This is a genomic window from Kineosporiaceae bacterium (assembly GCA_016713225.1).
In the GTDB taxonomy this organism is placed as follows: Bacteria; Actinomycetota; Actinomycetes; order Actinomycetales; family Kineosporiaceae; genus JADJPO01.
Genome location: JADJPO010000006.1, coordinates 114,677 through 170,965, shown reverse-complemented (window position 1 = coordinate 170,965; position 56,289 = coordinate 114,677). Strand labels below are relative to the sequence as shown.

55 protein-coding genes and 1 pseudogene (2 of these 56 only partly in view) are annotated in these 56,289 nt (G+C 70.9%); 22 read left to right on the top strand and 34 right to left on the bottom strand.

What is annotated here, in order from left to right; all coding sequences use genetic code 11:
- Positions 1–1,540, bottom strand: partial view of a nitrate- and nitrite sensing domain-containing protein gene (locus tag IPK24_21190; GenBank protein ID MBK8078004.1) — the beginning only. Its footprint begins 1,541 nt before the window's first position; 1,540 of the gene's 3,081 nt are visible here — the first part of the coding sequence; the start codon lies at positions 1,538–1,540; its stop codon lies beyond the left edge, outside the window.
- Positions 1,541–1,671: 131 nt separating this feature from the next.
- Between IPK24_21190 and IPK24_21185 the strand changes: the two genes are divergently transcribed.
- Together IPK24_21185 and IPK24_21180 are read left to right on the top strand one after the other, a co-directional pair.
- Positions 1,672–2,349 carry an NTP transferase domain-containing protein gene (locus tag IPK24_21185; protein MBK8078003.1) on the top strand — a complete coding sequence of 226 codons (678 nt, stop codon included), beginning with the start codon at positions 1,672–1,674 and terminating at the stop codon, positions 2,347–2,349.
- 21 nt (positions 2,350–2,370) lie between these two features.
- Positions 2,371–3,348: an NAD(P)H-quinone oxidoreductase gene (locus IPK24_21180; GenBank protein MBK8078002.1), complete on the top strand. Its 978-nt coding sequence runs from the start codon at positions 2,371–2,373 to the stop codon at positions 3,346–3,348.
- Between the two features lie 29 nt (positions 3,349–3,377).
- On the opposite strand, the gene IPK24_21175 is transcribed toward IPK24_21180, so the two are convergent.
- From IPK24_21175 to IPK24_21165, 3 genes are all read right to left on the bottom strand, one after another.
- A complete protein-coding gene (locus IPK24_21175; protein MBK8078001.1) occupies positions 3,378–5,312 on the bottom strand; it encodes a hypothetical protein in 1,935 nt (644 codons plus the stop codon).
- A gap of 110 nt (positions 5,313–5,422) precedes the next feature.
- Positions 5,423–7,141 (bottom strand): DUF2029 domain-containing protein, encoded by a 1,719-nt coding sequence (locus IPK24_21170; protein MBK8078000.1) that lies wholly within the window; start codon positions 7,139–7,141, stop codon positions 5,423–5,425.
- Between the two features lie 4 nt (positions 7,142–7,145).
- A complete protein-coding gene (locus tag IPK24_21165) occupies positions 7,146–7,592 on the bottom strand; it encodes a DUF3052 domain-containing protein (GenBank protein MBK8077999.1) in 447 nt (148 codons plus the stop codon).
- A 265-nt stretch (positions 7,593–7,857) separates the two neighbouring features.
- Between IPK24_21165 and IPK24_21160 the strand changes: the two genes are divergently transcribed.
- The gene (locus tag IPK24_21160) at positions 7,858–8,082 is read left to right on the top strand and encodes a hypothetical protein (GenBank protein MBK8077998.1); all 225 of its coding nucleotides are present in this window, start codon (positions 7,858–7,860) and stop codon (positions 8,080–8,082) included.
- On the opposite strand, the gene ahpF is transcribed toward IPK24_21160, so the two are convergent.
- The 4 genes from ahpF to IPK24_21140 form a co-directional block, all read right to left on the bottom strand.
- Positions 8,070–9,680 carry an alkyl hydroperoxide reductase subunit F gene (gene ahpF / locus IPK24_21155; protein MBK8077997.1) on the bottom strand — a complete coding sequence of 537 codons (1,611 nt, stop codon included), beginning with the start codon at positions 9,678–9,680 and terminating at the stop codon, positions 8,070–8,072. The two genes, IPK24_21160 and ahpF, sit on opposite strands and share 13 nt — an antisense overlap.
- Positions 9,681–9,812: 132 nt before the next feature.
- Entirely contained in the window at positions 9,813–10,376 is a 564-nt protein-coding gene (gene ahpC / locus IPK24_21150; GenBank protein MBK8077996.1) for a peroxiredoxin, read from the bottom strand.
- A 181-nt stretch (positions 10,377–10,557) separates the two neighbouring features.
- Positions 10,558–10,908, bottom strand: coding sequence for a hypothetical protein (locus IPK24_21145; GenBank protein ID MBK8077995.1), 351 nt, complete (start codon positions 10,906–10,908; stop codon positions 10,558–10,560).
- A gap of 28 nt (positions 10,909–10,936) precedes the next feature.
- Positions 10,937–12,196, bottom strand: coding sequence for a cysteine desulfurase-like protein (locus IPK24_21140; GenBank protein ID MBK8077994.1), 1,260 nt, complete (start codon positions 12,194–12,196; stop codon positions 10,937–10,939).
- 46 nt (positions 12,197–12,242) lie between these two features.
- On the opposite strand from IPK24_21140, the gene IPK24_21135 reads away from it, so the two are divergent.
- Positions 12,243–12,839: a bacterial proteasome activator family protein gene (locus IPK24_21135; protein MBK8077993.1), complete on the top strand. Its 597-nt coding sequence runs from the start codon at positions 12,243–12,245 to the stop codon at positions 12,837–12,839.
- Here IPK24_21135 and IPK24_21130 read toward each other — a convergent pair.
- Positions 12,815–13,627, bottom strand: a complete 813-nt coding sequence (locus tag IPK24_21130) for an HAD family phosphatase (protein ID MBK8077992.1) — start codon at positions 13,625–13,627, stop codon at positions 12,815–12,817. The two genes, IPK24_21135 and IPK24_21130, sit on opposite strands and share 25 nt — an antisense overlap.
- A 109-nt stretch (positions 13,628–13,736) precedes the next feature.
- Between IPK24_21130 and IPK24_21125 the strand changes: the two genes are divergently transcribed.
- Entirely contained in the window at positions 13,737–14,999 is a 1,263-nt protein-coding gene (locus IPK24_21125; protein ID MBK8077991.1) for a hypothetical protein, read from the top strand.
- A gap of 68 nt (positions 15,000–15,067) precedes the next feature.
- Here the strand turns inward: IPK24_21125 and IPK24_21120 are convergent, their stop codons facing one another.
- Positions 15,068–16,096 carry a hypothetical protein gene (locus IPK24_21120; GenBank protein MBK8077990.1) on the bottom strand — a complete coding sequence of 343 codons (1,029 nt, stop codon included), beginning with the start codon at positions 16,094–16,096 and terminating at the stop codon, positions 15,068–15,070.
- A 514-nt stretch (positions 16,097–16,610) separates the two neighbouring features.
- Between IPK24_21120 and IPK24_21115 the strand changes: the two genes are divergently transcribed.
- Together IPK24_21115 and IPK24_21110 are read left to right on the top strand one after the other, a co-directional pair.
- The gene (locus IPK24_21115; protein MBK8077989.1) at positions 16,611–18,101 is read left to right on the top strand and encodes a glycosyltransferase; all 1,491 of its coding nucleotides are present in this window, start codon (positions 16,611–16,613) and stop codon (positions 18,099–18,101) included.
- A gap of 216 nt (positions 18,102–18,317) precedes the next feature.
- On the top strand, positions 18,318–18,593 hold the full coding sequence (locus IPK24_21110; protein ID MBK8077988.1) for an isoamylase early set domain-containing protein: 276 nt from the start codon (positions 18,318–18,320) through the stop codon (positions 18,591–18,593).
- A gap of 96 nt (positions 18,594–18,689) precedes the next feature.
- On the opposite strand, the gene IPK24_21105 is transcribed toward IPK24_21110, so the two are convergent.
- The 3 genes from IPK24_21105 to serS all read right to left on the bottom strand — a co-directional run bounded on the left by IPK24_21105 (position 18,690) and on the right by serS (position 21,751).
- Positions 18,690–19,580, bottom strand: coding sequence for a hypothetical protein (locus IPK24_21105; GenBank protein ID MBK8077987.1), 891 nt, complete (start codon positions 19,578–19,580; stop codon positions 18,690–18,692).
- Positions 19,581–19,661: 81 nt separating this feature from the next.
- The gene (locus IPK24_21100) at positions 19,662–20,459 is read right to left on the bottom strand and encodes an HAD family phosphatase (GenBank protein ID MBK8077986.1); all 798 of its coding nucleotides are present in this window, start codon (positions 20,457–20,459) and stop codon (positions 19,662–19,664) included.
- Positions 20,459–21,751 carry a serine--tRNA ligase gene (gene serS / locus IPK24_21095; GenBank protein MBK8077985.1) on the bottom strand — a complete coding sequence of 431 codons (1,293 nt, stop codon included), beginning with the start codon at positions 21,749–21,751 and terminating at the stop codon, positions 20,459–20,461. Before serS ends, IPK24_21100 begins: the two co-directional genes overlap by 1 nt.
- Before the next feature lie 97 nt (positions 21,752–21,848).
- Here serS and IPK24_21090 point away from each other — a divergent pair, with 97 nt between their 5' ends.
- The 3 genes from IPK24_21090 to IPK24_21080 all read left to right on the top strand — a co-directional run bounded on the left by IPK24_21090 (position 21,849) and on the right by IPK24_21080 (position 25,658).
- On the top strand, positions 21,849–22,904 hold the full coding sequence (locus tag IPK24_21090) for a diacylglycerol kinase family lipid kinase (GenBank protein ID MBK8077984.1): 1,056 nt from the start codon (positions 21,849–21,851) through the stop codon (positions 22,902–22,904).
- 672 nt (positions 22,905–23,576) lie between these two features.
- Positions 23,577–24,968, top strand: a complete 1,392-nt coding sequence (locus IPK24_21085; GenBank protein MBK8077983.1) for a helix-turn-helix domain-containing protein — start codon at positions 23,577–23,579, stop codon at positions 24,966–24,968.
- Between the two features lie 72 nt (positions 24,969–25,040).
- Positions 25,041–25,658 (top strand): TMEM165/GDT1 family protein, encoded by a 618-nt coding sequence (locus IPK24_21080; GenBank protein MBK8077982.1) that lies wholly within the window; start codon positions 25,041–25,043, stop codon positions 25,656–25,658.
- Here the strand turns inward: IPK24_21080 and IPK24_21075 are convergent.
- Positions 25,548–26,876: a DUF2029 domain-containing protein gene (locus IPK24_21075; protein ID MBK8077981.1), complete on the bottom strand. Its 1,329-nt coding sequence runs from the start codon at positions 26,874–26,876 to the stop codon at positions 25,548–25,550. The genes IPK24_21080 and IPK24_21075 overlap by 111 nt on opposite strands.
- A gap of 66 nt (positions 26,877–26,942) precedes the next feature.
- On the opposite strand from IPK24_21075, the gene IPK24_21070 reads away from it, so the two are divergent.
- Positions 26,943–29,156, top strand: a complete 2,214-nt coding sequence (locus IPK24_21070; protein ID MBK8077980.1) for a hypothetical protein — start codon at positions 26,943–26,945, stop codon at positions 29,154–29,156.
- Here the strand turns inward: IPK24_21070 and mptB are convergent.
- From mptB to IPK24_21045, 5 genes and pseudogenes are all read right to left on the bottom strand, one after another.
- Positions 29,092–30,597 carry a polyprenol phosphomannose-dependent alpha 1,6 mannosyltransferase MptB gene (gene mptB / locus IPK24_21065; GenBank protein MBK8077979.1) on the bottom strand — a complete coding sequence of 502 codons (1,506 nt, stop codon included), beginning with the start codon at positions 30,595–30,597 and terminating at the stop codon, positions 29,092–29,094. The two genes, IPK24_21070 and mptB, sit on opposite strands and share 65 nt — an antisense overlap.
- A pseudogene (locus tag IPK24_21060) lies at positions 30,587–31,375 on the bottom strand (glycosyltransferase). Before IPK24_21060 ends, mptB begins: the two are co-directional and overlap by 11 nt.
- 53 nt (positions 31,376–31,428) lie before the next feature.
- Complete coding sequence (locus tag IPK24_21055; GenBank protein ID MBK8077978.1) at positions 31,429–32,406, bottom strand: SEC-C domain-containing protein; 978 nt, start codon at positions 32,404–32,406, stop codon at positions 31,429–31,431.
- A gap of 93 nt (positions 32,407–32,499) precedes the next feature.
- Entirely contained in the window at positions 32,500–32,922 is a 423-nt protein-coding gene (locus IPK24_21050; protein ID MBK8077977.1) for an ATP-binding protein, read from the bottom strand.
- 187 nt (positions 32,923–33,109) lie between these two features.
- Entirely contained in the window at positions 33,110–33,931 is an 822-nt protein-coding gene (locus tag IPK24_21045; GenBank protein ID MBK8077976.1) for a glycerophosphodiester phosphodiesterase, read from the bottom strand.
- Between the two features lie 133 nt (positions 33,932–34,064).
- Here IPK24_21045 and IPK24_21040 point away from each other — a divergent pair, with 133 nt between their 5' ends.
- Positions 34,065–34,592 (top strand): sigma-70 family RNA polymerase sigma factor, encoded by a 528-nt coding sequence (locus tag IPK24_21040; GenBank protein MBK8077975.1) that lies wholly within the window; start codon positions 34,065–34,067, stop codon positions 34,590–34,592.
- Positions 34,589–35,197 carry a methylated-DNA--[protein]-cysteine S-methyltransferase gene (locus IPK24_21035; GenBank protein ID MBK8077974.1) on the top strand — a complete coding sequence of 203 codons (609 nt, stop codon included), beginning with the start codon at positions 34,589–34,591 and terminating at the stop codon, positions 35,195–35,197. Before IPK24_21040 ends, IPK24_21035 begins: the two co-directional genes overlap by 4 nt.
- Before the next feature lie 7 nt (positions 35,198–35,204).
- Here the strand turns inward: IPK24_21035 and IPK24_21030 are convergent, their stop codons facing one another.
- Positions 35,205–35,753: a YceI family protein gene (locus IPK24_21030; protein MBK8077973.1), complete on the bottom strand. Its 549-nt coding sequence runs from the start codon at positions 35,751–35,753 to the stop codon at positions 35,205–35,207.
- Between the two features lie 287 nt (positions 35,754–36,040).
- Between IPK24_21030 and IPK24_21025 the strand changes: the two genes are divergently transcribed.
- Positions 36,041–36,451 carry a GNAT family N-acetyltransferase gene (locus IPK24_21025; protein ID MBK8077972.1) on the top strand — a complete coding sequence of 137 codons (411 nt, stop codon included), beginning with the start codon at positions 36,041–36,043 and terminating at the stop codon, positions 36,449–36,451.
- 30 nt (positions 36,452–36,481) lie between these two features.
- Here IPK24_21025 and IPK24_21020 read toward each other — a convergent pair whose 3' ends face one another.
- The 6 genes from IPK24_21020 to IPK24_20995 all read right to left on the bottom strand — a co-directional run bounded on the left by IPK24_21020 (position 36,482) and on the right by IPK24_20995 (position 41,384).
- Positions 36,482–37,015 carry a hypothetical protein gene (locus IPK24_21020; GenBank protein MBK8077971.1) on the bottom strand — a complete coding sequence of 178 codons (534 nt, stop codon included), beginning with the start codon at positions 37,013–37,015 and terminating at the stop codon, positions 36,482–36,484.
- A 112-nt stretch (positions 37,016–37,127) separates the two neighbouring features.
- Positions 37,128–37,991, bottom strand: coding sequence for a DUF2817 domain-containing protein (locus IPK24_21015; GenBank protein ID MBK8077970.1), 864 nt, complete (start codon positions 37,989–37,991; stop codon positions 37,128–37,130).
- A 197-nt stretch (positions 37,992–38,188) separates the two neighbouring features.
- Positions 38,189–38,716, bottom strand: a complete 528-nt coding sequence (locus IPK24_21010; GenBank protein MBK8077969.1) for a tRNA (cytidine(34)-2'-O)-methyltransferase — start codon at positions 38,714–38,716, stop codon at positions 38,189–38,191.
- 33 nt (positions 38,717–38,749) lie between these two features.
- Positions 38,750–39,280: a GNAT family N-acetyltransferase gene (locus tag IPK24_21005; protein ID MBK8077968.1), complete on the bottom strand. Its 531-nt coding sequence runs from the start codon at positions 39,278–39,280 to the stop codon at positions 38,750–38,752.
- 143 nt (positions 39,281–39,423) lie between these two features.
- Entirely contained in the window at positions 39,424–40,023 is a 600-nt protein-coding gene (locus IPK24_21000) for a hypothetical protein (GenBank protein ID MBK8077967.1), read from the bottom strand.
- Between the two features lie 155 nt (positions 40,024–40,178).
- Positions 40,179–41,384, bottom strand: a complete 1,206-nt coding sequence (locus tag IPK24_20995) for an ATP-binding protein (GenBank protein MBK8077966.1) — start codon at positions 41,382–41,384, stop codon at positions 40,179–40,181.
- A 164-nt stretch (positions 41,385–41,548) separates the two neighbouring features.
- On the opposite strand from IPK24_20995, the gene IPK24_20990 reads away from it, so the two are divergent.
- Complete coding sequence (locus IPK24_20990; GenBank protein MBK8077965.1) at positions 41,549–41,905, top strand: GntR family transcriptional regulator; 357 nt, start codon at positions 41,549–41,551, stop codon at positions 41,903–41,905.
- Positions 41,906–42,112: 207 nt separating this feature from the next.
- On the opposite strand, the gene IPK24_20985 is transcribed toward IPK24_20990, so the two are convergent.
- Positions 42,113–43,006: a prephenate dehydratase gene (locus tag IPK24_20985; GenBank protein ID MBK8077964.1), complete on the bottom strand. Its 894-nt coding sequence runs from the start codon at positions 43,004–43,006 to the stop codon at positions 42,113–42,115.
- Positions 43,007–43,140: 134 nt separating this feature from the next.
- Here IPK24_20985 and IPK24_20980 point away from each other — a divergent pair, with 134 nt between their 5' ends.
- A complete protein-coding gene (locus IPK24_20980; protein ID MBK8077963.1) occupies positions 43,141–43,803 on the top strand; it encodes a hypothetical protein in 663 nt (220 codons plus the stop codon).
- A 207-nt stretch (positions 43,804–44,010) separates the two neighbouring features.
- Complete coding sequence (locus IPK24_20975; protein ID MBK8077962.1) at positions 44,011–45,201, top strand: SGNH/GDSL hydrolase family protein; 1,191 nt, start codon at positions 44,011–44,013, stop codon at positions 45,199–45,201.
- 29 nt (positions 45,202–45,230) lie between these two features.
- Here the strand turns inward: IPK24_20975 and IPK24_20970 are convergent, their stop codons facing one another.
- The 3 genes from IPK24_20970 to IPK24_20960 all read right to left on the bottom strand — a co-directional run bounded on the left by IPK24_20970 (position 45,231) and on the right by IPK24_20960 (position 47,014).
- Positions 45,231–45,890 carry a hypothetical protein gene (locus tag IPK24_20970; GenBank protein ID MBK8077961.1) on the bottom strand — a complete coding sequence of 220 codons (660 nt, stop codon included), beginning with the start codon at positions 45,888–45,890 and terminating at the stop codon, positions 45,231–45,233.
- Positions 45,891–45,983: 93 nt separating this feature from the next.
- Positions 45,984–46,559 (bottom strand): TetR/AcrR family transcriptional regulator, encoded by a 576-nt coding sequence (locus tag IPK24_20965; protein ID MBK8077960.1) that lies wholly within the window; start codon positions 46,557–46,559, stop codon positions 45,984–45,986.
- The gene (locus IPK24_20960; protein ID MBK8077959.1) at positions 46,556–47,014 is read right to left on the bottom strand and encodes an SRPBCC family protein; all 459 of its coding nucleotides are present in this window, start codon (positions 47,012–47,014) and stop codon (positions 46,556–46,558) included. The genes IPK24_20965 and IPK24_20960 overlap by 4 nt, the downstream gene beginning before the upstream one ends.
- Before the next feature lie 118 nt (positions 47,015–47,132).
- On the opposite strand from IPK24_20960, the gene IPK24_20955 reads away from it, so the two are divergent.
- Positions 47,133–48,695 (top strand): aldehyde dehydrogenase family protein, encoded by a 1,563-nt coding sequence (locus tag IPK24_20955; protein ID MBK8077958.1) that lies wholly within the window; start codon positions 47,133–47,135, stop codon positions 48,693–48,695.
- Positions 48,696–48,713: 18 nt separating this feature from the next.
- Here IPK24_20955 and IPK24_20950 read toward each other — a convergent pair whose 3' ends face one another.
- Both IPK24_20950 and IPK24_20945 read right to left on the bottom strand, forming a co-directional pair.
- Positions 48,714–49,598, bottom strand: coding sequence for a universal stress protein (locus IPK24_20950; protein MBK8077957.1), 885 nt, complete (start codon positions 49,596–49,598; stop codon positions 48,714–48,716).
- On the bottom strand, positions 49,595–51,094 hold the full coding sequence (locus IPK24_20945; protein ID MBK8077956.1) for an amino acid permease: 1,500 nt from the start codon (positions 51,092–51,094) through the stop codon (positions 49,595–49,597). Before IPK24_20945 ends, IPK24_20950 begins: the two co-directional genes overlap by 4 nt.
- Before the next feature lie 154 nt (positions 51,095–51,248).
- Between IPK24_20945 and tpx the strand changes: the two genes are divergently transcribed.
- The 4 genes from tpx (at position 51,249) to IPK24_20925 (ending at position 54,426) form a co-directional block, all read left to right on the top strand.
- Complete coding sequence (gene tpx, locus IPK24_20940) at positions 51,249–51,746, top strand: thiol peroxidase (GenBank protein ID MBK8077955.1); 498 nt, start codon at positions 51,249–51,251, stop codon at positions 51,744–51,746.
- 150 nt (positions 51,747–51,896) lie between these two features.
- A complete protein-coding gene (locus IPK24_20935; protein ID MBK8077954.1) occupies positions 51,897–52,220 on the top strand; it encodes a helix-turn-helix transcriptional regulator in 324 nt (107 codons plus the stop codon).
- Positions 52,220–53,161: an SRPBCC domain-containing protein gene (locus IPK24_20930; protein ID MBK8077953.1), complete on the top strand. Its 942-nt coding sequence runs from the start codon at positions 52,220–52,222 to the stop codon at positions 53,159–53,161. The genes IPK24_20935 and IPK24_20930 overlap by 1 nt, the downstream gene beginning before the upstream one ends.
- A 92-nt stretch (positions 53,162–53,253) precedes the next feature.
- Positions 53,254–54,426 carry an FAD-binding oxidoreductase gene (locus IPK24_20925; protein ID MBK8077952.1) on the top strand — a complete coding sequence of 391 codons (1,173 nt, stop codon included), beginning with the start codon at positions 53,254–53,256 and terminating at the stop codon, positions 54,424–54,426.
- A 50-nt stretch (positions 54,427–54,476) separates the two neighbouring features.
- Here IPK24_20925 and IPK24_20920 read toward each other — a convergent pair whose 3' ends face one another.
- Both IPK24_20920 and IPK24_20915 read right to left on the bottom strand, forming a co-directional pair.
- Entirely contained in the window at positions 54,477–55,814 is a 1,338-nt protein-coding gene (locus tag IPK24_20920) for an ABC transporter permease (GenBank protein ID MBK8077951.1), read from the bottom strand.
- Positions 55,811–56,289 carry the 3' portion of an ABC transporter ATP-binding protein gene (locus tag IPK24_20915; protein ID MBK8077950.1) on the bottom strand. The gene runs 277 nt beyond the window's last position, so the window shows 479 of its 756 coding nt (coding positions 278–756); its start codon lies beyond the right edge, outside the window; it ends in the stop codon at positions 55,811–55,813. Before IPK24_20915 ends, IPK24_20920 begins: the two co-directional genes overlap by 4 nt.

Here is a 56,289-nt window from a genome sequence, read left to right as displayed (position 1 = left end):
CGATCAGCTCGGCGATCAGGTGGGCGGCCGGCAGCGTCAGGTGGGCCACCACCAACGGGTTCATCCCCGTCTCGAGCTGCACCCGCTCGTAGTGCTCGACCTCGCTGATCGCGGTGCGGATCACGTCCGTCAACGGCATCGCCGCGCGAGCGCGTCGTCCGGAATCGATCCCGGCCAACACCAGCAGACTCTCGGCGTTGCGGCGCATGCGGGTCGCCAGGTGATCGAGCCGGAAGAGGTTCTGCAGAACGTCCGGGTCCTCTTCGCTGCGCTCGAGCCGGTCGATGAACGACAGCTGGCGGGCAAGCAGCACCTGATTGCGCCGGGCCACGTTGACGAACGTCTCGGCCAGGGAGGAGCGCAACTGCGCCTGCTGGTGGGCGATGTCGAGCACGGTCTCCTGCACCTCGGCGAAGGCCGCCGCCACAGCGCCGACCTCGTCCTCGGACTCCTGCTCGACCGTGGGCAACTCCGCCGAGGCCGCGCCCTTCACCGAGATCGCCTCGACCGCGGCCGGCAGTTCCTCCCGGGTGAGCGTGGTGACCGCTGCCAGCCGGCGCAACGGAGCGGTGATCCGGCGGGACTGCATCAGTGCGAGCAGCACCATCAGGCCCACCAGGGCCACCGCGACGCCGGTCACCAGTGCCGCGCGCTGACCGGCCGACTCGGCCGATGACTGGGCCTCGGTCGACGCGTCGGCCGCCACGCCGTGGGCCAACCGACGCAGGGCCTCGGTCTGATCGTCGGCGACCGCCGTCCAGATCTCGGCGGTGACGGCACTGTCGCCGTCCGCGGCGCTCTGGAGGCGACCGGCCAGTTCGAGGAAGGCCGCCGCCGCCGCGACGGCCTGCTGCTGAACCTGCGGCTCGACCACGCTGCCACTGGACTTGAACGCGGCCAGGGCGCGAGCGTGATCGGCGAGTGCCACGGCCAGGTCGGCGTGCTGTTCGGCGGTGGCCCCACCGGCGCCGATGGCGTCACCACCCACCAGTTGCGCGGTGGCGGCCGCTTCGACTGCGCGATGCAGCAGGGTGACCGTGGCGAACCGGCGAGCGAGCGTGCGGTCGGCCAGCGCCTCGCCGACGGCCCCGGCGAGTTCGACGTCCGCGGCGATGATCTCGGAGTACCCCGACCGCACCCGGTCGGGTCTTCCGCCGCCGTCCACGGCTCGGCGTTGCTCCGCAACCTTGGCGTTGACGCTCTGGACGTGATCGATGACGGCCGCGACCTGAGGCACCGCACCCCCGAGGTCGCCGTCCCGCAGGGCACTGGCCAGGGAGACCAGCTCGCGGTCGGAGGCGGCCCGCAGGGTGGTCAGCTGGGGCGACGTGGGCGGCATGGACGCCAGGCGTTCACGCTGGAGGGCCGTGATGGTGCGGGTGACCTGATCCTGGGTGTCGGCGAAGTCGCCGACCTCGCGCGCGACGCGGACCTGGTGCAGGGAATCGAGCGTCTCGCTGCCCGCGACGACGGCCAACAGGGTGACGGGCAGGGCCAGAACGGCAAGAACCTTCCACCGAATGCCCAGCTGTCGACGCATCGAGGCCCTTTCCCCATCGGCGCAGCGCTTCCCTGGCGCCTTGGTGTTCGTCGGACGCTCGGTGCTCTCGCCACACCTCTGGGGGGCGATGTCACCTGTTCGCCGCACCCGCGGGGCGGCAGACTGCGCGGGTGAGCCCGCCACCGTCGTCCGCCATCGGTCGCAGAGTCGGCCTGATCGTCGTCGCCGGCGGCCGATCGACCCGCTGGGCGGGGGTGGACAAAACGGCCCAACTCCTGCTCGGGCAACCGGTGCTGCTGCACGTGGTGACCGCCGGCCTGGCCGGGATCCAGGCGGCAACCCAGGCCCCGGACGACGCCGCGCCCCCGCCTGTGGTGATCGTGGCCCCGTCAGCGCACCCGGCTCGGGCACAGATCGATCGCACCCACCCCCAGGTGCGGTGGACGGTGGAGGAACCGGCCGGCGGCGGACCGGTCGCCGCCCTGGCCGCCGGGCTCTCGATGCTCGCCGGGTCGAGCGATCTGGTCGTGGTCCTGGCCGGGGACATGCCGTGTGCCCGGACGGCGGTGGTCAGACTGGTCGCCGCCGGTCGAGCCGAGCCGGACGACGCGCACCCGGCGGGGGTGGTCGGGATCGACCCGGACGGCGTGCGCCAGCCTCTGCTCGCCGTCTATCGCAGCGGCCCGCTCGCGGAGGCGCTCGCCGGACTCCCGCCCGCCCATGCCTCGATGCGCTCGCTGCTCGCCGGGCTCGGGCTGTCGACGTTGCCGGTCACCGCGCGAGAGTCGCTCGACCTCGATACGCCCGAGGCGCTGGCTGTGGTCGAGCGGACACTCCTGGATTCGTGAGCAGAGGCTAGATTCCTGAGCATGAGAGCCGTCGTGGTGACCGCCCCGGGTGGGCCCGAGATGATGACCGTGGCCGAGGTCCCCGAGCCGGTGGCCGGGCCGGGTGAGGTGGTGCTCGACGTCGCGGCCACCGCCGTGAACCGGGCCGACATCATGCAACGGATGGGCCACTACCCACCGCCACCCGGGGCGCCGGAGTGGCTGGGCTTGGAGGCCAGCGGCACCGTGACCGCCGTCGGGGACGGCGTCGAGGGTTGGGCGGTGGGTGACGAGGCCTGCGCGCTGTTGGCCGGGGGCGGCTATGCCGAGCGGGTCGCGGTGCCGGCTGGGCAGTTGCTGCCGGTGCCGGCCGGGGTGTCGCTGGTGGACGCTGCCGCGCTGCCCGAGGTCACCTGCACGGTGTGGAGCAATGTCTTCATGCTGGCGCGATTGCGTCCGACCGAGACGCTGCTGGTGCACGGCGGGTCCAGCGGTATCGGCACCATGGCGATCCAACTGGCGCGCCAGATCGGGGCCACCGTGGCGGTGACGGCCGGGTCGGCCGACAAGCTGGCCCGCTGCGCCGAACTGGGCGCCACGGTGCTGGTCAACTACCGCGAGCAGGACTTCGTGGACGTCGTCCGCGAGGCCACCGGAGGGCGCGGAGCAGACGTGGTGCTCGACAACATGGGCGCGAAGTACTTGGGGCGCAACGTGTCCCTGCTCGCCACGAATGGCCGGCTGGTGGTGATCGGGCTGCAGGGCGGGCGCAAGGCCGAGCTCGATCTCGGGTTGTTGCTGTCCAAGCGGGCGGCGGTGTTGGCGACCTCACTGCGGTCGCGTCCGGCGGACGAGAAGGCCTCCATCGTGGCCAGTGTGGTCGAACACGTCTGGCCGCTGCTCACCGATGGTGTGGTGAAACCCGTGATCCACGAACGCTTTCCGCTGGATCAGGCGGCCGACGCCCATCGCTTGGTCGAGTCGTCCGGCCATGTTGGCAAGGTGCTGCTGACGCTCTGACTCGACGGCACTGACTCGAGAACCCTCACTCAGAACGGTGGCGGGGTTCCCTCGGGACGGCGCGGTGGCGGCAGGAGCGGCCAGGCACCGGGCAGGTCGCCCTCGGCCGCCAAGGGTGGTGGGGTGTCGGGTGGTTCGCTGACGTGGTGTCCGGACGGCGTGCGCCAGGTGACCTGCCCCGTGACAGTGTCCAGCGTCGGAGTGAACCCGGCGTGGTGCTTCAACAGGTGGTGGAATCGGCACAGAGGGGCCAGGTTCTTCTCGCTGGTCTGGCCGCCCGCGCTGTGGGCGGTGAGGTGGTCGAGGTCGGCCTCGATGGCGGGACGACCGCAGCCGGGGTGGGAGCACCGCGGCCGGTTGGCCTTGACCAGGGCCTTCATGAACGGGGACGGCGTGTACCCGGGGTCGGTGGCGGCGCGGCCGATCGCGATGAGGGTGCCGTAGGTCGGGGAGTCGGGTCGGTCGTCGAGGACCTGGCATCGCCACAGCGCGCGTCTCCCGTACTTGTCGAGGATCGCGGCGAGGGCATCGGTCGGGATGGGTCCGTGGCCGGCCGCTTCGACCCATCCGGATCCGGTCGGCGGTCGCTGACCGGCCCAGAGGGCGGTGAGGACCTGGAAGGGGATGGTGACGTTCAACGACACCTTGGGTTCAACCCGGATCCCCGGGCAGGCCGGCGCCGGGGCGCTGACGGCGTCGCCGCCGAGCAGGCCACCACGGGTCACGCCGCCGCCGGTCACCTCGTCACTGACCACGTCGTCACCGGTCTCGTCCTCGCCTGTCGCCGGGGCCGTGGTCGCCTCGGTCGGTTCCGGTGCGTGCGGGGTGTCGGTGTGCCGGGTGGTGGTCGCGGCGTCAGGGTCACCGTCGCCGGCGCCGCCGGGTGCGGTGGGCAGCAGCGGGGGCATGGTGTCGGGGTCGGTGACCAGGTCGAACATGACCTGCGCCATCGAGGCCGCCTGACGTTCCCGCTGCCCCACCGACCCACCGTTGCCACTGTCGGGGCAGGTGACGGCCCGGACCCGGTGCAGCAGCGCAGCATGGAGCTCGGCGACGTTGGTGAGCGAGCCCCGGTAAGTGATGGCCGCCCGGCCGTAGCCGTGCTGGGTGACCTTGACGGTGTCGCGTTCGGTGGCGGCATCGTCCAGGATCCGGCGATACGCCACCGCGTCGGCCTGCGCGATCAGCCGCTCGATCCGATTGCGCAACCCCACGGCGCCGAGTTGCTCGGCCACCGGCAGGATCATCTGTTCCACCCAGTCCCGCGCCCGACCCGCCGCCAGGCGTGCGGTCTGGCGGGCCACCTCCCGCGCCCGGGTCGTGGAGATCGTGCCCTCCAGCAGCGCCCGATACAGCCGGCCGTGGTCCTCGGGCCAGGTCGCCAGCATCTCCACCCGCGCCCGCAACCCACTGGGGCTGATCCGCGCCACCGCGGCGACCTCCTCGATCGCCGCCGTCAACGCCCGCTCCTCGGGGTCACGCACCCACTCCGGCAGGTTCACCTCGACATCCAGATCCAGCTCATGCGGGTGCCGCGCCTGATACCGCCACGCCAACTCCCGGGTGAGTTGGGCTTGGGTGAGTTCGATGTGGGTGATCGCCTGCCGGCACGCCACCGCCGCCGAGACCACCTCCGCATCCGACAATCCCGACGGCTGCGACTGCGCAAGAGTGACCGCCGCCACGGTCACCAACGACGGCTCGACGGTGCCCGGGGTCAGGAACGTCCGGCAGATCCGCCCCGCCACCACGTCCCGGTCGTCCTCGTTCTCGGGTCCACCGTCGGTGAACCAGTCCCACACCGCCTCCCGCGCCGACAACCGCTCCTCGCGCCCCGCCAGCTGCTCCCGCTGCACCGAGTTCTCGGCCCGCAATGCCTCGACCTCGACCCGCAGCGCGTCGTTGTCGACGCTGAGCCGAGCCACCTCGGCGTCCGCGTCGTGCAATAGGTCGGCCGTGAACATGCATTCAGTCTACTCGAACATACGTTCTATCTCTAGTAGTCGAGGGCGCCAGTTCCCTTACGCGACAAGGGCTTCGGAACTCATTCGGCGCCCACGCCACTCGGGATCAATCAGTCCTGCCAGAGCGTGCTCGCGACGACAATGAGCCGTGCCGCGATGCTCGGATAGACACCACTCGACTGACGGAGTTTGCCGCCGAAGTCCCCCAGGTACACCCCGCCTGGCCCGAACATGCGTAGCTGGGCATACGTGGTGTCACCAACCCAGAAGCCGAACACCTGCTGTCCCGTCTTCAGCCGGGTCAGCGGGATCTGGGTCGCCCGCACGCCCGGCGCCGGCACATAGTCGAGCCGTGTCACCTCGGCGGCCGCGAATCCCTCGACCTTCTCGGAGCCGTTCACCTGTCCCATGGAGTAATTGATCGGAAGATCCGCCCATAGCGGCGCCTCGAAGCATCCCGACTCACTGGTCGCCACCCCGATTCCCGCCGCACATGCTGGCAATCCTCCGGACGACTCAGCGAGCACCTCGTCGGCGGGTACCGGCTTCCAGCGCGAGTCTGGCCCGCCCGGCACCGGGAGCAGAGCGAACAACGCCAGACTCACCAACGTCACCGGCACCCACGACAACCGGGGGTGACGCAGACCTTGCACTCGGTCGGCAGCGCTTGTCCGAGCGCCCCGAACCAGCTCACCGAACCCCGCCACGCAGAGCACCACCACCGCCAACCCCCGCGCATTGCCCACCAGGAACAGCGCATGGTCACCCACCGGCAGCCGGGCCACCACGTCGACCAGCCCCACACTCATCACGGCCAGCAGCATCACCCCGGCCACTCGGCGCATCGGCTCGGTGCCGCCGATCAGCAGCATGGCCGCCAACACGGTCCAGAACTGGTGATGAGTCCACGACACCGGCGAGGCAGCCACGGTGGCACAGCCGACCAAGACCGCTGCGTGCGTGCGCAATCCCGCCCGATCAAACGCCCGCGCCCGCCACAGCGCTGCGCCGCACAGCACCACCAGAACCAGTCCCCACACCACCGGACGCACCTGCCCCGGCACACCGGAACGCAACAGCATGCCGTTGACCGACTGGTTGCCCAGCGCGGCCAACTCCCCGATGCGCGAGGTGGTCAGCATCGCCGACGTCCAGTAGGTCCAGCTGGCCTGCGGCAGCACCAACCCGGCCAGAACCGTTGCCCCCGTGAAGGTTCCGGCCGCCACGGCGGCCTCGCGACGACGTCCGGCCATCCAGTGGGACGCCACGAACAACAATGGCGTGAGCTTGATCGCAGCGGCCAACCCGATCAGGACCCCCCGGTAGGGCGCCGGCAGCACGCCCAGGGCATCGGCCAACACCGCAACCACCAGGAAGACGCTCACCTGTCCGAAGCGCACGTTGCTCTGCCCCGGGGCGCTGAGCAACAGGGCGACGGCACCTGCCCAGGTCAGCGCCGTCCGCGAGGTCACGGCCGCCGACACCGACAACGACGCGCCGTCCGGCCAATGACTCACCACCAGCCGGGCGAGCACCACCATGGCCAGCAGTGTCGCCGCTGTCCAGGCCACGCCGACCACGCCATCGGGCAGCCACCCGAGGGGATAGAACGTCAACAGCGCGAACGGCGGATACGTGAACGGATCACCGTTGGCGGCATGAAAGTCATACGGCGGCATCCCCACCTGCAACTGCCGGACGGCGCCCAGGTAGACCCCCAGGTCGGCGAGGCGGTCGGTGGGCGGCCGGCGCACGATCAACAGCGCCGACCCGGCGGCCAGCACTCCGAAGGCCAACCGCCACCACCGCACCAACCTCGCGCTCAGCATCCCTTCAGCCCCGCCGGCGCAAGAACTTCAGGCCCGACCAGATCTCGCTGACGGCGGCCACCTTCACATCGACCCATCCGGTGGGCAGGACGTGCCGGCGCAGGCCGTCCTCGGTGAGGTCTCGAAACAACGGTGAGGACTTCTTCGGCCACGACAACCACAGCGCGGCGCCGTCGTCCAGGCAGTCGAGCGCCGCAGGCAGGCGCCGCACCAGATGAGCCTCGTCGAGGGCGAAGAGATGAACCAGATCGTGCAGGCCCTGCGGGACAGCGCGGCCCGAGACCGCGGTGTAGGAGGCCAGCGGCCACACGTCGGCCAGCAGCTCGGGGTACTCCTGTGGCGCATCGATGCTCAGCACTCGCCAGTCCGGCCGTTGGGTCAGGCCGAGCTTGTGGGCCAGCGTCTTCGCCCCATAGCCGTGCGTCGGTGCACCCGCACTGTTCACCATCACGGTGATCAGTATCGAGCCAGTCGGCCAAGGGGCGGCCAAACCGCGTCCTGATCCACGCGGCGGGCCACTCCTTGGCCGCCCCCGGTACCGACAGAGACGCATCGGACGGCTCGAAGGTTGCCTTCGATCTGCCCAGAGAAGGTCACGATGAGATAACGGACCTCACATCCCCCCGACCAGCCCGCAGTGAGTGATCATCGGGTGCAGACTCGACCCAGCGGACGAACAGGCCGCGCCACGCAGGAACCACGAAGGGGTGGACACCATGGCGGTATCGATCAATCTGGACAAGGCACTCGACAAGGCCTGGGAGGGCAAGTCCCTCGACGAGATCCTGGCTGCGCCGGTCTCGGCCCTCGCCGGGGTGACCGACGCGGACGCCGAGCACCTGAAGGCCGCATTCGGCATCACGACCGTGCGTGACCTCGGATCGAACAAGTACTTCGCCGTCGCCGGCGTGCTGGTGGCCCTCAGCGGTCACACCGGCTGACCGACGGCCTCGCTCTCGGCCCCGGCCTGGGGTAGCCCGGTCCGGATCAAGTGGTTGAAGGCGCTGAGCGAAGCGGTGGCCCCGGCCCCCAGAGCGATCACGATCTGCTTGTACGGCACCGTCGTGCAGTCACCGGCGGCGAACACCCCGGGCACCGAGGTGTGGCCGGCAGCATCGATCTCGATCTCGCCCCGCGGGGTCCGGGCCACCGTCTCGCCCAACCACTCGGTGTTGGGCAGCAGACCGATCTGCACGAACACCGCGTTGAGGTCGACCTTCTTCACCGACCCATCGGTACGGTCCTCGTACGTCAACGCGGTGACCTTGCCGCCGTCGCCGATCACCTCGGTGGTACGGGCGCTGACCACCACGTCCACATTGGACAGGCTGCGCAACGATCGCTGCAGCACCTCGTCAGCGCGCAGTTGAGGGTCGAACTCGAGCAGGGTCACGTGGGACACCACGCCGGCCAGATCGATCGCGGCCTCGACGCCCGAGTTGCCGCCGCCGATCACGGCAACCGGCTTGCCCTTGAACAGCGGCCCGTCACAGTGCGGGCAGAACGTGACGCCCTTGTTGCGGTAGTCCGTCTCGCCGTCCACACCCATGGTGCGCCAGCGGGCCCCGGTGGCCAGCACCACGGTGCGCGCCCGCAGCCGGGCGCCACTGTCGAGCACCACCTCGTGCAGCCCGCCCTCGGCGTCGGCCGGCACCAGCGCCTCGGCCCGCTGCATACGGATCAGCTCGACGTCGTAGGCACTGACATGTGCCTCCAGCGCCGCGGCCAGCTTCGGCCCCTCGGTGTGCTCGACCGAGATGAAGTTCTCGATCGACATCGTGTCGAGCACCTGACCACCGAACCGCTCGGCCACCACGCCGGTGCGGATCCCCTTGCGGGCAGCGTAGATCGCGGCCGCGGCACCCGCCGGACCCCCACCGACCACCAGGACGTCGAACGGCGCCATCCCGTTCAATCGCTCGGCCTCGCGCGCGATCGCCCCGGAGTCGAGCTTGGCGACGATCTCGTCGAGCGTCATGCGGCCCTGACCGAACAACTGCCCGTTGTGGAACACGGTCGGCACCGCGAGGATCTGCCGGGCGTCGATCTCGTCCTGGTACAGCGCCCCGTCGATCGCGACGTGGCTGACGCCGGGGTTGAGCACCGCCATCAGGTTCAGCGCCTGCACCACGTCCGGGCAGTTCTGGCACGACAACGAGAAGTAGGTCTCGAAGTGGTGCTCCCCGGGTAGCGCGCGCACCTGGTCGAGCAACTCCTGGGCCAGCGTCGAGGGGTGACCGCCCACCTGCAGCAGGGCCAGCACCAACGAGGTGAACTCGTGACCCAGCGGGATCCCGGCGAAGCGCAGCGAGATCGGTGCGGCGTCGCCGTCCGCGGGCCGGATCACGAACGACGGACGTCGCGGGTCGTCGTCCGAGCGCATCACGGTGATCTTGTCGCTCAGGGCCGCGATCTCGTCCAGCAGCCCGGCGAGCTCGCGCGACTTCGGACCGTCGTCCAGCGACGATTGGAGCACGATCGGGCGAGTGATCTTGGTCAGGTAGGCCGAGAGCTGGGTGGTGAGTGCGGCGTCGAGCATGGGGTGTCTCCGTGAGGTCGAACGCGGGTCGAGCGCGGGTCGAACAGTGGCGATCACCGAAAGATCGCAGCCCACTCCGGCAACCCCGGTGTGAACTGCGATCTGTCGGTGATCACGCGTGGAGCGTGGTGGTCAGATCTTGCCGACCAGGTCCAGCGACGGCGCCAGGGTCTGCTCGCCCTCTTCCCACTTGGCGGGGCAGACCTCGCCCGGGTGGGCGGCGACGTACTGTGCGGCCTTGACCTTGCGCAGCAGCTCGGCCGCGTTGCGCCCGACACCACCGGCATTGACCTCGATGATCTGGATGATGCCCTCGGGGTCGATCACGAAGGTGCCCCGGTCGGCCAGGCCGGCCTCTTCGATCAGCACGTCGAAGTTGCGCGAGATGGCGGCGGTGGGGTCACCGACCATCACGTACTGGATCTTCTTGATCGTCTCGGACGAGTCGTGCCAGGCCTTGTGGGTGAAGTGGGTGTCGGTCGACACCGCGTAGATCTCGACACCGAGCTGGGTGAACTCGGCATAGTTGTCGGCCAGGTCGCCGAGCTCGGTGGGGCAGACGAAAGTGAAGTCGGCCGGGTAGAAGAACACCACGGACCACTTGCCCTTCAGGTCGGCATCGCTGACCTCGACGAACGCGCCGTTCTGGAAGGCGGTGGCGGAGAAGGGCTTCACCTGGGTACCGATGAGGGACATGTCTGGCAGACACCTCGCTGTGAGAGACGAATATGACGAGCGGTCGAACGGAGCTGCTGACGCAGTCCTGCTGATCGCAACTTACGGTACGAGAACGCGCGTACCCCCCGACGTTCTGCCCGCCGGAATGGTGATTCCGACAACAGTGGCTTTCGCGGCTTTTACACCGAGGCATCGAGAATCAGGTGTGAACTCCACCCACCACGTGCAGGATCGCGCGGGCCACCTCGATGGTCACGAAGCCGCCCTTGCCAGGGTCGTCGTCGGGCGTGACCTGCGTCGCCTCACCGTCCACCAGCAACGCGAAGCGTTCGCCCGGCGGTGCCGGCCACAACAGGCTGACCAGTCGCCGCTCGCCGGCGTTGGCGAGGGAACGCCGTCCGGCCCGAGCCGTCGCCGTGGTGCCCTGCCAGCTCAGCGAGGTCGCGGCGGCCCGCGGGCGGCCGTCGGCGTCGGTACTCAGCAGCATGGGGATAGTGCCGAATCCTCCGGCCACCTCCAGCAACTTCGGCAGTTCGACCTCGATGCTCACGCCTGCCCCTTTCTCGGCCCGACCCGGCTCAACCCAGCCCGTCCAGGACGACGAGCAGCCGGTCGACGTCCTCGACCGAGGTGTAGCACGACATGCCCGCGCGCACCGCGGAGCCCGAGTCACGGATGCCCAGGAAGCCGGCCAGTTCCCAGGCGTAATTGTGCCCGGACCACACATTGACCTGGGCTGCGGCGCAGGCCTGCGCGACCTCGTCCGGTGTCATCCCCCGCACCCGGAACCAGACCGTCGGGGTCAGCCGAGTGGGCGCGCCGATCCGTTCCACGTGAACCATCGATGCGATGCCGTCGAGCAGCCGCTGCAACAGCGCGCTCTCGTGGGCCTCGATCGCCGCCATCGACACCAGGATCCGATCGCGGCGTCCGGCACCGGCCGTCGGCGACGGCACCAGCTGGGCGAGGTGATCGACCGCCGCCGCCAGTCCCGCGTGCTGGGCGAAGGGCGCGGTGCCCCGCTCGAACCGGTCGGGCGCCACGTCGACCACCGAGTCGAGCTTGTCCGGGTGCAGGTCGGCCAGCAGCGCAGGGTCCCCGGCCACCGCGGCCAGGTGCGGGCCGGACCACTTGTACGCGCTGGTGGCGTACAGGTCGGCGCCGAGCGCGGCCAGGTCGACCGGCCCGTGGGGCGTGGCGTGCACACCGTCGGTGTAGACCAGAGCCCCCACCGCGTGCGCCGCGGTCGCGATCGCCGGGATGTCCGGACGAGTGCCCACCACGTTGGACGCCGCGGTGACCGCCACCAACCGGGTGCGCGATCCGATCAGGTCGGTGACCGCCTCGGTGGGCAGGTCGAGCGTCGGCCGCACCGGATCGGCCCAGCGCACCCGCACCCCGGTGCGGGCCGCGGCCAGCACCCACGGCCGCACGTTCGCGTCGTGGTCGAGCCGGGTCAGCACGATCTCGTCGCCCGGGCGCCAGGTCTTGGCCAGTGCCTCGGCGAACCGGAAGGTCAGCGCCGTCGTGCTCGGCCCGAGCGCCACCCCGGACGGCCCCGGCGCACCGATCAGATCGACGATCGCCTCGCGAGCCGCCCGGGTGTGGGCGTCCGACCGCCCGGACGCCGCGAAGAAGCCGCCGTGGTTGCCGATCCCGCGACGGTAGGCCTGCGACTCGGCCGCGATGACGGCCTCGGGTACCTGGGTTCCGGCAGCGCCGTCCAGGTAGGCCCAGCCGTCGGCCAACGCCGGGTAGGCGGCACGCACCGCGGTGATGTCGAGCGGGTCGAGGCGCGGGTCGGACGACGGGGCGGCGGACTCGGCGGCGGCGGTCATGACAGCGCAGCCTACGAGTTCGCCACCCCTGGGGCAGGATGTGGCCATGAGCGAGACCAACGAGCAACCGGGCGAGACCCCGGACCGCCCGGCCGGCGGTCAGCGGATCGTCGTGGTCACCCCCGAGGGCATGGCCGTCACCGGTGAGACCGAACCGGGCGAGCGCGGCCCGGCCGAGCTGATCGAGGAACCGGCCAAGGTGATGCGGATCGGCAACATGATCAAGCAGTTGCTGGAGGAGGTCCGCAGCGCCCCGCTGGACGAGGCCGGTCGCACCCGGCTGGCCGAGATCCACGAACGGTCGCTGAAGGAGCTCGAACAGGGTCTGGCCCCCGAGCTGGTCGACGAGCTGCGCCGGATCACGTTGCCGTTCCAGGAGGACACCGTTCCCTCGGACGCCGAGTTGCGCATCGCGCAGGCCCAGTTGGTCGGCTGGCTGGAGGGCCTGTTCCACGGCATCCAGACCGCGCTCTTCGCCCAGCAGATGGCCGCCCGCGCCCAGTTGGAACAGATGCGTCGCGCGTTGCCGGGCGGGATGGCGCCGGGCATGGCCGGCATGGCTCCTGGTGGCCCGGGTGGGATGTCACCCGGGTCCGGGCCGTCCGGCGATGAGTCCGGTCACTCGACCGGGCAGTACCTCTGACCCAGCAGCTGCTCGATCACGGCTGCCACGCCGTCCAGGTCGCACGCGGGGGCGATCGCATCCGCTGCGGCAATCGCCTCCGGGTGGCCATCGGCCATCGCGTAGCCCCGACCCGCCCAGTGCAGCATGGGGACGTCGTTCGGCATGTCACCGAACGCCACCACCTCGGACGGCGCGATGCCGCGTTGACCGGCGATGTCGGCCAGCGTCGCGGCCTTGCTGACGCCGAGGGCGCTCAGTTCCAGCAGGCTGTCGGCGCTGTTGGAGTGCACCGGCTCGGCCAGGCCTGCCAGCACGGGACGCGCCCGGGCGAGCATCTCGTCGGCCTTCATCACGCTGCTGCGGCAGAGCACCTTCAGCACCTGCCGACCATCGGCCAGCAGTTCCTCGACGGTGCCGACAGGCATCTGCCAGGCAGCCTCGAGGTGGGGCAGGTAGTCGGCCTCGCGGCACGGCCCGGTCACCGTCTCATAGGCGAAGGCCACCTCGGCCATGACGCCCCGCAGGGCGCTCACGCTGGCCGTCACCGCCTCGGCGGTCAACGCTCGCACCTCGATCACCGACTCGTTGCCCAGGTCGTAGACCACGGCGCCGTTGCCGCAGATGGCCACCCCGCTGTGTCCGGTGGCCTCGACGATGGGTGCCATCCACCGCATCGGCCGGCCGGTCACGAAGAGCACGTCCACCCCGGCGCGCTCACAGGCTCGAAAGGCCTCGAGGGTTCGATCCGAGATGGTGTGGTCGGAGCGGACGACGGTGCCGTCCAGGTCGCAGGCCACCAGTCGCATGGCACCATCCTGGCCCACATCGCCTCCGCCTCCGTCCGAGTCCCACTCGATGGCAGCGGGCTTTGTCATTGTGTTGTCGCTCCACCCATCGGACACCTACCGTGCAGCCATGGGCACCGACGAGCAGCACCGACTGTCGGTGCAGTCGTCACGCCGTGAACTGGATGCCCTGGCTCAGCTCGCGCGTCAAGCCCGCCAGGATCGGCGCTGGGAGCGCCAGATGCGCCATCGGCGGATGATGCTGGCCGGTGGTGTGGCCGCGGCGATGCTCGTGACCGCAGGGATCGTCGCGCTGGTGGTGCGCAACTCCTCATCCGAGGCCACGCCCGTGGTGGCCACTGCTGCCGCCTCCTCCGGCGCACCGAGCCGGGCCACGCCGTCCCGATCACCAACACCCACGGCCACGCCGACGCCCACCCCGTCCTCGACGGCGCCGCTGTCCCAGGCGGTGCGGATGTACGGCAAACCCCGGTCGGGGTTGGCGTGGCACAGCGGGATCTGGACCGGCGGCGCGGTCACGGCTGCCCTCGCCGACCGGGCCGGGGCCTGGCGCGGCACCCCGATGGACTTCGCCACGGTCTACCCGGCCTACTCGACCTGGACCGAGATCCGCAACAGCGCCTGGGCGATGAACGACTTCTCGAGCTTCCACGGCCGCCTGGCCTATGGCCTGCCACTGCTGCCCAAGGATCGCAAGGGCCGCTGGAGCGACGTGTTGGACGGCTCCCACGACGAGGTCTTCCGGGTGATCGCCCAACAGTTGGTGGCCGCGGGCCACGGCGACGCCGCCATCCGCGTCGGGGTGGAGGCCAACGGGTACTGGTTCCCCTGGTCGGTCACGACCGACACGGTCGACGAGTACAAGGCCACCTTCCGGCGCGTGGCCGAGATCATGACCGCGGTGTCGCCGAAATTCACCTTCTGGATGGACATCAACTGCGGCACGGTGCTCACCGGATCGACCGACCGGCTCGCCCCGCTCTACCAGATGTACCCCGGCAGTGACGTGGTGGACGGCCTCTCGATGGATCACTACAACCGCTACAAGCTGCTGGCCAAGGACGAGGCCACCTGGCAACGGGCCATCGCCCCCAGCTGGGCGCCCGGACTCCGGGACGGCATCGCCTTCGCCCGGACCCACGGCATCGGCTTCGCCGTCCCGGAGTGGGGCCTGGACGGCGTGCAGGGGCCGGGCGACAGCACCTACTTCATGGACAAGATGTGGCACCTGTTCGCCGACAGCACCGATGTGCTGGTCTTCGAGAACTACTTCAGCGAACCGGACGCCTACATCAAGGGTGACCTGTTCCAGACCTCACAGAACCCGAAGTCGGCCGCCTTCTACCGCAAGTACTGGGGCCGTCGGGGCTGAGCCGGCAAGCCCGAAACGCAGTGCGCGGCCCCGACCCGAACCCGGGTGGGGCCGCGCACAGCGTGTGCTCAGCGTCCGACGCGCAGCTGATTGCCGCTGAGGTCGGTCGAGTCGGCCAGGTCGCCGGCCTCGACTCCCTGCTCGAGGGCAGCCGCAGCCACGGCGTCCGTACTGATCATCCCGGTGGCCAGCGCCGACTCGTCCACGCCGCCCTCGGTGTACTCCGCAGCACCCGAGTCCTCGGCATCCTCGACCGCGGGAGCCGGTTCGCTGTTCGGGGTCCGCATCGCGTCGCGGTCGTGGTGCACCGGGGCCTGCGGCAGGTCGACGTCCACGGCACGAAGCGCCATACCTGCGGCGGGAAGCGGGGCGGGGTCGATCCCGGTGTCCGGCGGACCGGCGTCGATCTCGGCGGTGAGCACCTTCTCGAGGGCGCCGCGCACCACCTCGAGCCGGCGCAGGGTGTCGGTGTGCACCTCGCGCAGAGCGGCGAGCCGCTCGTCCTGCAGCGAGCTGATCTGGCCCGTCCGCTGGTCGGCATCGGCGAGCACCCGGGCAGCGCGGTGCTCGGCGTCCTCCAACGTCGACTGCGACGAGGCTGCGGCGCTGGCGAGCAGGGCCTCGGCCTCGGACTTGGCCGCTGCGGCCTCCTTCTCGGCGCGCTCACGAGCGGCGGAGATGATGCCCTCGGCGGCAGAGCGAGCGGCTTCCAGCACCTTCGCCGACTGGTCCCGCGCGGCCTCGAGGGTGCTGTCGGCCTCTTCGGAGGCGCGGGCGCGCTTCTGGTCGGCCTCCTCGTCGGCGAGTCGCAGGATCTGGGCCAGACGCTCGCTGACCTCCTCGTGCTGCGGGCGGTTGGCCAACGACGACTCGGAGCGCAGCTTGGCCATGTCGTCGCGCAGCCGCTGCATGTCGCGCACGGTGCCCTCGGACTGCTCCCGAGCGGTGTGCGCATCCTCCTGAGCCGAACTGAGCTCGGCGCGCAGCCAGCCGATGTATTCGTCGACCTGGCGCTTGTTGTACCCGCGCATCGTGGTCTCGAAGAGACTGTCGATCGAGGAGTCCCCCGAGATCGGGCTGGCGTGGTCCTGAGTCACTTCGACGTCCTTCCGTACTGCGACCCGTACTACGTGACAGGTGACTTTGGCGGCCAGTGGGTGCATGGTGCAAGCCCTGGCACGTCTCTGCGCGGTACCACTATGCCTCCCCGAGGCCGCATTGGGGGCACCGTCGGGTCGTCCAAGGGTCGTTACGGGGCTCATTGACCGGGCTCGTCACACCTGCCGGTCACTCTGCGGAGCATCTGAGATGCGGTACGTACTCGGATCGCCCCACCCCCTCACGGCGCGGAATCACGAAACTCTCGATGCCCTCGCCGTCCCCGTCAAAGCGGTACAGAGCGGCCACGGGCGACATCACCGTCCGCTTCCTCCTCCAAACGACCGATCTTTGGTCACCCATGCGAACTAGTCCTTCACTCCCCGTGAATCTCGGGACTACTGTGAGCACCTGATCGGTCACAGTTAGGTGAGTATCGGTTCGATTCCGGCCATACCCGCCGCCTGAGCCAGGCGGCGGAGACACGCGACAAGAGGACCAAGAGGACGCAGCATGCCAACCCGAGTTCTCGTACTCGGAGCTCACCCCTCCCGCGGCCCCGCGCTGCGCCGCCTGTCCCGGCTGACAGCCACCGCCTGGGAACGCTCCGGCGCCCAGGTCCAGGTGCTGACCGCTCCCGACAGCCTCTCGCGCCGCGCCCCCCGCAACCAGGCAGCCGAGCACCTGGCCGCCGCCGAGAACGCGACCTGGCTCACCCGGCAGGTCCGTCGAGCCAGCGCCGACCTCGACCTGGTGCACGTGATCGACGTGCGTGACGTTCCGTATACCTCGCCTCTGGCCGACCGGGTACCCGTCGCCGTGACCTGCCACGAGCTCGACGGCCTGGCCGATGCCGCCGAGGGTGGACGACGCACCCATCCACTGCGACGACTCCGAGCCCGCGCCGTGATCCGCGGTCTGCACCGGGCCGACTCCCTCATCGCCACCAGTCGCTTCACGGCCGACGCGGTCGAGGAACTCACCGGCCGGCGGGCACAGGTGCTCTACCCGCCGCTCGATCCGAGTCTGGCCGAGCACTCCGCTCGACTCGAGGCCTGGTCACCGCCCGGCTGGCCCTACCTGATGACCGTCGGCGGCCCCGAGCCGCACACCCGGCGCGCCGAGGCCATCACGGCGTGGTCGCGGCTGCGCCGAACCGCCCATCTGGACGGCGCCTCCCTGGTGGTCGTGGGCGCCCCGCTCACCGACGACGAAGAAGACCTGGTCACCGGTTGCGGCGGCCACGTCTCGGTGTTCACCGACATCAGTGACGGCAAACTCAGCGCGCTCTACGGCCGGGCTCGCGCCGTCCTGGCCCTGGGCCGACCGCGCAGTTTCGTCTGGCCGATCGCCGAGGCCCACCGGGCCGGACGACCGGTCCTCGCCACCGATCACTCGGTGTTCGCCGAGGTCGGTGGCGCGGGGTGTGTGTACCTGCCGGTCGAGGGCATCCACCGTTTCGACGCGGGCACCTGGACCTCGATCGCCGAGGACCTGATGTCCCCGCTGGTCGCGGACCGAGGCAGCGTCAACGCCGAACGCTTCGCCTGGCATCAGTTCGCGGAGCAGTTGCCGATCAAGGCGCTCGGTGCGCTCGCCGACCGCCCGACGGCCCGGCAGTCCGCCGATCGCCCGGCGCCGCGCTCGCTCCGACTGCCGGTGGACGACGCTGCAACCCCACCGGACGAGGCGCTCGACCTGTTCGGAAACAACGACTTTCACGCCGAACTCGCCGCCGAGGCACCGGCCGCCGCGCCCGCCACAGCCACTCCCACCACTCCCGCAGCTGTCGCCACTCCCGCAGCTGTCGCCGCAATCTCGGCTGCCCCGGCTGAGGAGGGCTCCCGGCGGGCGACCTCCATCGAGTGTCCGCCCCCCTTGCCCGAGCTCGCCCCGGCGGCCTATGGCCTGGTGCTGGTCGGTTCGAACCCCGCCGGAACGCGTTACCTGCCACCGCCTTTCGTTGATCTTCAGTCCGGTGCACCGGTGCCGGTGGGCCACTGACAGGCCGTCAACGACCTCGACCTCCCCCACCCGGTGAGCCGCAGCGGGCATACTGGGGACCGGCCCGCGATGCGCTCCATCGACGCAGCGTCCCGTTCACCCGCAGGCCGGCTCCACGACCCTTGCCCGGCGGTCGTCACGTGGCGCTGCGGTTGCGCTGCGGTGGTACCGCACCCGGATGCCGTGGTGGCACAGCGCCGCCACGAGGAGGTTCCCATGATCCGCCGTAAGCCGACCGGACGTGACGTCAAGGTCACGTTCGCTCTCCCCACCGACTCCAGTCCGGCCCGCGTCTCCGTCGTGGGCGATTTCAACTCCTGGATCCCTGGCGCGCACACCCTGATCAAGCGCACCAACGGCACCCGCAGCGTCTCGGTCACCGTGCCCCGGGGCTCGGTGTACCGGTTCCGCTATCTCGCCGAGGGTGGCGACTGGTTCGACGATCCCGAGGCCGACGGCTTCACCCCCGAGGGTGGCCTGCTCCACGCCTGAGATGGCCCGAGATGGCCTGCGCTGGCCTGAGACGGGCCGAGACGCCCTGGTGCGGGCAGCGGCGACGGACGATCGTGCTCCTGGCCTAACGCGGGCCTAACGCCGCTGCCACACCTGGGTCTCGACGATCACCGTTGCCGAGCCGGGGCCGAGGGTACTCGGCGCGATGCGCAGCGCCGGCTGCACGCAGCCGAAGGTCGACATCCACCCGGCCGAACCGTGCACCGGCCGGTTCTGCACGGTGCTGACCCGTTCGTCCACCAGCGTCGCCGCGACCACCGCGGCCGGGTCGATCGCCAGCCACCGGACGAAGAACCGCTGGCGACGGCAGACCTCGTAGGCCGCCGTGCGCACCGGCAACTTCCCGACCGCGGTGAAGTACCGACCGCGTGTGATGGTCACGGTGCTGGTGGATGACGAGGTCACGGCGAACCCGGCCGGGGCGGCCGGGAACGAGGGCGGTTCCATCGGCCCATCGGCCGCTTTCAGGGTGTAGGTGAGAGTCGGCCAGTCGATCACCGCCGCCGGACGATCCGGTACATCGGAGATCCGCCGTGCCCCGGCGGACCGACGGCCCGGGTCACTGGACGCCCGGGCTGCCCGCTGGGTCACCAGTCCGGGCCCGGACAACCGCGGGGACGACGTGACCGACCGCGCGGCCTCGGCCTGCGTCGGGGACGTCGTCGGGCCGTCGACCGCAGAGCTGGGAGCCGGGGGTACGGGGGGAACCGAGGGGTAGGCGCCCGTCGAGGCATCCTCGGAGGAGGTCATCAGCGCTGCCACCGAGCCGGTGGCAGCGGCTGCGACGATCACGAATCCGACGGCGAGCGGGCTGCGTCGCCGTCGTCGAGGCCGCGCCTGCCGCCGAGTGAGCGGCGCAGCCGCCTCGATCAGCTCGATCGAGTCGGTGCATTCGGTGTCCGGTTGCCCGGTACCGGCCTCGGGCGAATCGGACGCTGTGGGGGGAAGGAGTTCACGCAGTGCCACAGAGGGATTGTTGCGCACGGAGAGTGCTCAACCGATTACTCTCAGCTCAATTCTTAGCGCGTGTCGCACCCGTCACGTCTGTCACACAGCCCTCAGCAGCGGCTCCAGCACCAGAGCCAGGCCGTCATCCTCGATCGAGGCGGTCACCTCGTCGGCTGCGGCACGCACATCCTCCCGCGCCTGTCCCATCGCCACTGCTCGGGCCGCCCAGGCGAACATCTCCAGGTCGTTGCTGCCATCGCCCACGGCCAGCGTCTGCTCCCGCGGGACACCCAACCGGGCGCGGACGACGTCCAGCGCACTGGCCTTGCTCACACCGTCGGGGGCCAGGTCGAGCCACGCCGTCCAGCCCACGGCATAGCTGACCCCGTGCAGCCCGCTGGCGGCGACCAGCTCACCGAACTCCTCATTGGTGTGCTCGACGCTGCGCACCACCACACGCGTGGCCGGCCGGTGCAGCAGGTCCTCGAACGGCACGATCCGAACCGGTCCGGTCAGTTCCCCGTCGGGGAAGGCCGCGGTCACCAGCCGGTCGCCCTCGACGTCGGCTCCCTCGACCAGGTACAACGCATCGGGCAGATACTCGCGCAACAGCTTCAGTGCCGGCGCCGGGTCGAAGGTGATCACATCGGCGATGGCGTACCCACCCGGGCGGCGCGGGTCCAGGCGCAGGGTGACCGACCCGTTGCTGCACACCGCCCAGCCGGTCGTCAGACCGAGTCGCTGCAGCACCTCGGTGGTACCCCACAGCGAGCGACCGGTGGCCAGCACCACATCGTGGCCTGCCTCGACCACCCCGCGAATGGCCGCCTCGACCCGCTCGGAGAGGTTCTCGCTCCAGTCGATGATGGTGCCGTCGATGTCGAGGGCGATCAGCATCAGCCGGCGGCCCCCGGCGCCGCCAGCACGTCCAACCCGCCGAGGTAGGGCTGCAAGGCCTTCGGCACGGCCACCGAGCCATCCGGCTGCTGGTGGTTCTCCAGGATCGAGACGATCCACCGCGTGGTGGCGAGGGTGCCGTTCAGCGTGGCCACCGGGCGGGTCGAGCCGTCGGGCGCATTCGGGTTGCGCTCACGCACCCCGAGCCGGCGCGCCTGGTACGTGGTGCAGTTCGAGGTCGAGGTGACCTCGCGATAGCGGCCCTGGCTCGGCACCCAGGCCTCGCAGTCGTACTTGCGTGCCGCGCTCGACCCGAGATCACCGGCCGCGACGTCGATCACGCGGTAGGGCAGCTCGACCTTGGCGAGCATCTCCTCCTCCCAGGCGAGCAGCCGAAGGTGCTCGTCGTGGGCGTCCTCGGGCCGGCAGTAGCTGAACATCTCGACCTTGTGGAATTGGTGCACCCGGATGATGCCGCGGGTGTCCTTGCCGTACGAGCCGGCCTCGCGCCGATAGCAGGCCGACCAGCCGGCATAGCGCCGCGGGCCGGCCGACAGGTCGATGATCTCGTCGCTGTGGTAGCCGGCCAGCGCCACCTCACTGGTGCCGACCAGGTACAGGTCGTCCGCCGGCAGGTGGTAGATCTCGTCGCTGTGCGCGCCGAGGAATCCGGTGCCGCGCATGACCTCCGGCTTGACCAGGGTCGGGGTGATCATCGGGCTGAACCCGGCTGCCACCGCCTGGTCGACCGCGCACATCAACAACGCCAGCTCGAGTCGGGCGCCCACGCCGGTCAGGAAGTAGAAGCGTGCCCCCGACACCTTGACGCCACGCTCGGTGTCGATGGCCCCGATCAGCTCACCGAGCTCGAGGTGGTCACGCGCGGCGAACCCCTCGGCGGCGAAGTCGCGCGGCGTCCCCACCTCGCGCAGCACGACGTAGTCGTCCTCGCCCCCGGACGGCGCGCCGTCCTCGATCACGTTGTCCAGACGCAGGGTCAGCGCGTCGAGCTCGGCCGCAGCCGCCTCGGCATCGGCCTTGAGGGCCTTGACCTGTTCGGCCAGGTGGCGCGTCGTCGCCAGCAGCGCGGCCTTCTGCTCTCCCGAGGCCTTGGCCACCTGCTTGCCGAGGGCATTCTGTTCGGCACGCGCACGCTCGAACCCGGCCAGACTCGAGCGGCGTCGCTCCTCGGCGGCGAGCAGCGCATCGACGAGGGACTCGTCGGCACCACGCGCGCGCTGGCTCGCACGGACGATGTCAGGGTCTTCGCGCAGCAGGCGCAGGTCGATCACCCCCCCAAGGTATCGACCCGCGGCCGTCCGGCCACTCATTTGTGGTCGTGCCCCGCCTGGTTCAGCGGCAGCGCCCGGGTGGCGCTACGGTCGGCACATGGGGAGCGGCGGCATCACCTGGGCCGTCACCGTGGTCGTCCTGGGCACGGTCCTGCCCGCGCTGGGACTGGCCGTGCGGCGGTCCCGGCGACGCCGGGCACCGAAGTCCGCCCTGGCCGCCCGCACGGACGGCACGACGCAGCGTCCTCATGTCGCGGTGGTGGTCAATCCCACCAAGATCACCGATCTGGACGCCGAGACCGCCTGGCTCGCCCGCCGATCCGTCGCACACGACCTGGCTCCCGCCACGTGGTGGCAGACCACCGTCGACGACCCCGGAACCGGGATGACCGAGAAGGCCCTGGCCGAGCAGCCGGCGGCCGTTCTGGCCTACGGCGGCGACGGCACGGTACGCGCCGTGGCGGCCGGCCTGGCCGGGACCTCCACCCCGCTGGGCATCCTGCCCGCCGGCACCGGGAACCTGCTGGCCCGAAATCTCTCCTTACCGCTGACCGATCTGGACGCCGCCCTGGACATCGCCCTGGGCACTCGCGAGCGGCGGGTCGACGTCGCCCGGGTCGAGATCGATCACTCCGGTGAGGACCACGACCCGGTGCGGGACATCTTCTGCGTGATGGCCGGCATCGGTTTCGACGCCGAGGTCATGGCGAGCGTCGGACACGAGCTCAAGCAGCGGGTGGGCTGGTGGGCCTACATCCTGGCCGGCACCCGCAAGCTCAGCGGACCGCGGGTCCGGGTGGCGATCAAGCTGGACGACCACGAGGTCGTCCACCGCTGGGTCCGCAGCGTGCTGGTGGGCAACTGCGGCGAGCTGATCGGTGGCTTCCCGCTGATGCCGGACGCCGAGCTGGACGACGGCTGGCTCGACCTCGCCGTGGTGGCACCGCGGGGTGTGGTGGGCTGGGGTGCCGTGATCGCGACCGTGCTCACGCGCAGCCGCCGGGGGCATCCCGTGGTCCAGCACCTGCGCGCCAGGACTGTCGAGATCCGCGCCGAACACCCCCTGCACGTTCAGCTGGACGGCGATGCCGCCGGCACCGCCCGCGTGCTGCGGGCCAGCGCCGACCCCCTGGCCCTCACGGTCCGCTGCTGAGGACTGTCCGCGGCCCGTCCGGATCGTCTCCGGATCGTTTCCGGGTCGTTTCCGGACCCTTGGACCACCGGCTGGGTCGGGACTGACGTCGCCGACTCGTCGGCGGCTCGTTCACTACCGACCCATCGTGCGCACACGGGTGCCCCATCGCACACTGAGTTGACGCGGCGCCGTATGACCGTAGGGGTCCAGAATTGTCATCCAGCGAATGACTGGCGAGTCACGCGAATTATGACTAGTCTGGCGTAGCGCCCTGAGAGAGGCGCCGCCCTGGCCGCGGTGAACTCTCCCAGGGCACACAAAAGCGGCAGGGGGTCCGGAGTCGTTCGGGCCATCGACTCCGGACCCCCTGCCGCGTCCTCACTCGAGCCTCTGGTCAGGCTCCTTGAGGATTCGTCAGGGATTTACATTCAGCAGCAACCACTGTGACCAGCCGTCACGGCGGCGCTACCGGTGCTGGTGAGAACACCGCCCGTCAGGGCAAGTGCAAGAGCGGCGAGGAGGGCGACGAGGGAACGACGAGTGCGCGACATGAGTGTCTCCGTTTCACGATGCGAGTCTGCTGTCACAGGCTCTTTTGACTTGGTGTCAAGGTGCATCGTGACAGAGTCATCCGTTTTGCGCACTAGTCACTTCTTTGCGTGCATGCTCACGGACGGAGAGTGATTGCGCATGGCAACCAGTGCCGACGTTCCAGTCACAAATGATCAACGGGAGTTCGCCAGCCGTCTCCAACGCCTCCGTCGAGAGGCAGGGCTGACCCAAACCCAGTTGGCCGGCGACGAGCTCTCACCCAGCTATGTGTCGCTGCTGGAATCCGGTAAGCGTTTGCCGAGCCGCGATGTTGTCGAACTCTTGGCCAAACGTCTCGGGTGCTCAGCCACTCGGCTCTGGGAGGGCCGCGTCTCGGAGCGCGAGCGTCGCATCGAACTAGAGATCGCCTACGCCCGCTTGGCCATGGCACACGGGGAAGAGAACGACGCGCGCGACCGGCTCACTCAGTTGCTCGGCGAGGGGCTCCTCGGCGTGCGGAACGAGGACGAGGTTCAGTTACTGCTGGCCCACGCCCATGAGAAGACGGGCGAGCGAACCACGGCCATCACGCTGCTGACCCCCCTCTTCGAACGCACCTGTTCTCGGACAACTCATCTTCCGGTGAGCACCGTGGCCTCACCGCTGTTCAGGTGTCACGCGGACAGCGGCGACTTCCATCGGGCACTCATGGTGGGTGAGGCAGCACTCGGCGCCATCACGAGGCAGGGGCTGCACGGCACCGAGGAGTACTACCGCCTGGCCGCCAGCCTCCTCTGGGCCTACGCCGAGGTCGGTGATCTGACCCATGCCATGGCCTGGGCGCGGTCGTTGATCCAAGAGGCCGAGGCCAGTGGGCACACCCGAGGACAGGCGTCGATCTACTGGAACGCCGCCATCGTCGCGGATGATCTCGGCGAGGTGGACGAAGCGATCTATCTCTCGCAGAAGGCCTTGGTCCAGCTCTCGGAGTCCTCCAACAGCCGTGACCTGGTCCGGCTGCGCATCTCCACCGGTCAACTCCTGCTGGGTGCCGACCCACCCCGAGCGGAGGAGTCGTGGCAGACCCTGAGGGCAGCCAAGGACCACCTCGAGGACCTCGGCAGCGCGGTGGACCGGATGCGCTGGGAGCGCACGGCCGCCATGGCACAACTGCTGCTCGGCCACCAGGAGGAATCCCTGGCACTCATTCGCCTCGCGGCGGACCGTGCCCCCGCCGAGGAGCAGGAGGAGACTGCTTCGACGCTGACGATCTTCGGGGACGTCGAGGCTGCTCGAGGCGACCGAGAGCGCGCGCTGCGGCAGTATCGAGCCGGCGTCGCGGCGCTGAGCGGCGCCATCGAGACCCGAGCCACGGCACGAGCCTGGCGCGACCTGGGCGATCGCTTCGTGGCTCTCGGCCTGGCTGACCAGGCGGCCGACTGCTTCGACCGCGCCCTGAGGATCGTCGGGGTCCACGACCGGACCGCCGCTCTCCGGGGTACCTCGACGCTGTCCCGGCACGACACCGTGGCGCCCCCTCGGCCCCGCTGACACTGACCCTTCGGCGAACGGGAACGTCGGCGCCGTCGTCGTGAGGAAACGGGACCGATACCCTGCGCCCCGATGGATATCGCGGTCGCACTCACCACATTTCTGCTCATCGTCCCCGTCGAGCTGCCGGACAAGACGTTCGTGGCCACCCTCGTGCTGGCCACGCGCTATCGCCCGCTGCCGACGTGGATCGGTGTGGGCCTGGCGTTCGCCGTCCAGTGTCTGATCGCGGTCACCCTCGGCGGGCTGCTCACGCGACTGCCACACCGCCCGGTGACCGCGGCGGCCGGCGTCCTGTTCCTGGTGGGAGCCCTGGTGCTCTGGCGCGGCGCCGCGCAGGCCGACACCGAGGAGGCGGAGACCGAGCAGGAGTTCGAGGGCAAGCTGCGCCAGGGAGTCTCCGGTCTGCGGGCCGTCGGGGCCAGCTTCCTCGTCCTCTTCCTCGCCGAGTGGGGCGACCTGTCCCAGTTGCTCACCGCCGGCCTGGTGGTGCGCTATCAGGACCCGGTCTCGGTGTTCGCCGGAGCCTGGCTCGCGCTGCTGCTGGTCTCGGGCATCGGTGCCATCGCCGGGCGGACGCTACTGCGCTTCGTCCGCCTGTCCCGCGTGCGCCGCATCGGCGCCACGGTGTGCGCCGTCCTCGCGGTGCTCACGCTCCTGTCGGCCGCTGGAGTCCCCACCCCGGTGTGATCCGGCGTCAGCCGCCAGGGCAGGGCGCGCGACCAGGCGCCACAACAACACCAGCGCCGCCACGGCGAGCAGCGTGTAGGACTGCTCGACCACGTGGCCCACGCCGCTGACCAACGGCCCATGCCCCGGCCAGGATCCGCCCCACCACGGCAGCGGCAGCAGCAACACCACGGTCACGGCCGCCGCCGCGATCTGTCGGGCTCGCACCCGCCCGTCGCCGATCAGGGCACCGATCACCGCGATCCCCCAGTGCCAGTGGTGGATCCACGACACCGGCGACATCAGCACCGCGACCATGCCCACGGCAGCCACCACGGCCACCGGTTGGCCGATCCGGTGCAACCGCACCGACAGGCCATAGCCCAGGACGCCGATCACGGCCACGATCACCAGCCAGACCACCGACTGCACCGCCGGTGTCGAGGGCCCGATCCGCAGCAGCGCCCCGCGCACCGACTGGTTCGACACGCCCGCGTTGGGGCCGAGTCGCGCCGGATCCCACATCGCATCGGTCCAGAACGCGACGCTCGCCGACGGGGCCACCGCGGCCGTGACCAGCGTCGCGCCCGCGGCAGCTGCCAGGGAGGCGCCCAGGGCACGCCACCGCCGGGCCACCGCATAGTGCAGCCAGAAGGCCGCCGGGGTCAGCTTGATCGCCGCCGCCAGTCCCACCAACGATCCGGTCGGCCACCACCGGTCGCGCTCGACCCCGCGGCGCGCGGCGTCTGCCAGACACAGCGCCACCACCACCGCATTGACCTGCCCGAACCGGAACCCGTCGGCCACCGGTGCCAGGTGAACCAGCACGGCCGCCAGCAGGGCCTGCACGGTGGTGCCCCACGGCCCGGCACGCTCGATCAGAGGGCGGAACGCGATCCCCGTGCTCCACCAGAGCAGCACCAGCTGAAAGGCCGACCAGGCCCACCCCGCCACGGCGAACGGCACCAGGGCCAGGGGAATCGCGGCGATCGCCGAGAACGGCGGGTAGGTGAACGGCAGGAACTGCGGCGCCCCGGTGAGCCAGTCGTAGACCGGCCGGCCGATGAGCAGGCTCGTCGCGCCGTCCCGGTAGACCTCGAGATCGAGCTGCCACAACTCGCCGGGGTAGGTGAGCAGGTAGCGGAACAGCACCTGCGCGGCCGAGAGCGCGAACACCATCAGCGCCGCCGGCGCCGCCAGCGCTGGGACGGAGACGCGCGAGGGGCGCTCGATGGTCACCGCGCCATTCTGGCGGTCACCACCGACAACCGCCGTCCCGGGGACCGCCCGGCCTAGGCTGAGCCGGTGACCTGGGACCTGCGCCGAGCCGTTGCCGCCCTCGGCGCCCTCCTCATCACCCTGGGCCTGGTCGCCGGGCCGGCCGGCGCAGCGACCGCGCCGGTACCCGGCCCCGTCGTCCTGCTCGGCACGGCCGGGTTGCGCTGGGACGATGTCGACATCGACACGCCTGCCCTGCAGGCCCTCTTGGCCAACGGGTCCCTGGCCGCCCTGGTGCCGCGCAGCGTCGAGCTCACCGCCTGCCCGGTGGACGGCTGGCTGGCCCTGTCCGCCGGACGGCGCGCCGATGCGGCCCGCGCCGACGACGGCAGTTGCCTCGTCCCCACGCTCGATCTACCCACCCCGGGCGGTGTCGGCCGCGCCCTGCGGTGGGCCGACTACCGCGATCGCGCGGCGGCCCAGGGCTTCGACGCCGAGCCGGGCGCTCTCGGCGAGGCGCTCGCCCGCGCGGGCCGCCGCAGCGCCGCCATCGGTCCGGGCGCCGTCCTGGGGCTGGCCCGCGCCGACGGGACGACGACCCCCGCCTGGGCGGCGGACGACATCCTGGACACCGACGAACCCCTGAAGGCCGCGCTGGCCACGCGGCCCGACGTCCTGGCGATCGATCTCGGCCCACTCACCGCTGCCACCGAGATCGAGCGCACCACCGCAGTGAAGGACCTGGACGCCCGACTCACCTTGATCCTCGAGGCCCTGCCGGACGCCGCCACGGTGATCGTGACCTCGCTCGCCGACGACCCCGCCGCCACCGCGGCCACGGCCAGGGCGGCATCGACGCCCTCGGAGCCCGCCGGCTCCGCCGGTGGGGCCAGTGGCGCTCGGATGCAGTTCACCGCCATCGTCGGCGCTCGCCCCGGTGGCGGACAGCATCCTCCGGCCCTGTTGTTCAGCCCCAGCACCCGCCAGGACGGCCTGGTGCTGACCACGGACGTCGCCCCGACGATCCTGGACCTGCTGGGCGTGACCGTGCCCGCCACCATGGACGGCTCGCCGGTGCACCCCTCGACCGGCACCTCGGGCGACGAGGCGGATCGGCTCGAGCACCTACTGGACCTCGATCTGGCCGCCGTCGAACTGCAGCCGTTGTTCGGCCCCGTGGTGGCGGTGAGTGTCGTGATCGAGGCGTTCCTGGCGATCGTGCTCGCCTGGCTGCTGCGCATCGTGCGGACCCCCGCGCTGCACCGCCGGCTGCGGGCCGGGTTGCACGCGGTGGGGATCGCCGGTGGCTGCCTGCCCGCGGCAACGGTGCTGGCCGGGCTGGCTCCCTGGTGGCGCGCGGACTCCCCCGGCTCCATCCTCGGGTTGGTGGTCATGAGCTGGGTGGTGGCGCTGGCCACCATCGCCCTGGTCGGGCCGTGGCGACGCCGGGTGCTCGGCCCGGCCGGGGCCGTGGGTGCCCTCACGGCGCTCGTGCTCACCGCAGATGTCGCCGCCGGCTCGCCGCTGTCACTGACCACGATCATGGGCGGCCAACCCTTGATCGCGGGGCGGTTCTACGGGTTCGGCAACCCGTTGTTCGCCGTGTTCGGCGCCGCCGTCCTGCTGTTCGCGCTGGCCGTGGCCGACGTCTTGCTGCCCCGCGGCGTCCGGCCGGCCGTGATCGGGGTGAGCGTGGTCGGTCTGCTGGCGGCGGTGATCGACGTCCTGCCGAGCCTCGGCGCGGACGTCGGCGGCGCACCCGCGCTGATCCCGGCCTTCGCGGTGCTCGCGCTGCGACTGTCCGGGTTGCGGGTGACCTGGCGCCGTGCACTGCTGATCGCCTCGGGCACCGTGCTCCTCGTGGCCGCGGTGGCCGTCGCGGACTGGCTGCGGCCCGACGCCGACCGCACCCACCTGGGGCGCTTCGTGCAGACGGCGATCGACGGTGGCGCCTGGAACGTCATCCGCCGCAAGGGAATGCAGAACCTCGAGATCCTGACCTCCTCACCGCTGACCATGCTGATCCCGGTGGCCGTGGCCCTGTTCGTCTGGGTGCTGATCGACCCGGCCCGGTTCCGGTTCGGCGCGCTGCAGACCGCCTACCAGCGCGTGCCGTTGCTCACCCATGGCCTGGTGGCTCTGGGCGTCCTGCTCGCGATCGCGTTCGCCGCCAACGATTCCGGGACGTCGATCCCCCCCGCGGCGGGGCTGCTCGCCGTGCCGCTGTTGATCGCGATCACGGCCCGGGCGAGCGGCGACGAGGTGCCCGACCCCACCGCACCACGCCCAGGACGGCGCTGAGCAACAGCACCGGCGCCACGTAGCGGCGAAAGCCCAGGGTCAGCGTCTCGACGCTCGCGGACAGCCCCACCACACGGCCCGGCAGATAGGCCAGGGCGAGCACCGTGAGTCGCACCAGCACCATCGATTCCAGGCCGGCCAGGGATCCCACCGCGGGCACCAGCGCCAGTGGCGCCCAGAGCATCGCGTCGTACCAGGGCAGGGCGTAGGGGGCACACAGAACCCAGGCGCCGCAGAGCATCACGGCGGCAGCGGCGGCCTCCGCCGTGGCCGTCGGCCGCGACCCGCGAGGGCTCGAGGTGAGATCGCGCCATCGGGGACGCAACGCCCACACCAACCCGGCCGCGGTCAGCAACGCCAACGGCACCACGATCGGGCGCATCGCGCCGCGGCCCGCCACCAACTCGACCAGGTTCACCACCGCCCGCCACGGCGAGGCGATGGAGGTGAACCCGCTGGCGGTGCGCAGCTGATCGGCCACGTGGGGGCCGGCCCACGCGTAGGCGGGCACCACCACCAACAGCGCACCGAACAATCCGTTGGCCAGCAGCCGGCGCCGTTGATCGGGGCTCACCCCACGCAGGCTCCACACCACGGCCAACCCGAACAGGGCGTAGGGGGCCTTGATCGCCGCCGCGGCGCCCAACAGCATCCCGGCCGGAGCGGGCCAGCGCGAGGCGATCACCAGGCCGGTCACGGCCAGAGCGGTCGCCACCACGTCGACGTGGGCGCCCAGCACCAGTTGGCCGAGCAGCAGGGGGTTCAGCGTCCACAACACCACGGCCCGGGCCCGGGCGACGTCGTCCGTGCGGTGTACCCGATCGAGCAGCAGGGCCACGGCCGCGAACGCCAGCGCACAGACCAGCGACCAGCACCACACGCTGAGCCGCAGCGAACCGCCGCCGAGGCGAGCCACCAGGTCGAACAGCCCGGTGGCCACCGGCCCGTACACGCTCGGGGTGTGCTGCCACGGTGGCTGGACGGCGCCGGCGACGGGGTCCGTACCGCTGCGCCACTCGATCGGCGCCACCAGGTAGGCATCGTCCCCGGCGGCGCTGATCCGGCCATACGCGAGGTAGGACAGGTGATCGGCCGAACCCGCCGGCGGCACCAGGGTCAGCAGCAGCGCGGCCCCGATTCCCGCCGCCACCAACCAGCGGATCGGCAGCACCCGGCCCGGCAGCACCCGCTCACCGCTCGGCCTGCCGATCGCCCGCAACCCCGACCAGACGGCCCCGGCCCCGAGCAGGTAGGCCAGCACACCGAGGACGGTGACGGTCGCCGAGTCCGGGTGGGCCGCGACGTCCCAGGGCGGCGTCGGTGTGGCCGGCCCGAGCCCCGGCACGGCCGCGGAGTCACCCAGGACGGCCGACAGCACCAGCAGAGCCAGGCTCGCGGCGCCGAGCAGGACGGCGCGACGAGCAGGAGCGTCAGCCCGCACGCCGCCACCGGGGCACCCGCGCCAGCACCCGCAGCGGGGTGGCCCGCCGGAGCCGGCGGACGGCGAGCGCCCGGGCGACATCGCGATACTGGGCCGCCCGGTGGACCTGCCCCGCCCAGTCGGCTCCGGTGACCCGGTGGTGCAGCTCGACCGGCACCTCGACCACGGTGAACCCGGCGCTCAGCACGTCGATGGTCAGCGCGGTCTCGACCCCCCACCCGTGAGCCAGCGGGCGAGCCGCCGCGAAGGCCTCGGCGCTCAGGCACCGCATGCCCGACAAGGGTTGGGTCGCCGTCCACCCGGTCGCCCGCCGGATGCCCTCGCGAGCCAACCGCACCACGAACCCGCGCCCGCCGCCCGCGCGGGCCTGGGCGGGCAGGATCGCGATGGACATGTCCGCCTCACCCGCCAGCACCGGGGCGGCCAGCGGGGCCAGGTTGGCGGCGGTCGAGCCCAGGTCGGCGTCCACGAACAACTACGCCAGCTCGTCGGCGTCGGCGAATCGCGATAGTCGGGTGACGCCGTGTTCCATCGCGGCACCCTTGCCCAGGTTGTGGGGAAGCCGGACGGCGATCGCGCCGACCTCGCCGGCACGGCGCAGCGTGGCGTCCTGCGATCCGTCGTCCACCACGACGACCCGGCGCACGCCGTCCAGGGCCAGCACGGCACGCACGGTCTCGGCGATCCGATCGGCCTCGTTGTAGGCCGGGATGATCGCCGCGAGCCCGGACGGACGCCGAGACAGCGGGCCGGGGTTGCTCGAGGCACTGGTGTTCATCGAGGCGAGCCTAGTCAGCCCGAGCGGCGGCGTCCCGGCGGATTCTCGGCCGATCAGCGCAGGGTGAGCTGGCGAGAGACCACCCCGGCGCGGGCGCCGCGCTCGAGTGCGGTCAGCGGAGCCTGATCGGCCATCGCCTCGGCCAGTCGCGCACCGAACGCCTCGGCCGGGGCCTCGAGGTCACCGGCCTCGGCGTCCTCCGGCAGATCCCACACCGGCACCACCAGGCCGGCGGAGCGGAACGCCCCGACGTAGCGGGCGCCGTCCATGATCGCCGAGGCTCCGGCGGCGTGGAGCCGGGCGACGCCGTCGAGCAGCACGTCCTCGTCGTGCGGCAACACCCAGCGCAGGTGGCGCCGCTGCCCGACGGCGCACCAGTAGGCCGCCGACACCGAGGCCAACCGGCGCGTGGGGACGACGGCCGCGTTGGCGCGCTCGATCGACTCGCGTGCCTCGGTGGTCAGCTCGACGTCACGGGCCATCCAGAAGTCGAACCCGTCGTGCACGGTGACCTCGAACGGCACCGAGGGGTCGAGCACCTCCTGCAGTCGCGGCGTCCCGGCCGGGGCGGCGCCCTCGCCGACCGGGGTGCCCGGCTCGGCAGCGAGCGCCTGGAGGATCGCGTAGGCCACGTCACGGCCGGCGTCCGCGGAGTTGGTCTGGGTCTGCAGCCCGACGAAGATCTCGCCGTCGGCGCGGTGCAGGCCGGGCCAGGCCAGCGGCAGCACCGTCGAGACCGTGACATCCCGGGCACCGTGTTCGGCGACGGTGCGCACCATGGCGGTGGCCGCCGGCACGATCTCGCGCAACGCCACCCAGTCACACTCTCCCGACAGTCCCGCGAACGGGCGGGTCACCAGTGCGGTCGCCTCGAACCGGGCTGCCCGGCCGTGACAGGCCTTGTACCGCTTGCCCGACCCGCACGGGCACGGCTCGCGCATGCCGACGACCGGCACCGGCTCGGTCGGGTCGAGCGTCGGGTCGAACACGGCGGTGGCGGAGCTGGTGGCGCGGCGCGCGGACTTGCCCATGGGACGCGGACTCCTCGAGTCGGGGGTCCCAATCTAGCCAGCCATCCAGGCAGCCGGCGTTCCTCGGGCGGTCGGCTCCGACCTCGAGGTCGGTCAGCGCACCAGGCGCAGGGCGGGCGCCCGATCGAGCGACAACACGGCCCACACCGTGCGCAGACCGCCGGCATGGTCGGTCACGCCCCAGCCCTCGGTGAGGCGCTCGACAATGTGCAGGCCACGGCCCGAGACGGCGGTGAGCGAGGCCTCCTGAGCCTCCACCACTCGACCGGAACCGCCGTCGGTGACGCGCAACTGCAGCTGCCCACCCCGAAGTTGCCAGCCGAGCACCAGGACCCCGCCGGCGATGGCCCGGGCATGCCGGACGGCGTTGCCGAGCAGCTCCGACACCACGACCTCGGCATCGTCGATGACCTGCTCGGTGAGCCCCATCCGGCCGAGAGCGGCCCGCAGCGTGCGTCGCGCGACGGCCACCGAGTCGGGCCGATGCGGGAGGCGCAACACCTCTGCCGGTGGCATCGCGTTGGGGTGTGCCCACGCATTCGAGGTCTTCATCCTCGATACCCCTTCGGCTCGATGACAACGATTCCCTCGGACTTCAATACCCCGTCGTCGCGACCTGTGAAACCCCTGTCATGGTGGGTCTCGCCGAATGGGCTCCTGTCCGCGACTGTAGGTTGCCCCGGCGCCTTGCGCATGAGGACCTTCACCCCTCCAGCGCCCCAGCCCCCGCCAGACCACCCGGACGGTCGTCGGCCATGATCCACCTCGCTACCTCGCGGGGCCGGTTCGTGATGATCGCCGCAACCCCGAGGTCGAGGCAACGCCGCACGTCATCGGGCTCGTCGACGGTCCAGACGTGCAGCTCCTGGCCGGCGCGGATCAGGTCGGCGACGTACTCGGGACGGTCCCTGACCAGGGCGATGTCCAGCCCGGCGACCCGGCACCCGGCGGGCAACGAGCCGTCGCCGTGCATGCGGGGAATCCGCTCCATCAGGTAGACCAGCGGCAGCTGGGGGGTGAGCCGGTGCATGCGCCGGACGGCCATCGCCGAAAAGCTCATCATCCGCACCGACACCGCGTCATGCGCGGCACCCCTGGCGTCCGGACCATCCCAGCCGTACTCGGCCAACAGGCCGGCCAAGGCCTGCTCGACCTGGCCACCGAACCGGTTGGGGTGCTTGGTCTCGATCGCCACCTCGAGCGGTCGGCCGGCCTCGCGGACCAGGTCGAACAGCGCGCGCAGGGTGAGCAGGTCGCGGCATCCGGGCATCGGGTCGGCCGAGGCGTCCGGGCCGAGCCGCCAGCCACCCCAGTCCAGCGCCGCGAGCCTCTCGGCCGACAGCCCCGAGACCGATCCCCGCCCCGAGGAGGTGCGGTCGACCCGGGCGTCGTGCAGGCAGATCAGCTGCCCGTCGGCACTGAGCCGCACGTCGCACTCGAGGCCGTCGGCGCCGTCCTCGATCGCCCGCTGGTAGGCGGCGGGGGTGTGTTCGGGAAGGTCTGCGCTGGCGCCGCGATGCGCGATCACCCGAGGACGCAACGGCGCGGCGGGGACCTTCACGGCACGTGATGGTGGCACAACGGCGGCGCGGAATCGCCGAAGATCGAAGGATTGGAGCGTCCCTCACAGATCGGGCGGGCCTAGCGTTGTGTTCATCGTGAGCCTGCCGCCGTTCCAAGACCTGATCGACGCCCATTGGCGCGATGTGGCCCGGTTGTCGTACGCCCTGGCCGGGCCGACGGACGCCGAGGACGTCGCCCAGCAGGCGTGGACGCAGGCCCTCGCCGCCTACCCCACGCTGCGCTCGACGACCAACCTGCGGGGCTGGCTGCTGACGATCACCAGTCGGTGCGCCACCGACGCCCATCGCGCCCGGACCAGGCGGGCGGTGCCGGTCGAGACGCTGCCGGACCGCCCGCCACGATCCGGCCTCGACCCGGACGTCGCCGTCGTCGAGTCCCGCCTGGCCGAGTCGGGCGCGAGCGGGTTGTGGCGAGCGGTGCGCGACCTGCCGGAGAGGCAGCGCACGGCCATCGCCTTGCGCTACATCGTCGATCTGGATCACGCCGACCTGGCCCGCGCCTTGGGCACCACACCGGGGGCGACCCGACGGCTGGTCTCGGACGGGCTGGCCCGGTTGCGCACCACCACCGAAGCCGTCGATCGACCCGAGGAGTCCCGATGAGCGACCGACTGGAGCACGCCTTGCGCGCCCTGGGCACCGTGACCGTTCCGGCCGAGGCGGCCGGACCGCCGCAGCCGGACGGCGCGGACGTCACCTACCTGATCGAACCCACGGCGGTGGGCGACCTGCTGCTCGCCACCCGGCGGGACGGCGTCCTGCTGGCCTGCACCTACGCCGGCTCGACCGCTCTGGGCGGCGCGAGCGGGGTGCTGCGGCGGTTGGCCGGTACGGTCTCGCCGCGGGTGCTCCGGGGGGTCGGTCCGGGGCTGGACGAGGTCCGCCGCCAACTCGAGCAGTACCTGGCCGGACGACGCCACACCCTCGACCTGCCGTTCGAGCCGGTACTGGCCGCGCCGTTCCAGCGCGAGGTGCTGACCGGCCTGGCGGCGTCCGTCGGCTACGGCGATCGCACCAGCTACGGCGAGCTGGCGCGACGGATCGGGCGGCCGGGTGCGGCCCGGGCGGTGGGGACGGCGCTGGGCGCCAACCCGCTGTGCCTGGTGCTGCCGTGCCACCGGGTGACCGGGGCCGGCGGCCGACTCACCGGGTACGCCGGAGGACTCGAGGCCAAGCAGTGGCTGCTCGACCTCGAGTCCTCGGGGTGACGCTGGATCAGGCCTGCTTACCGGCCTCGATCTCGATGACCAGCTTGACCTTCTCGCCCACCAGGAAGCCACCGGTCTCGAGGGCGGCGTTCCACTGCAGGCCCCAGTCCTTGCGGTTGATGGTCGCGGAGGTCTCGAAGCCGGCCTTGGTGTTGCCCCACGGGTCCTTGGCGATGCCGCCGAACTCCCAGACCAGCTCGACGGGAGCGGTGTGGCCACCGATGGACAGGTCGCCGACGGTGACGATCTCGTCGCCCTTGACCGACACCGAGGTGCTCTTGTAGGTGATCTTCGGGTTGTTCTCGACATCGAAGAAGTCGGCGCTCTTGAGGTGGCCGTCACGCTGCTCGTTGCCGGTGTTGACCGACGCGGCGTCGATCTCGACCCACAGCGAGGAGTTCTCGGGGTTCTCGGCGTCGATCGTGGCGCCACCGGCGTAGACGCCGAAGTTGCCGCGCGTGGTGGCGACCACGGCGTGCTTGACGGCAAAGCCGACCGTCGAGTGGGCGGCGTCGATGTCCCAGGTACCGGTCAGCTCGGCGGGAAAGGCGCTCATGTGAGAAGTGCTCCTCGTGATCTCGGGATTGTTAGTTGAAACGTAAACCATTTCGATTGACGTGTCAATTGCTGACTCTACGGATCTTCAAATTCACTCTTCGCCACGGACACACCCGTTGGGCTCAGTGATGCCCGGCCGAGTGGATTCCGGCAGGATGTGCTCACCCCTGAGCCCTGGAGTGAACGGTGATCGAGCGTCTCGACCCGGACGCCGCGCCGCCGCCCGATGCCCTGATCAACGAGCTCGCCGAGCTGTTGTGCGACAGCCTGGACGACGGGGCGAGCATGGGCTTCCTGCATCCGTTCAGCCTCGGCGAGGCGTCGGCGTTCTGGCGCCGTCAGCTGCCCGGCCGCACGATCTGGCTGGCCCGCGGCGCGAACGGGGGACTCGACGGGTGTGTCCAGTTGGCCCGGACCGACTACCCCAACGGGCGACACCGGGGCGAGGTGGTCAAGCTGCTGGTGCACCGCCGCGCGCGGCGTCGCGGCCTGGCCCGGGCGCTGATGACCGCACTCGAGGACGCCGCCCGCACCGAGGGGCTCACCCTGTTGCTGCTCGACACCGAGACCGACAACCCGGCCGAGACGCTCTACCGGTCGCTGGGCTGGCACCCGTACGGCGTCGTCCCGGCGCACTCGGCCCGACCCGACGGCGTGCTGGCGCCGACGACGTTCTACTGCAAGCACCTCGGCTGAGGTGGGTCAGAGGCCCAGAGGCCCAGGGGCTCAGCCGTCGCGGCGTTCACCGCACCGCTGACAACGGCCCGCGACCCGGCGTTCGCGGCACGTTGCCGCACGCGGGCACCCCCGGGTCGGGGTGATCGGATCCGGCTCCGGCCGGACGACGCCCGGCGCGTAGGCCGTCAGCACCAGCCCGAGCGGGGACCCCGCCCGAGCAGCCACCGCCGCCACCGCCGCCGAGGACGCCGGAGCGAGCGCACCCGGTTCGACGTCCGACCCGGCTGCGGCCGCCTCCCGTCCGGCCTCGACCAGGGCGGCGTCCCGGGGCGAGCGGACGGCACCGGGCTGGCCCCCGCGCAGACTGCGGCCCAGTTGCCGGTACAGGTCCGCGCCACCGTCACCGTCGCCGGCCACCAGCTCGGCCATCACGTCGAGCACGGCGTCCCAGCCCGGGCTGCCGACCTCGCCGGGCTCCTCCGCGACCGGTGGCGTCGACGGCGCCGGCGTGGGGGTGAACGAACCCGGCGGACGGCACACCGGGGTGGCGAGCGTCGTCCGGTGGACGGTCTGACCGATCACCACGCGCTCCCTCTCGCCGGCCGCGGCCGAGCGTGACGCGGGCAGGACACCGACCCCGTCGGCCGCCGGCAGCCCACCGCGAGCTGTGCCCCCACACCTCACCCGTTCGCCCTCACAGCGACGCGGCGACGGCCTCGATGGCGCGCAGCTGGGCATCGGCGAGCACCGGCGTGACGGTCCACGGCAGCTCGACCGTGAGCACCACCACGCCCGGCAGGACCGCGGCCAGCCAGGTCGGCAGGCTGCCCGGGTGAGCCGGGGTCGCCCGTACCGCCAGCCCGGCGGTGGAGGCGTACCGGGTCGCCAGCACCTCGCCACCCGTCCCCGAGGCATCGACCAGGTTCAGCGCCTGGTGGTAGCTGATGACGACCGTGGGACGACGGTCGAGGATCACCCGGGTCAGGGCAGCCGACTCGGGTTCGCTCAGCGGACCGCTACCGGAGGAGAAGGGGGTGCTCGGCCGGCTCGGCGTCCAGCTCGGGAAGTTCCGGTTGAGGTCCACCCCCGCGGCGTTGCCTCGGGTCCGGGCGGCCTCGCCGTCCGGGTTCGGATGCACCACGACCAGATAGGCCACGTCGTCCGGGGGGCGCCGCCGGGCCAGGTCGGCCGCGATCGGCACGCCGCCGCGCTCACTGCCGTGCAGGCATCCGATCACCAACACCCGACGGGTCGCCGCGGGGTCACCGACCACGGTCAGGGTCAGTGGACGGCCGGCGCGGGAGGAGCCGTAGACCGCGGTCGTGACCGGGACGGGTGAGGCCGGCTGCTCGATGTCGGAGGCGGGCCGGCAGCCCACCGCGGCCAGCAGCACCACCAGCCAGACCAGGACGACCACGGTGGATCGATGCCTGCCGCGACGTGCCACCTTCCCCACCCCGCTCTCGAGCAGCGTCACACCAACGTCATCAGCGAGGACGCCGCCGGCGACGCCGGGGTTGCACACCCACCCGTCGCCGTCGCCGCCCCTCCCAGCCATCACGGATCTCCCGCGGATGTATCGCCCACGGCCTCGGCGCCTCCTGTGAGCAGGAGCCGCCGGCTGCGGCTCCGGGAGGGACGGGATTCGAGATGGCACACGTACCCATTCATCTGGCGCGGCTTCTCGCCGGCCGACCGACTCCGCCGCGACGGCGGGGGCGCCACCGGCGAGGTACCGCCGAGTCGGTGGCCGCCTCAGTGGTCGAACGGTCCGCTGGTGAGGGTCTCGCTGGTCAGGCCGGACCCGAGCCGATCGACCGGGGTGACGGCACCGGCGAAGTCGAGCTGGCGCCACGCCTCGAAGACCACCACGGCGACGGCATTGGCGAGGTTGAGACTGCGGTTACCAGGACGCATCGGTAGGTGCAGTCTGCGCACCGGCCCCAGGGCGTCGAACTGGTCGGCGGTCAGGCCGGATCGCTCGGCACCGAAGATGAACACGTCGTCCGGGGCGAACGCCATGCGGTCGTAGCGGTCGGCCGCCGCCGCCGTGAAGGCGAACCGGCGCGCCGGCCCCAGCCGCGCCAGGCACGCGGCAACATCGGCATGCACCGTGACGCTGGCCAGGTCGTGATAGTCCAGGCCCGCGCGCTTGAGCAACCGGTCGTCCATCGAGAAGCCGAGGGGCTCGACCAGGTGCAGCCTCGCGCCGGTGTTGGCGCACAACCGGATGATGTTCCCGGTGTTCGTGGCGATCTCGGGTGACACCAGGACGACGTCCACCGCTCACCTCCCGATTCGTGGTGCGTGGCCGGCTCAGTCGATCGGCGAGATCCGTTGGAACAGAAGGTGATCCTGCCATCGTCCCGCGATGCGCAGGTAACTGGGGGCCAGCGCAAACTGCTGGAAGTCGTTGCTCAGCAACACTTTCTGCGATGCCGTGTTGTGCACCAGCGTCCCGGCCTCGACCCGATGGAGACCGAGGTCGACGAAGGCGATCCGCACCATGGCCGCCACGGCCCGACTCGCCAGCCCTCGCCCGGTGTGGCCCTCGTCGAGCCAATACCCCATCGAGCAGGATTGGAACGCCCCCCGCACGATGTTGTTCAGGTTGATCCGACCGGCCACCTCGCCGGTCTCGGACAGGATCGCGCTCGCCACCACCTGACCGGCCTCCTGCTGAGCCAACGAGCGCTCGACGGCCAGCGCCTGGCCCGCCACGGTGAACCAGTCCTCCTCCCGCTCCGGCTCGAACGGTGCCATGAACGCGCGGCTCCGGGTGAGCAGCTCGGCCAGGCGGGGGGCGTCGTCCGGGTGCAGCGGCCGGATGATCGAGTCGTCGTCCATGCCCCGATCCTGCCGCACACCGGCCGGGCGCACCGGGCCGAGCCGCTCGGACGGACCCGCCCAGCGGCCCATCGCTACGGGGTTTCGGCGAGCGTGCTCGCCGGGTTCACCGTGCTGCAGCTGCTGGTCTACGCAAGGGCCGGTCAGCGGCCGGCGACGGTGCGGCCGGCCGCCAGCACTCGGTCGAGCAAGCCGACCAGGTCCAACACCTGACCGGCGGCCACCACCCACAGCGCCACGCTCACCAGCCGTTCCAGCACGCCACCGACGTTCAGCGACAGCCCGACGTGTCCCCACCACGGCAGCAGCGGGATCCCCGGGCCGCGCCCGCTGCGGCGGTCGGCCTTGCCGAACAGCAGGTCGGCACCCAGGTGAGAGCACCACCCGGCCAGCAGCGCCCCGGCGCCATGAGCGAGCAGGGCGCCGCGCCCGCTGTCGGCGAGCGGCAGCACCGCCACCCACCACAGCCCGGTGACGACGAGGGCCAGGCCCCACCAGTGGGTCAGGCCGCGGTGTTGCATCGGGCCATGACGGCCCAACAGTTCGTCGGGGGTCCAGCGGTCGGCCAGCCGCCAGCCCCGCTGCAGGTCGACGTCCGGTGAGAGCCGGCCCGCAGCCGTGACCGTGGCCAGGACACCGCAGCCCAGCGCCCCCACGACCGGAAGGCCCATGGCTGTGCCGTAGCCGAGCCCGAACACCGCCCCGAGCGCTCGGTGTCCGGCCGCCATCACCTGGGCGATCATGCTCGATCGGCGTGCGCGGCACCGGCAGCGACGCGCGGGAGATGTATCGCACCAGATTCGTCGAAACCTGCGTCGAGAGGCGGTTCCTCGCACTCCAGGCCGAGTTCTGACGAATCTGGTGCGCATCATCACGGGCGACGATGCTCGACAGCGCCTCAGTCGCCGTGGCGACGCAGGTAGCGGCCGAAGTGCGGAACGGTGAAGGCGATCCGGCCCCGCTCGCCGCTGTAGACCAAGCCCTTCTTGATCAAGGCATCTCGGGCCGGCGACAGCGACTGCGCACGGCGGCCGAGCACCTTGGCGACCTCCGCCGTCGAGGCCGTGGCGTCCGGGTCGTCCGTCGCGCCACCGTCGGCGTCCATGGCATCGGCCATCGCCCGCAGGTACTCGCGTTCGGCGGGGGTGGCCCGCTCGAAGCGTGACCCGAAGAAGCCGACGGCCAACTCGGCCTCGGCCTCGGGGGCGGCCACGCGGACGTCGTCCGCCGTGATCGGACTGCGCGGGGCGACGTCCCAGGCGGTCTTGCCGTAGGCCTGCACGAAGTAGGGATAGCCGGCCGTGGCCTCGTACATCGCCTCGAGGGCCTCGGCGGTGAACTCGGCATCCTCCTCCTTGGCCGGGGCACTGAGCGCGCGGTCGGCCGCCGCCCGGTCCAGCCGGTCGATGCGGGCGTAGCGGAACAGCCTCTCGCTGTAGGACTTACTGGCCGAGAGCACCGCCGGCAGGTGCGGTAGCCCGGCACCGACCACGACGAAGGGCAGGCCGGTCTGGCTGATCTCGTGCGCGGCCGCGCACAATGCGGACACATCGTCCGGCGCCAGATCCTGCATCTCGTCGATGAACACCGCGACGCCGCGCCCGACGTCGCCGGCCAGGCCACCGACGTCCACCAACAGTTCGACCAGGTCGATCTCGATGTCGCCGGAGTCGGCGCGGCCGGGCACGGTGGCGACGTCGATGCCGGGTTGCCAGCGGTCGCGCAACTTGGCGGTGGGGGCGTTGTCGCGCAGCGCGAAGGACTTCAGGACGCCGAGCACGTGCTCGGCCTCGGAGGCGGGCGCCGCGAGTTCACGCACCGCCAGGTGCAGCGCAGCGGCCAGCGGACGGCGCAACGACTGCTCGGGGCGGGCCTCGAGCTTACCGGTGCCCCAGCCCCGCCGCACGGCAGCCGAGCGCAAGGTGTTGAGCAGCACGGTCTTGCCGACGCCGCGCAACCCGGTCAGGACGACGCTGCGCTCGGGACGGCGTTTGGCGACCCGCTCGAGGACGACGTCGAAGGTGGCCAGCTCGGTGTCGCGACCGGCGAGCTCGGGCGGGCGCTGGCCTGCTCCGGGGGCATAGGGATTGCGAACCGGGTCCATTCTGAAACGGTATCCGGGCGTCTAGCGAGAACCCGAGATTGAGCCATACGACGCGAGCGTGTCGCAGCTTGTCCCGGTTCGCCGGTTCCGTCCCCACGGCCTCGGCCGACCTCGCCGATGCGCCGCAGGTTGTGACCACAGCAGGTCGCAGCCGAGGATGCAGTATGAGCGACCTCGTCATCCACCTCGACCCGGACGCCGCGCAGCCGCCGTTCGAGCAGCTGAAGGCGCGCATCGCGGCGATGGTCGACAACGGGACGCTGCGTGCGGGGGATCAGCTGCCGACCGTGCGCCGATTGGCCGCCGACCTCGGCTTGGCACCGAACACCGTGGCCCGCGCCTATCGCGAGCTGGAGCAGTCGGGCCTGCTCGACACCCGCGGCCGCTCGGGCACCTTCGTCTCCGGCGACCAGGTGCACCAGGAGGCACGGCGCGCCGCGGTCGACTTCGTCGTCCGGCTGCGAGCGCTGGGGATCGGGCAGACCGAGGCGCTCGACCTCGTCCGACGCAGCTTCGGCTGACGGGGACTGGCGGCAGCCAGCGTTCTCTACCGATCTCTTGGTGATTGGCAATAAAGGTGTAGAGGACGTCAGAGACGACCCGGTATCACGGTCGGACTCGGCGTCGATCGCCTCGTCTCGCGCTGTCTAGCACTCAGTCCAGAGACGCCTAGAGAGCGCCATCGACATTCGAGTGTGCACGAATTGCATGATCACGGAAGGACGGTCTCAGCGGGGCGTTTGCGGCCGCAGCGTTCGGTTCTCCGCGGGTTCGGCGATCTGCGCCCGGAACGGGCTGGCGGGGTAGGTCCCCAGGATCCGGGTCTCGACGGAGAAGAAGCCCAGCTCCTCGAGGGCCAGCGCCAGCGACGGATCCTTCGGGTGCCCCTCGACGTCGGAGTAGAACTGCGTGGCGAAGAAGGTGCCGCCGAGCTGGTAGCTCTCCAGCTTGGTCATGTTGACCCCGTTGGTGGCGAAGCCGCCCATCGCCTTGTAGAGCGCGGCCGGCACGTTGCGCACCCGGAACACGAAGGTGGTGATCATCGGCCCGTCGCCGGCCGGGTAGTCGCGCGGCTCACGCGCCAGCACCAGGAACCGGGTGGTGTTGCGGTGCTCGTCCTCGACGTTCTCGGCCAGGATGTCGAGCCCGTACAACGAGGCCGCCAGGCGTGGCGAGAGCGCGGCGATGCTCGGATCGCCCAGCTCGGCCACCTCGCGCGCCGCACCGGCGGTGTCGTCGGCGACGTGCGCCGTCCAGCCGTACTGCCGCACGATCTTGCGGCACTGCGCCAGGCCGTGGATGTGGCTGCGCACGTGGCGGATGTCCTCGAGCCGGGTGCCCGGCACCACCATGAGCTGGAAGTGGATCGGCACGAAGTGCTCGCCGATGATGAAGAGCCCCGACTCGGGCAGCAGGTGATGAATGTCGGCCACCCGGCCGGCGATCGAGTTCTCGATCGGGATCATGCCGAACTCGGCCAGGCCCGTGGTGACCGCCTCGAAGGCGTCGTCGAAGGTCGGGCAGGGCAGCGGGGCGAACTGCGGGAAGACCTCGCGGACAGCGGCGTCGGAGTTGGCGCCCGGCTCGCCCTGATAGGCGACGCGAGTGCGGTCGAGGCTCAGGGGCCCGGTGGTCGGTTCGGTCACGAGAATCCAGGGTACGCGGCAGGGAACAGCCACGGGTTCGGACGACGTTGCCCAGGCGGCGCTCGCGCGGTGCGCGCTCTGGCGGCCGCGTCGGCGCGTGAGGAGACGACATGACACTCGAGACCCGACCCGACCTCACGGTGGAGTTCTCGCGGCAACGAGATCTGTTGCTGGAACAGGGGTATCCGCGCCTGGCCGGGTTGACCCCGCAACGGTTCCGAACCGCACTGGACGCCGTGTGGTCGGCGATCGAGTCGTGGTGCACCCTGCCTGGGGCACCCGAGCGAGCCGGTCATCTGCCCTTCGCCCTGGTGGTCGGCACCGCGCCCGCCGAGGCGATGCTGCAGACCGTGCACCTGCCGGGTCGCACGACGCCCGGAATCCTCGACCGCAACCACGGCGAGGCCGGACTCACCCCGTACCGCCCGATCCCGGGCGCCGAGCCGCCGGCCGACCTCTACGCCCTTGTCGGTGTCGACCGGGGCGACGAGTTCCGAGGAGAGGCACCGCGAGAGGCGGTGGCGACCCTGCTCTCCCGCGGTCGCAGTCCGCTCACGATCAGCGAGGGGCTCGCCGTCCAGGTCGTGGCGCCGGCCCTGCTCCAGCCCAACCACGGCTTCTCCCTGGCGGGCTCCCGCCGGGAAGACCCGGGCAACGCCAAGCGCGTACCTGCGCTCTGGATCTCCGGCAGGGCTCCCAAGCTCGGCTGGTGCTGGGAGGGCAACCCCCATTCGTGGCTCGGGACGGCGTCCACGGCCGCTCGCCTGGCCTGATCGGATTCCCCACACATTCTGCTCGGAACACCACAAGATGACTACTCATCGTGATTGAAATGTTACCCAGGGTCGACAATTGTGCTAGGAAAGGACTCACGATGCCGCCCGACGGGCGCGCATCGGCGGCCACGACACCGTGCGCCGGGTACTGACGGAACCAGCCCGACCGTTGTCATCGGACTACCGATTGGCGGAGTCATCCTCATGCGTCGCACGACCCTTTCGCGCCTGTCCCTACCGGTTGCCACGGCCCTCGGCCTGACCGGACTCGCTGCCAGTGGCACGTTCGGCATCGCCACCGCCGGCGCAGCGACCACCCAATACGTCGCCATGGGCGACTCCTTCGCCGCCGGCGAGGGTGGCCCGACCAGCCTGGCCGGCTTCGACGTCGCCTCGGGCTCGTGCCACCGCACCGCCCTGGCCTGGCCCCGAGTGTTCGCCGCAACCCGCGGGCTCTCGCTGGAGACCACCAACGGCGGGCACACCTCGACCATCGCGGGGCACATCGCCTGCGGGGGTGCCAACACCACCAGCATCACCACGACCGCCACGAACGGCGAGCCCGCCCAGTTGGCCCAGCTGCGCAGCATGACGCCCAAGCCGACGCTGGTCACCCTGACCATCGGCGCCAACGACGCCCGGCTGGGCAGTGTGATGAAGGCCTGCCGCACCGGTCAGCAGTGCGCGGAGACCCTCAGCGCCGCCCGCACCCTGACCCGCAATGTGCTGCCCAGCCGCTTCGCCCGGGTCTTCGCCCAGGTCAAGAGCGCCACCAAGGCCCGGCTCATCGTCGTCGGCTACCCCCAGATCTACGCCGCCCCCAGCCCCGCCGCGCTCGCCGAGTGCTCGGATCTGACCAGCGAACGACTCGCCGAACTGCGCGCCCACCTCGTCGACCTGGACAAGGCCCTCGCGGCCGGGGCCAAGGCGGCACAGGTGGAGTACATCTCGATGCTCACCGCGCTGTCCGGTCACGAGCTGTGCACCTCGTCGGAACAGGTCAACCCGATCGCCGTCACCGGGTCGAGCCTGGCGGCGGAGTCCGGTCACCCCACCGCGGCCGGCTACACCGCGATGGCCACGCGGATGTCGTCCTACCTCACCCGCTACGCCATCGCACCGAACATCGCCCCGAAGGCCGCCTTCACCTTCAAGCGCAAGGCCGGGACGACGAATCGCGTGGTGCTGGACGCCTCGGCCTCGGCCGACCTCGACGGTTCCATCGCCACGTACACCTGGACGTCGGGGACCACGACCCTGGGCACCGGCAAGACGCTCACCATCACCGTGAGGTCCGGCACCACCAAGCGGGTGACCCTGACGGTCAAGGACAACCGAGGGGCGAAGGTCAGTGTGACGCGCATCGTCTCACCCAGCTCCACCACGGCGCGCTGAGTCGACCCGGTCCACCCGGCGGTGCCCCGTCACGGTTGAACCGTGACGGGGCACCGTTCATGAACGGCCCCGACGGATGGCACGACGCCGAGGTCACGAACTCGCGAGCGCCCCCGCCACCGTCTGCGGCAGCCGATGAGCAGCGCAATGGCCGCGTTGCCCAGGCAGAAGTAGGCCGGGAACAACAGCAGTGCCACGTCCCGCGAGCGAACCGAGACCACGGCCGAGAGGCCGCTCAGCGCGGCCAGGGCATACGTCGTGCCGGTCTCGGAATCCGGTTCACGCCAGATCTTGGGTGTGATGGCCACCAGGCCCGCCCCATCGGCGAGGGCGACACAACAGGTGGCCACGAGAGGGTCGTCCACCAGCTGCCACCCGATGATCCCCACTCCGGCGACGCCCAGCAGCACGACGTTGCCCGCCGCGACCCCACCCACCCCGCCGCGCACGGCAACACCCAGAACGGTCACCGTGGACGCCGCCTGCACCACCAGGACGACCAGCCCCCAACGACCACCGGCCGCCGCGTGCGCGCAGGCGGCGATCAGTGCAACGGCGCTCCAGACCAGCCAACTCCCCCGATGAGGGGTCGTCGACCCGCGGCGAATGCCGAGCAGGTACGCCAGCGTCCCCACGATGGACAGACCTGCGCCGACCATGGCTGAGCCGACGGCTGCAGTCGTGGTCACGTTGATGGAATCCATGGTTCCCCCCGAGGATCTGGTAAGGGGAGCCTTGGTTTGCCCGACTGATACCCGTGGCCTCAGCGGAAACCTGCGGGCTCAGCCGGACGTGGCCCGCACCATGGCGGTGAACTCGGCCATCGCGGCGTCGGCCGCGGCTCGGTCACCGGTGGCGGCGAGCTCGAACAGCAGGCCACGCGCCGTCCCGAGGGACAACCGAGCCAGGCGTACGGCCTGCTCGTCACCGACCCCACTGCGCCGGAATCCGTCGGCGAGCTCGTCGACCCAGCCGGTGGCCAGCCAGTGCCGCAGCGAGGCGGCATAGGGCTTGCCCTGCATCGCCGTGCCGGACAGCTCGAAGAACAGCGGGGCGAAGATCTGCGCGCGATCGGCGACGTGGGTCCAGAACGCCGCGCCGGCCTCGTACGGGTCGGCATGGGCCGCGAGGAACTCGGCCATCACCGCCCGCTCGCCCCGTTCGACGGCCTCGACCACTGCGCCCAGAAGGCCTTCGCGAGAACCGAAGTGGTAGATCAGCATGCGATGGCTGGTACCCAGCGCGGTGGCCAGGGTGCGCAGGCTGGTGTCGCCTACTCCGTGCTCCGCGAACCAGGCAATCGCCTTGGCCAGCAACGCCTCTCGCGGGCCAGGTGAGGCAGTGGGGACGTCGGTCACTCGGCGTCCGCTGCCCCGGCACCCGCCTCGGCACCCGCCCGGGTGGCCAGCGCCTCGGCCTCGGTCTGCAGATAGCTGCGGGTCATTCCCTGATAGAGCCGATGGGCCAGCCAGGCGAGCGGACCGTCGAAGGTCATCCGCAGCGTGATCTCGCTGCCGCCGTCGTCCAGCGGTCTGATCACGTGGTCGGCGATGCTCACCACACCCGGGCGACGCGAACGCCAACTGAACGCCGTCCCGGGTTGCCAGTCGGTCACGGTCCAGTCGGTCGGCGGCAGCTCGGGCTGCTCGACCCGGTACACGGCGTCCGGCCCCGGACCGACACCGGCCGCGCCGCGGGCCACCCGATCGACCGTGGGCAGCCACTGGGGCCAGGCGTCCAGGTCACTCAGCACCCGCCACACAGCATTCGGTGCAGCGGACGCCGTCCGGCGCACCTCGATCGTCTTCGTCATGTACCAAATGGTACATGAATCGATGGAGATGGCGACAAGGGTGCCCCGCGTCGGCATCAGTCATCGGATCACCGGATGTTGCCAGGTACCCCACCCCCGTCGCGGGTACCGTTTCGCCATGCAGATGCTCAGCTCCCTCGTCCCCGGCGCCGCGGCTCCCACGGTCGCCACCGTCGACTCGATCAACCCGGCGAACACCTCGGACGTCGTCGCCCGGGTCGACCTGGCCGGCGCCGACACCCTGGTCGCCGCCGCTCGCGCCGGAACCGAGGCGCAGCGGGCCTGGGCCGCCGTCCCGGCACCGATCCGCGGCCGCGTGATCGCGGCGATCGGACGGCTGGTCGAGGCGAACTTCGAGGCGCTGTCGCAGCTGATCACCCGCGAGGTCGGCAAGCCCATCGCCGAGGCGCGAGGCGAGGTGCAGGAGGTCGTCGACACCTGCGACTTCTTCCTCGGCGAGGGCCGGCGCCTCTACGGCCAGACCGTGCCCAGCGAGATGCCCGACAAGCAGCTGTTCACCTTCCGGGTGCCGGTGGGCACCGCCATGGTGATCACGGCCGGCAACTTCCCGATGGCCGTGCCGAGCTGGTACCTGGTGCCCGCGCTGCTGGCCGGCAACGCCGTGGTGTGGAAGCCCGCCGAGTACGCCGCGGCCTGCGCCGACGCCATGGCCCGCATCTTCATCGCCGGCGGCCTGCCCGAGGGTCTGCTCACCGTCGTCCACGCGGACGGTGCCGCGACGTCCGCCGGGCTGGAGGCCGCACTCGAGGCCGGGGTGGTGAACAAGGTCGGCTTCACCGGATCGACCGAGATCGGCCGGGCGATCGGCGCACTCTGCGGGCGGCACCTGCAGTCGCCCTGCCTCGAGCTCGGTGGCAAGAACCCGATGGTGATCACGCCGTCCGCCGACCTGGACCTGGCCGTCGAGGGCGCGTTGTTCAGCGGCTTCGGGACGGCGGGGCAGCGCTGCACCTCGCTCGGCACCGTGATCGTGCACTCCTCGGTGCACGACGAGTTCGCGCGCCGCTTCGACGCCGCGGTGCGGACGATGCCGGTGGGCGAGCCGGGCGGCGAGAAGGACGCCGCGGTGGTGATGGGCCCGCTGCTCGCGCCGCGCTTCGCCGAGCGCTACGAGGACTACCTGGCCTGGATCGGTTCGCAGCACACGGTTCTCGGCTCCACCGGGGTCGGGCGCATCACGGCCGACAACCCGCGTGCGGGCTTCGTGGGCGACACCACACTGTGGGAGTCCGGGCTGTACTACCACCCGGTGATCGTGGACGGCGTCGAGCCGGAGGACGAGTTGTTCCGCACCGAGACCTTCGGTCCGCTGGTCGGCATCGCCACCTACGACGACTTCGACCAGGCGCTCGCCATGGCCAATGCCCCGGGCTACGGACTCTCGTCGTCCATCTACACCACCGACCCGACCGAGGCGTTCCGCTACCGCATCGGCATCGGGGCCGGCATGGTCAGCGTCAACAACTCGACCTCGGGCGCCGAGGCGCACCTGCCCTTCGGCGGAAACGGCAAGAGCGGCAACGGCTCTCGCCAGTCCGGAATCTGGGTGCTGGACCAGTTCACCCGCTGGCAGTCGATGAACTGGGACTTCAGCGGCAAGCTGCAGAAAGCCCAGATGGACATCGAGATCCCCCCGGCCGACATGGACTTCCGGATCTGAGCCACGACGCGGGCCGGTTCAGGGGACGGCGATCACCGGCACCGGGGAGTGCCGGACGATCTTCGAGGCACTCGAACCCAGGAACACGTGGGTCAACCGGTGGGTCGAGGACGAGCCGACCACCAGGACCTCGTCGTGCCCCCAGTCGAGGGAGTCGACAGCTCGGTCCCAGGATCGGCCCACCGCGATCACGGCGCTCAGGCGATCCGCGGGAAATCCGTTGTCCACCAAGGCAGAGACCGCCTCCGCCTGCTGGCCTTCGGCCTGCGCGCGCCACTCCTGCAGGACCATGTCCTCGGCGCCGCTGATCTCGGGCGGATACATGGTCCGGCCGCGCACGGCGAAGGTGACGATCCGGAGCGCCGCACCGACCCGGCCGCAGATGTCCGCGGCTCGCTCCAGCAGCTCCCGGGTCTGCTCGTCGCCCCGGAACGCCACCGTGGCGCGCCGCACCACAGCGTCCGGCCCGGCCCGGTATCCGCGCGGGGCGATCGCCACCGCCACTGGCGAGGAATGCAGCAGCCGCGCCGTCTTCGACGTCATCGCCACCTCGCCCCACCGCGCCTCGTCGCCCGAGCCGACCACGATCAGGGCGGCATCGACCCGCTCGGCGTCCTCGATCAACGTGGCCGGAACCGACCGGCCGGCCAACCACGCCGCCTCGCTGGGCACGTCGCCGTGCCGAGCGAGCAGCTCGATCGCTTCGGCCGCGCAGGCTTCGCCCTCGCCGGCAGCCCACTGCTCGAATTCCCGGTCGGTGTGCCCGGCAACCGCGGTCGGCCAGCCGGGCGGCACCACCGTGACCGCGCGTACCCGGTCGGAGTCCGAGCGTGCGAGTTGGCAGGCGAGGTCGATGGCCGCGTGATCGTCACGGTGCGGACTGAAGGCGACGATGTACGTCATCGCTCGTCATCCTCCGGCCGGCGACGCCGGCCCATCGGTTCGGCGATCTCCTCCTCGTCGACGTAATGGTTGAGCGTCGCGCGCCGCCGCCCGTAGGCGAGGTAGAAGGCGACCACGGCCGCGATCCAGATCAGGAAGATCACCCAGGTGATCGCGTTCAGCCCCCAGAGGATGTAGAGGCAGAACGCGACCGTCAGGATCGGGGTGACGGGGTAGCCGGGGATGCGGTAGGGCCGTTCCAGATCGGGGTGGGTCCGGCGCAGCACCATCACCCCGATCGCCACGGCCGAGAACGCCACCAGGGTGCCGATCGAGACGGTGTCCCACAGGTAGTCCGAGGGCACGAACCCGCCGATCAAAGCGATGACGATCGATACCACGACGATGTTGTAGGTCGGCGATTGGGTGCGCGGGTCCACCTTCAGGAACCGCTTCGAGATCATGCCGTCCCGACTGATGGCGAACAGGATCCGGGTCTGCCCGTACAGGGTGACCAGGGTGACCGAGAAGATCGAGATCACCGCCCCGGCGGCCAACACCGCCCCCCAGATCGGGGTGCCGGTGACATCGTCCAGGATCTGGGCCAGGCCCGCGTCCTGGGCCGGCTCGGTGGAGAACCACCCGGCCGGCTTGGCTGCCAGCCCCGCTGCGGCGACCGCGACGTAGACGGTCGAGACGATGATCAGCGCTCCGATGATCGCCCGGGGTAGGGCACGTTGTGGGTTCTCGACCTCCTCCCCCGCCGTGGCCACGGCATCCAACCCGATGAAGGAGAAGAAGATGGTGCCGGCAGCGGCGCTCACCCCGGCGACGCCGGACTGCCAGAAGTTCTCGAAGTGGTCGGCCTCGAACGCAGTGACCGCGATCCCCACGAACAGCACCAGGACGGCCAACTTGACCAACACCATGATGGTGTTGATCTTCGCCGATTCCGAGGCGCCGCGGATCAGCAACAGCATGCACAGGAGCACCAGGACGACGGCGGGCAGGTTGACCAGGCCGCCGGTGGCTCCGATGTCATCAGGACCCGGGATGGGCGAGACCGACAGTGCCTGGGGCAGTTGCCAGCCGAACAGCGAGTCCAGCAGCGCGTTGAAGTAGCCGCTCCACCCCACCGCGACGGCACCGGTGGCGACGCCGTACTCCAGCAGCACGCAGCCGGCGATGACCACCGCCACGAGCTCACCCATGGCGTGGTAGGCGTAGGAGTAGGTCGATCCGCTGACGGGGATGGCGCTGGCCAGTTCCGCATAACACAACGCGGACAGGCCCGCGGCGATGCCGGCGACGACGAAGCTGACCAGGACCGCCGGGCCGGCTTCGGGCACCGATTCGCTGAGCACGAAGAAGATGCCGGTACCGACCGTGGCACCAACCCCGAACATGGTGAGCTGGAAGGCGGTCAGGTTACGGGCCAGCTCCTCCCCGGGGTGCTGGTGCTTGGTGAACACGATCGGCTTGCGCCGCGCGAATTGCTGCGACAGGGACTGCGCCATGGCGTCCTCCTCCGGGTCGGCCCTCCCGCGGGCTCCAAAAGGATGAGGTGGGGCCTCGCCCGAAGGTAGTGGGCGGGGGGTGAGTGCCGATAGTCCCGATTCCTGCCCGACCACCCTGAGCATCCGCGACCACTCGATCTGTCAGGATCTGCCCATGGCTGAGATCACCTTGCGCGGTACCCCCATTCACACCATCGGAGAGCTGCCTGCGGTCGGCAGCCCGGCCCCGGCCTTCTCCCTCGTCGGAACCACCCTGGTCGAGGTCGCCTCGTCCGTCTTCGCGGGCCGCACCCTGGTACTGAACATCTTCCCGAGCATCGACACCGGGGTATGTGCGGCCAGCGTTCGCGCGTTCAACCAGCGCGCCGCAGGTCTCGACGGCGTCACCGTACTCAACGTCTCGCTCGACCTGCCGTTCGCCCAGTCCCGGTTCTGCGGCGCCGAGGGCATCGAGAACGTCGAATCGGCCTCGGCCTTCCGCAGTGACTTCGGCTCCGAGTACGGCGTCACGATCACCGACGGTCCGATGGCCGGGCTGCTCTCACGCGCCGTCGTGGTCGTGGCCCCCGACGGCTCGGTGGCGTACACCGAGCAGGTGCCCGAGATCGGCCAGGAGCCCGACTACGACGGCGCACTCGCCGCGATCGGCTGAGATGTGCCGGCTGATCGCCGGCTGGTTCGCGGACAAGGTGGAGGGTTTGGGCACGCAGACGGTGCCGAACCCTCCACCTTGTCTGTCGTGGACCCGTGGCTCGGCGATGGACTCTTGACATGTGACAATTTGGTCACCTAATTTCAATGCATGGACGAGGTGTTCCGTGCCCTGGCCGACCCCACCCGCCGAGAGATCCTCGACCTGCTCTTCGAGCGGGACGGGCAAACGGTGGGCGAGCTCGCCGAGCGCTTCGCCGAGTCCATGAGCCGGTTCGGGGTGATGAAACACCTGGCCGTGCTCGAGGAGGCGAACCTCGTGGTCGGTGTCCGATCCGGGCGCACTCGTGCCCTGTATCTGAACCCGGTGCCGATCGAGCAGATCGCCAACCGCTGGATCGGCAAGTACGCCGCCCGGTTCACCTCGGCCCTGGTGGGCCTGCAACAGCACGTCGAGCGTCAGGAGCACAGCTGATGGGGATCACCGCCCACGTCTACCAGGTCTACATCGCCGCGGATGCCGCCCGGGTCTGGCAGGCGATCACCGACAGCGAGTGGACCCGGCAGTACTTCCACTCCACCCAGTTCGTCGCCCCGCCGGAGGCCGGCCAGCCGTACCGCACCGTGATGCCCGACGGCTCAGGCGCCGTCGACGGGATGGTGGAAGAGCTCACGCCGCCCGAGGGTGAGCGACCGGGCCGGTTCGTCCAGACCTGGCACGTGCTCTACGACGCGGCGATGGCGGCCGAGCCCCCCAGCCGGGTGGAGTGGACCGTCGAGCACGTGGGCGAGCGGCTCACTCGGGTGCGGCTGGTGCACGGCGACCTCGCTGGCAGCCCACTCACCTGGGCCACGGTGAAGGACGGCTGGGTCTGGATCCTCGACAGTATGAAGACCCTGCTCGAAACCGGTGAGCCCCTGCCCCGGCCACAGCGCGAGAGCTCCCCGCGCGAGGAGTCGGCCGCCGACCCGACCGGCGACTGGCATCGACGCCAGGGGATCGAGGCGAACAACGCCGTCTGGGGCCTGCTGGGCGCCACCGATCGCACCGCCGAGGACGACGAGGACCTGCTGCGCACCGCCTACTCCTCCGCCTATCACTGGCAGCGAGCGAGCGGGGCCGGGCCGGAACACGAGGCCCGGGCGTCCTACATGATCGCCAAGGCGCTGCTGGCGACCGGGCAGGGGGCGCGGGCGATGGTCACGGCCGATCACTGTCTGGCGATCTGCCAGGCCCACGAGCTGGGCGACTTCGATCTGGCGTACGCCCACGAGATCCGGACCCGTGCCCTGGAGGCACTCGGCCGACTCGACGAGGCGCGGCAGTCGGCAGCAGCAGCGCGCGCCGTCCCGATCGCGGACGCCGAGGACCGGTCGATCGTCGAGCAGGACTTCGCCGACCTGCTGACGGGCTGAACGTCGACCGATGGCCCACACGCCGCGCCGGGCCGCCCGCTAGGTTGGCCGCCGTGAGCGCGCTGAGCCTGCCCCGGACGCCGAGCGAGCCGATCCCGTCGCGGGCCGAGGTGGTGGTGATCGGTGGTGGCGTGATGGGCGCCAGCATCGCCTTCCACCTCGCCGAGGCGGGGGTGCGCGACGTCCTGCTGCTGGAGCGCGACGCGCTGGCGAGCGGGTCGACGTCCAAGGCCGCCGGTGGGGTGCGAGCCCAGTTCTCGGACGCGCTGAACATCCAACTGGGCGCGCGCAGCCTGGAGGCATTCGAGCAGTTCGCCGAGCGGCCGGGCGGCGAGATCGACCTGCGGCAGGTGGGCTACCTGTTCTTGCTGACCACGCCCGAGGACGTCGCGGTGTACGAGGCGTCGGTGGCCCTGCAGAACTCCCTGGGTGTGCCGTCGCGGATGCTGACCGCGGCCGAGGCCGCGACGCTGTCGCCGATCGTGACCATGGACGACGTGCTGGCCGCCGCGTTCCATTCCCGGGACGGGTACTGCACGCCGGAGTCGGTGGTGCAGGGGTACGCCGCGGGCGCGCGCCGGCACGGGGCGACGGTGGTGACCGGGGTCGAGGTCACCGGCATCGAGCGGGATGGCGACGAGATCCGTGGCGTGCAGACCTCGGCCGGCGACGTGGCGTGCTCGACGGTGATCAACTGCGCCGGACCGTGGGCGGGGGTGGTGGGCGAGATGGCCGGGGTGGAGCTGCCGATCACCCCGTTGCGCCGCCAGATCATCGTCACCGAGCCGTTGCCTGCGGCGGTGCAGGCGTTGGTGCCGCGGGACATGCCGATGACCATCGACGCGGCGACCACGTTCTACCTGCACCCCGAGGGGCCGGCGTCGCGGCCGAGCATCCTGCTCGGGATGTCGTACACCGGTGAGGAACCCGGCTTCAAGATGGGTATGTCGGACGACTGGCTGCCCGACCTGACCGAGACGATGGAACACCGGGCGCCGGCACTGTTGGACGTCGGCATGGCCCACGGCTGGTCGGGGTTGTACGAGGACTCCCCCGATCACAACGCGATGATCGGCGAGGTGGCCGGGTTGTCGCGATTCCTCTATGCCACAGGGTTTTCCGGCCACGGGTTCCTGCAGGGGCCGGCGGTCGGTGAGGTGGTGCGCGACCTCTACCTGGGCCGCGAGCCGTTCCTCGACGTGGCACCGTTCTCGGCCGACCGGTTCGGTGCCGGCACCGCGCGCCCCGAACACAACATCGTCTGAGGCTTCGTCGAGTTGGCCACCGTAGTCGGTGGACAACTCCACGAAGCCCGTCAGCTGATCTCGCGGCGGGTAGCCAGGACACCGACAGCAGTGGTGACGATCCCGAGTCCCACCACGACCAGCGGGGCAAGCCACAACTGGGCATCCGGAACCACTCCCTCCTGCCGGGCGACCGAGAACGGCACCACCGTGGCGGACGAGGCGAATACGCCGAGCAGGCCGCCGGCGATCGTGACGGTCACGGTTTCGTAAGCGACGGGCGAGCAGATCTGGTTCCGCGTCGCCCCGATGATGCCGAGCCGGAGGTACTCGGGCCGGCGCTCGTCGATCACCGCGAGCAGGACGTTGATCAGAACCAGCAGGCAGAAGCCCGCGATGAGCACGAGGATGGTGCCGTTCAGCAGGTTGATGGTGTCGGTGGTGGCCTGGCTCTCTCCGGGCGGCAGGACGAACGTACGCCGATCGATCCCGGTCATCATCAGCACCCCCACGGTGGCAGCGGCGAAGGTCACGGCCGCGCCGAACACCGGCCCCAGCACAGCTCCACGCCGTGTGAGCGTGTGGACCGCGAGCTGCCCCGCCGATCCCAGACGATGGGCCGCCGGGGACAGCCGGCGCCCCATCACGATCAGGATCCGCGGCGCGAACGCCGTGAGCCCCACCGCAACGAGCAGGCCGGCATTGCCGCTGGTGGCCATCGCCGCATACGGGTCGTTGCTGTGACGGGTGATCGACAGCGTGATCGCGGAGGCACCGAGGCCACTCGTCACCAACACCACGCCCGCGAGCACCCGCCAGCGCGAGATTCCTGGCGGAGCGAGGGATTCAGCGCGTACCGAACGGACAGTGCCGGTGGTGAGTCGCCACGCGGCGAGGTGTGCAGCGGCCGCGCTGAGCGTGGGGATCACCACCACCGTGACACCGAGAGCGAACCCGCCTCCGGCGTAACCCACGTGCGGGGCGATGATGCCGCCGTCTCGCATGAGTCGGAGGACTGCGCGACCGAGCGGACCAGCCAGCATCCCGCCGACGAGGGCCGCGCCCAACCCGACCATGAATGCCTCACGACGGATCAGACCTCGCACCTGCGCCGGGGTGGCACCGATCGAGCGCAGTCGGTGGACCTCCTCACCGCGACGTCGGACCGCCAACGAAAAGGTGGACGTGAGGGCGAACAGACCGAGTATCGCGCCCCACGCGCCCATCACCAGACCCATGATCAGCAGGAGTTCGCGACTCTCGTCGGGTACGCCGTCGCGGAGTCCGGTTGCTGCCAGCCCTGCGAAGCATCCGATGACCAGGGTGGTGCCGAGGATGGCCAATGCGGTGGCGATCATGCTCCGTACCCGATGGGTGATCGAGCGAGCGGCCACCGTCCAGCCGTTCATGACGCGACGGCGGACTCGGCGGCGAGGGCTGCCAGCCGTGCGGCGATCTCGGACGGCCCTGATCCCTCCAGATCGTCCACCAACCGACCGTCGAACAGGAACAGCACGCGGTCAGCGCACGCGGCCGCCTGAGGATCGTGCGTCACCATCAACACGGTCCGCCCCGAGTCCGCGACGAGCGACCGCAGGATGGTCAGCACAGTGTGTCCATTGGCCGAATCGAGCGCACCGGTGGGCTCGTCGGCGAGCACCAGGATCGGATCGATCATGAGGGCACGCGCGATCCCGACTCGCTGCTGCTGACCACCGGACAGGTGTTCGGGCAGCGCATCCGCCCGGTCCGCCAGACCCACGCGGTCCAGCAGACCGCGGATCCGCTCGGGATCGGGCCGTGCACCGGCGAGCAACCGCGGCAGCGCGACGTTCTGCGCCGCCGAAAGGTAGGGGATCAGCAACGGCTCCTGGAACACGACGC

Excerpts from the sequence above, each read along its gene's own strand:
- IPK24_21180 (MBK8078002.1), top strand. The coding sequence starts at position 2,371 with ATGAGAGCCGTCGTGGTGACCGCCCCGGGTGGGCCCGAGATGATGACC.
- IPK24_21175 (MBK8078001.1), bottom strand. The coding sequence starts at position 5,312 with ATGTTCACGGCCGACCTATTGCACGACGCGGACGCCGAGGTGGCTCGG.
- IPK24_21170 (MBK8078000.1), bottom strand. The coding sequence starts at position 7,141 with ATGCTGAGCGCGAGGTTGGTGCGGTGGTGGCGGTTGGCCTTCGGAGTG.
- IPK24_21160 (MBK8077998.1), top strand. The coding sequence starts at position 7,858 with ATGGCGGTATCGATCAATCTGGACAAGGCACTCGACAAGGCCTGGGAG.
- ahpF (MBK8077997.1), bottom strand. The coding sequence starts at position 9,680 with ATGCTCGACGCCGCACTCACCACCCAGCTCTCGGCCTACCTGACCAAG.
- ahpC (MBK8077996.1), bottom strand. The coding sequence starts at position 10,376 with ATGTCCCTCATCGGTACCCAGGTGAAGCCCTTCTCCGCCACCGCCTTC.
- IPK24_21140 (MBK8077994.1), bottom strand. The coding sequence starts at position 12,196 with ATGACCGCCGCCGCCGAGTCCGCCGCCCCGTCGTCCGACCCGCGCCTC.
- IPK24_21135 (MBK8077993.1), top strand. The coding sequence starts at position 12,243 with ATGAGCGAGACCAACGAGCAACCGGGCGAGACCCCGGACCGCCCGGCC.
- IPK24_21130 (MBK8077992.1), bottom strand. The coding sequence starts at position 13,627 with ATGCGACTGGTGGCCTGCGACCTGGACGGCACCGTCGTCCGCTCCGAC.
- IPK24_21125 (MBK8077991.1), top strand. The coding sequence starts at position 13,737 with ATGGGCACCGACGAGCAGCACCGACTGTCGGTGCAGTCGTCACGCCGT.
- IPK24_21115 (MBK8077989.1), top strand. The coding sequence starts at position 16,611 with ATGCCAACCCGAGTTCTCGTACTCGGAGCTCACCCCTCCCGCGGCCCC.
- IPK24_21110 (MBK8077988.1), top strand. The coding sequence starts at position 18,318 with ATGATCCGCCGTAAGCCGACCGGACGTGACGTCAAGGTCACGTTCGCT.
- IPK24_21100 (MBK8077986.1), bottom strand. The coding sequence starts at position 20,459 with ATGCTGATCGCCCTCGACATCGACGGCACCATCATCGACTGGAGCGAG.
- IPK24_21090 (MBK8077984.1), top strand. The coding sequence starts at position 21,849 with ATGGGGAGCGGCGGCATCACCTGGGCCGTCACCGTGGTCGTCCTGGGC.
- IPK24_21085 (MBK8077983.1), top strand. The coding sequence starts at position 23,577 with ATGGCAACCAGTGCCGACGTTCCAGTCACAAATGATCAACGGGAGTTC.
- IPK24_21080 (MBK8077982.1), top strand. The coding sequence starts at position 25,041 with ATGGATATCGCGGTCGCACTCACCACATTTCTGCTCATCGTCCCCGTC.
- IPK24_21055 (MBK8077978.1), bottom strand. The coding sequence starts at position 32,406 with ATGGGCAAGTCCGCGCGCCGCGCCACCAGCTCCGCCACCGCCGTGTTC.
- IPK24_21050 (MBK8077977.1), bottom strand. The coding sequence starts at position 32,922 with ATGCCACCGGCAGAGGTGTTGCGCCTCCCGCATCGGCCCGACTCGGTG.
- IPK24_21035 (MBK8077974.1), top strand. The coding sequence starts at position 34,589 with ATGAGCGACCGACTGGAGCACGCCTTGCGCGCCCTGGGCACCGTGACC.
- IPK24_21030 (MBK8077973.1), bottom strand. The coding sequence starts at position 35,753 with ATGAGCGCCTTTCCCGCCGAGCTGACCGGTACCTGGGACATCGACGCC.
- IPK24_21025 (MBK8077972.1), top strand. The coding sequence starts at position 36,041 with ATGGGCTTCCTGCATCCGTTCAGCCTCGGCGAGGCGTCGGCGTTCTGG.
- IPK24_21015 (MBK8077970.1), bottom strand. The coding sequence starts at position 37,991 with ATGGCTGGGAGGGGCGGCGACGGCGACGGGTGGGTGTGCAACCCCGGC.
- IPK24_21005 (MBK8077968.1), bottom strand. The coding sequence starts at position 39,280 with ATGGACGACGACTCGATCATCCGGCCGCTGCACCCGGACGACGCCCCC.
- IPK24_21000 (MBK8077967.1), bottom strand. The coding sequence starts at position 40,023 with ATGATCGCCCAGGTGATGGCGGCCGGACACCGAGCGCTCGGGGCGGTG.
- IPK24_20995 (MBK8077966.1), bottom strand. The coding sequence starts at position 41,384 with ATGGACCCGGTTCGCAATCCCTATGCCCCCGGAGCAGGCCAGCGCCCG.
- IPK24_20990 (MBK8077965.1), top strand. The coding sequence starts at position 41,549 with ATGAGCGACCTCGTCATCCACCTCGACCCGGACGCCGCGCAGCCGCCG.
- IPK24_20980 (MBK8077963.1), top strand. The coding sequence starts at position 43,141 with ATGACACTCGAGACCCGACCCGACCTCACGGTGGAGTTCTCGCGGCAA.
- IPK24_20975 (MBK8077962.1), top strand. The coding sequence starts at position 44,011 with ATGCGTCGCACGACCCTTTCGCGCCTGTCCCTACCGGTTGCCACGGCC.
- IPK24_20960 (MBK8077959.1), bottom strand. The coding sequence starts at position 47,014 with ATGACGAAGACGATCGAGGTGCGCCGGACGGCGTCCGCTGCACCGAAT.
- IPK24_20955 (MBK8077958.1), top strand. The coding sequence starts at position 47,133 with ATGCAGATGCTCAGCTCCCTCGTCCCCGGCGCCGCGGCTCCCACGGTC.
- IPK24_20950 (MBK8077957.1), bottom strand. The coding sequence starts at position 49,598 with ATGACGTACATCGTCGCCTTCAGTCCGCACCGTGACGATCACGCGGCC.
- IPK24_20945 (MBK8077956.1), bottom strand. The coding sequence starts at position 51,094 with ATGGCGCAGTCCCTGTCGCAGCAATTCGCGCGGCGCAAGCCGATCGTG.
- tpx (MBK8077955.1), top strand. The coding sequence starts at position 51,249 with ATGGCTGAGATCACCTTGCGCGGTACCCCCATTCACACCATCGGAGAG.
- IPK24_20935 (MBK8077954.1), top strand. The coding sequence starts at position 51,897 with ATGGACGAGGTGTTCCGTGCCCTGGCCGACCCCACCCGCCGAGAGATC.
- IPK24_20930 (MBK8077953.1), top strand. The coding sequence starts at position 52,220 with ATGGGGATCACCGCCCACGTCTACCAGGTCTACATCGCCGCGGATGCC.
- IPK24_20920 (MBK8077951.1), bottom strand. The coding sequence starts at position 55,814 with ATGAACGGCTGGACGGTGGCCGCTCGCTCGATCACCCATCGGGTACGG.